The organism is Variovorax sp. Soil_C_33, assembly GCF_057656935.1.
In genome coordinates, this window is record NZ_JBDGJK010000001.1 from 272,586 (window position 1) to 327,725 (window position 55,140).

Consider the following 55,140-nt stretch of genomic DNA (forward strand, 5'->3'; position numbering starts at 1 on the left):
TCTTCGAGGCGCATCTCCTCGGCCGAGCGCACGGGCTTGCGGCCGTCGCTTTGCTCCTTGCTCGCGGTATCCATGGCTTGGGTGTACATGGCTCTTGTCCTTTCAGGTCTTGGGGCGCTCGTCGACCACGCGCCGGGCCTTGCCGGTCAGCGTGCGTTCGATCGAGTCGGGGCGCTTCACGAGTACCATGGTCGAGATGCCGATCATGGTCTTCACGCGCTGCTGCACCCATTGCGCGATCTGCTCGCGTTCGGCGTCGCCGAGGTCGCCGGCGCCGGCCTGCACTTCGCAATGCAGCTCCACGCTGTCGAGGTGGCCTTCGCGGCCGACCTTGATCAGGTACTGGCCCGAGAGCTTCTCGTGCGCGAGCACGATCTCCTCGATCTGCGTCGGGAACACGTTGACGCCGCGGATGATCAGCATGTCGTCGCTGCGTCCGACGATCTTCCCCATGCGGCGGAAGCTGCGCGAGGTGGGCGGCAGCAGGCGGGTGAGGTCGCGCGTGCGGTAGCGGACGATGGGCAGCGCTTCCTTGGTCAGCGAGGTGAAGACGAGCTCGCCCTCTTCGCCGTCCGGCAGCACCGCGCCGGTTTCGGGGTCGATGATCTCGGGATAGAAATGATCTTCCCAGACCACCGGGCCGTCCTTGCTCTCGATGCACTCGCTGGCGACGCCGGGGCCCATCACCTCCGACAGGCCGTAGATGTCCACCGCGTCCATGCCGCCCTTGGCCTCGATCTCGCGGCGCATGGCCTCGGTCCAGGGCTCGGCGCCGAAGATGCCGACCTTGAGCGAGTTCTCGCGCGGATCCAGCCCCTGGCGCTGGAACTCCTCGATGATCACCTGCATGTAGCTCGGCGTGACCATGATGATGTCGGGCCGAAGGTCGCGGATCAGCTGCACCTGCTTCTCGGTCTGGCCGCCCGACATCGGGATCACGGTGCAGCCCGCGCGCTCGGCGCCGTAGTGCGCACCCAGCCCGCCGGTGAAGAGGCCGTAGCCGTAGGCCACGTGCACGATGTCGCCGGGCCGCCCGCCCGCTGCGCGGATCGAGCGCGCCACCAGGTTGGCCCAGTTGTCGATGTCCTTCAGGGTGTAGCCCACCACTGTCGGCTTGCCGGTGGTGCCGGAGGACGCATGGATGCGCGCGACCTGCTCGCGCGGCACGGCGAACAGGCCGAAGGGGTAGTTGTCACGCAGGTCCTTCTTGACGGTGAACGGGAATTTCGCAAGGTCGCTCAGCTGCTTGAGGTCGCCGGGGTGCACGCCTTTTTTGTCGAAGGCCTTGCGGTAATGCGGCACCTTGTCGTAGGCGTGCTGCAGCGTGGCCTGTAGGCGCTGCAGCTGCAGCGCGGCGATCTCGTCGCGGCTGGCCTTCTCGATCTCATCGAGGTCGCCGGGTGCCGGGCGTCGGACGGGCATGGGTGTGTCTCCTTCTTCAAGCCGCAACGACGGGCTTGCCTTTGATCGTGTAGGAGCGTCCGCGGAATACCGCGATCCGCTCGCCGCGCTGGTTCAGCACTTCGGTGTCGTAGACGCCGGTGCGGCCCGTCTTCGAGACTTCGATGCAGCGCGCGACCAGCCGGTCGCCGTGGCGCGCCGGCGCGACGAAGTCGATGCCGAATCCCGAGGCGACGGTCACCTCGTTGTAGGAGTTGCAGGCATAGGCGAAGGCCGAATCGGCCAGGGTCGAGATGAAGCCGCCGTGGCAGATGTCGTGGCCGTTGAGCATGTCTTCGCGCACGGTCATGGCAATGTCGGCGCGGCCTGGCCCGATGGCCTCGACCTCCATGCCGAGGCCGCGCACGGCGCGGTCGTTGGCGAACATGGCATCGCGCACGCGCTCGGCGGTGTGTTGGGGATGGGTCTCGCTCATCGACGGAACTCCTCAGCGGTCTGTGAAGCGCGGCGGGCGCTTGGCGCGGAAGGCTTCGACGCCCTCTCGGTAGTCGTTGGCGCCACCGAGGCGGCCTTGCAGCTCGGCTTCCATCGCGAGCGCGGACTGCAGGTCGAGCTGCTGCGCGTCGGCCAGCGCCTGGCGCGTAGCAACCAGTGCGGCGAGCGGCATGTCGGCCAGGCGCGTGGCCAGGGTCTCGACCGTGAGCGCCAGCTCGGCGTCTTCCACGCACTTCCAGATCAGGCCCATCTGCGCCGCCTCGGCGGCCGGCAGCTTGTCGCCCAGCAAGGCGAGGCCGAGCGCACGCGCCTGGCCCACGAGCCGCGGCAAGAGCCAGGTGCCGCCGGTGTCGGGCACCAGGCCGATCTTGGTGAAGGCCTGGATGAAGCTCGCGGAGCGCCCGGCCACGACGAGATCGCAGGCGAGCGCGAGGTTGGCCCCCGCACCGGCCGCGACGCCGTGGACCTCGGCGATCACCGGCACCGGCATCGAGCGCAGGCGCAGCACCAGCGGCGCGTAGAGAGACTCGATCACGTGGCCGAGGTCCTTGGGCGGGGCGCCCGGCGTGGGATCGGGCGCGACCATCGGGTCGGCCAGGTCCTGGCCGGCGCAGAAGGCGCGCCCCGCGCCGCCGAGCACCACGCAGCGCACCGCGCTGTCGGCCGCGGCCTCATCGAGCGCCGCCATGAGCGCGGCATGCAGTTGCGAGTTGAAGCTGTTGAGCGCTTCCGGCCGGTTGAGCTGGAGCGTGCGCACGGCGTCCGACTGTGTGATGCGTACCAGGGGTTCGTCCATCGTGGTGCTGAGGTTGGGTGGGTTGATCGGACTAAAGCGCGAGTTCAATAATTGACCGACCGTTCGGTTGATTATAGGATTCGCCGTCTTGCCGCCGCAAGTCTTGTCCTTTGGTACTAACCCTGAGGCCGGCGCGCGGCACCTGTTTTTCCACATACCGGAGACTTTCTGATGACCGCCCTGTTCGACCGCCATCGCACGCTGCTTGACGACGCCCTGCGCGCCCTCGCCCACCGCGGCCACTGGTCCCCCTTTCCGGAAGCCCCTTCGCCCAAGGTCTATGGTGAAAGCGCACAAGCCGAGGGCCGGAATGCCGTGCTCGCGCTCTGCGGCAAGGACTATCTGCTGGACCAGCCCGGCGAACGTGCACGCGTTGCCACCGAGCGCTCGCCCTTCGGCGTCGCGCTCGACATCCGCTATCCCGAATGCGAGGGCGAGGCCCTGGTCGCCACCGCGCTGGCGACCGAGCCCGCCTGGCAGGCCATCGGCCCCGAAGGCCGAGTGGGCGTGCTGCTCGAAGCCCTGAAGCGCATCCACTCACGCAGCTTCGAGATCGCGCATGCCGTGATGCTGACCACGGGCCAAGGGCCGATGATGGCCTTCCAGGCCGGCGGCCCGCATGCACAGGACCGCGCGCTCGAGGCCATCGCCACCGCCTGGAAAGCCATGGCCGACGTGCCGGCGGAGGCCACCTGGGAAAAGCCGCAAGGCAAGAATCCGCCCGCGGTGCTGAAGAAACGCTTCGACGTCGTGGGTCGCGGCGTCGCGCTGGTGATCGGCTGCGCCACCTTTCCGACCTGGAACACCTACCCCGGCCTGTTCGCAGCGCTCGCCACCGGCAACCCGGTGATCGTCAAGCCCCATCCCAATGCCGTGCTGCCGGCGGCGATCACGGTCAGCGTGCTGCGCGAGGTGCTGGCCGAAGAAGGGCTCGACCCCAACCTGGTGACGCTCGCGGTGAGCACCCAGCCGCAACTCGCGCAGATGCTGGCCACCCACCCCGCAGTGACCTCCATCGACTACACGGGCGGTAATGTCTTCGGCCGCTGGCTGCAGGCGCATGCAACGCAGGCCCGCCTCTATGCCGAGATGGCCGGCGTGAACCTGGTCGTCATCGAATCGACCGACGCCTATGGCGCCATGCTGCGCAACCTCGCGCTGTCGCTCTCGCTCTACAGCGGCCAGATGTGCACCACCACGCAGAACCTGCTGGTGCCCGCGGAAGGCATCCGCACCGACCAGGGACATAAGAGCTTCGAACAGGTCGGTGCCGATCTCGCACAGGCGATCGAACAGCTGCTGGCCGACCCCAAGGTAGCCCTGACGGTGCTCGGCGCCATCGGCTCGCCGCAAACCCTCGAACGGCTGGACAAGGCCGGGAAGGTCGGCCGCACGGTGCTGGCCTCGCGCAAGCTCGAACATCCCGAATTCCCGCAAGCCGAGGTGCGCACGCCGGCGATTGCCGCGCTGGGCATCGAGGATGCCGATGTCTACGAGCAGGAATACTTCGGCCCGGTGTCCTATCTGGTGGCCGTGCCTTCGCGCGAGGCCGCGCTCGAACTCGCCGAGCGCAGCGTGCGCCGCCACGGCGCCATGACCCTCGGTCTCTACAGCACCGACGACGCGTACGTCGACCTCATGGTGAACGCCGCACGGCGCGCACGGGTGGCGCTTTCGATCAACCTCACCCAGAGCGTGATGGTCAACCAGTCGGCCGGCTTCTCCGACTTTCACGCCACCGGCGGCAATCCGGCAGCCAATGCGGCCTACACCACCCTCGCCTTCGTGGCCGACCGCTTCGTGGTCGTGCAGCACCGCCGCCACGCCTGATCCGGGAGCTGCCATGCCCTGCTACGCACTCGAAGGCGTCGTCCCGGTGGTCGACGCCACTGCCTACGTGCACCCCACGGCCGTGCTGATCGGCGACGTGATCGTCGGCCCCGGCTGCTATGTCGGCCCCTGCGCGAGCCTGCGCGGCGACTTCGGCCGCATCGTGCTGGAGCGCGGCGCCAACGTGCAGGACAACTGCACGATCCACGGCTTCCCCGACCAGGACACGGTGGTCGAGCAAAACGGCCACATCGGCCACGGCGCCGTGCTCCACAGCTGCGTCGTGAGGCACGATGCGCTGGTGGGCATGAACGCGGTGGTGATGGACGAGGCCGAGATCGGCGCCTTCGCATTCGTCGCCGCCTGCGCCCTCGTGCCGGCCGGCATGCGGGTGCCGGCGAAGAGCCTGGCGGCCGGCATTCCCGCCACGGTGCGGCGCGAGCTCGGCGACGACGAGATCGCGTGGAAGCGCGAAGGCACCGAGACCTACCAGGACCTCACGCGGCGCTCCCTGGCCAGCCTGGTGGAAACCGAGCCGCTGCGCGCCATCGAGACAAGCCGGCCGCGGCTGCAATCGCCGGAGGTGCGCTCGCTGATCGCGACCCGGCGCGGCGACTGAGCGCTACAGCGCTTCGGAGATGACGGCCCGCTCGATCAGCCGGTCGTCGCCCAGCACGATCATCGCGAACAGCAGCTCCTCGAGGTTGTTTGCGAGCGAGGTCTTGCGCGCGAGCAAGGGCGTGGCCTTCGGATCGATCACCAGGAAGTCGGCCTCGCAGCCCGGCTGCAGGTTGCCGATGACGCCTTCGAGCCCCAGCGCACGGGCCGCCCCGCCCGTGTGGCGCCACCACAGCTGCGAAGGCGGGATGCTGATGCCCGGCTTGGTCTGGCCCTCGCGGCCCACGTAGTAGGCGGCCATCATGGTCGAGAAGGGGCTGAAGCTGGTGCCGCCGCCGACGTCGCTGGCCAGGCCGTAGGCATGGCCGATGCGGTCCGCGCCCTCGAAGTCGAAGAAGCCGCTGCCGAGGAACAGGTTGCTGGTCGGGCTCACGGCCGAGGCGGTGCCGGTGTCGCGCATCAGGCGCCGGTCGTCGTCGTCGAAGTGGATGCAATGGGCATAGACGGCGCGCTCGCGCATCAGCCCGAAGCCGGCATAGACGTCGAGGTAGGAGCACGCGCCGGGGAACAGCTCGCGCGCCCACTTCACTTCGTCCTTGTTCTCAGCCACGTGCGAATGGATCCAGGTGTCCGGATACTTCGCCGCCAGCTCGCCGGCGCCGCGCAGCTGCGCGTCGGTACTGGTCGGCGCGAAGCGCGGCGTGATCGCATAGCCCAGCCGGTCGACGTTGTGCCACTGGCGGATCAGCGACTCGGTGTCGACCAGGCTCTGTTCGGTCTGGTCGCGCACGCCGTCGGGCGAATGCCGATCCTGCAGCACCTTGCCCGTGATCATGCGCAGCCGGCGGCGCTGCGCCGCCCCGAAGAAAGCCTGCACCGACTGCGGATGCGAAGTCGCGAAGGTCAGCGAAGTGGTGACGCCGTTGCGCAGCAGCTCGTCGAAGAAGACCTCGGCCACCGCCGCCGCATGCGCCGGGTCGGCAAAGCGGCTCTCGGCCGGAAAGGTGTAGTTCTCGAGCCAGGGCAACAGGCCTTCCGAGGGCGCGCCGATGATGTCGGTCTGCGGGAAGTGGATGTGCATGTCGACGAAGCCCGGCGCCAGGATGCGCCCCGGCCAGTGCGTGACGGCCACGCCCGGATGGCGGGCCACCACGGCGGCAAAGGCGCCGGCGTCCAGCACGCGCTGGCGGCCGTCGGCGTCGGGGCCGACCACCAGCAGGCCGTCTTGGTCGAAAACCGGCTGGCCGGCGGCGTCGAATCGCAAAAGGGAGGCACGGTACGCTTGCATGGGCGTGGAGGGTAAGGCAGCGAAGCCGGTACGGAATGTGCGAGCGCATATGGAGGCTATATGACAGCCGCGCTCGGCAGTGGCACATCCTACGGCCGCATTCGCCGCTCGAACATAATCCGCCTTCAACCCAACAGGAACAGCGATGAATCCACGCGACGCCGACCGCCGCGCATGCAGGTATTGCCCCTAACATGAAAGTGCTTCTCATCGGGAACTATGTCCCCGACGGCCAGACCAGCATGCTGGCTTTCAAACGCATTCTGGAACGCGAACTCCCCCACGCCGGCTGCGAGCTGCGCGTGCTCACCCCGCCCCGGCGGGTGCTGCGGGTGCCGACCACGTCGCGCCTCTGGAAGTGGCTGGGCTACGTGGACAAGTTCATCCTCTTCATCCCCTCGCTCGCGCGCCACCTGCGCTGGGCCGACGTGGTGCACGTGACCGACCACTCCAACGGCATGTACATCCCCTGGGTGAAGAAAAAGCCCAACATCATCACCTGCCACGACGTGATCGCGGTGCAGGCCGCCAAGGGCATGGTCGAGGGCTGGAACGTGAGCTGGACCGGCCGGCTGTTCCAGCGGCTGATCGTCAAGGGCCTGGCCGCCGCCGATCTGGTCACCTGCGTATCGGATCTGACCCGGCGCGAGCTGCTGGCGCTGGGCCTCGCGCGGGAGTCCAAGGTCAGCGTGGTGCAGAACGGCTTGAACGACGATTTCCGGCCCGTGCCTCCGGACGAGGCGCAGCCCCTCGTCGAAGGCTTCGGTATCTCCGTGCACGACAAGTACCTGATCCACGTCGGCTGGGATCTGGCGCGCAAGAACCGCCGCACCGTGCTCGAGGCCTTCATCGCGCTGCAGGAGCGCGCGGCCGCGAGCGGCGTCGCGGCGCCGGTCGAGCAGCTCCTTTTCGTCGGGCCCGAGCTGGTGCCGGAGATGGCCGAGCTGGCGCGCAAGCACGGCGTTGCCGACCGCGTCAAGACGGTACAGGGCGTCTCGCACGAACAGCTGCGCGCGCTCTACGCCAACGCCACGGCATTGCTCTTCCCATCGCTGCAGGAAGGCTTCGGCTGGCCGATCATCGAAGCCCAGGCCTGCGGCTGCCCGGTCTTCACCTCCGACCTCGCACCGATGAACGAGATCGGGGGTCCGGGCGCGGTCTACGTAAACCCCCACGATCCCGCCGCCATCGCCGCAGCCATCGAGCAGGCCGCGCCGCGCTTCGACGAAATGCGCCGGCTCGGGCTCGAGAACGCCACGCATTACAGCGCGGCGCAGATGGCATCGAACTACGTGGCGGCCTACCGCCGGGTGATCGAAGAGCGAAAGACGAGCCGGTGAAGAAGCTGCTGGCGCTGGCCGTGGTGTTCCTGCCCTGGGCGCTCAAGCGCCGGGTGCTGCGCCGCTTCTGGGGCTACCAGATCGCCGACGGAGCGCGCATCGGGCTGTCCTACGTCTTCCCGGGGCAGCTGGTCATGGGCGAAGGGGCCTACATCGGCCACTTCAACGTCGCCATCCATCTGGGCCGGCTCGAATGCGGTGCGCATTCGGTCATCGACCGCTCCAACTGGATCACCGGCCATCCGCCGAAGGGCGCGCACTTCACGCACCGCACCGATCGCGACCCGACCCTGGTGCTGGGCGAGCACGCGGCCGTTACAAAGCAGCACATCATCGATTGCACCGACCGCGTCGACATCGGCGCCTTCACCACCATCGCGGGCTACCACTCGCAGCTGATCACGCACGGCATCAACGTGGTGGACAACCGCCAGGACTGCAGGCCGATCCGCATCGGCGCCTACTGCCTGGTCGGCACGCGCGTCACGGTGCTCGGCGGCGCCGCCCTGCCCGACCGCTCGATGCTGGGCGCGGGCTCGGTGCTCAACAAGGCGCACACCGAGGAGTACGCGGTCTATGCGGGCTCGCCGGCGATGCAGGTCAAGACCCTCGATCGCGAGGCGAAGTACTTCCACCGCGAGCGCGGCTTCGTGCACTGAGCCGCTCAGCGCGCGATGCGCCCCTGTACGCCCTCGGCCAGCCAGTTCATCGTGAGGATCTGGTCGTCGCGCAGGCTCGTGCCCTTGGCGATGGCGAGCTTGCCTTCGTTGTCGCGCACATCCTCGACCGCGCGAAAGACCTGCAGCTTGCCGCTGGCGATGTCCTGCTGGCGCGCCAGCACCTCCTCCTGCACGGCCTTCGGCACCTGGGGCCCGAAGTCGCCGACGCGGATCATCCCCTCCTTGACGCCGCCCCAGACGCTGGTGGCCTTCCAGCTGCCGTCGAGCACGGCCTGCGCGCGCTGCGTGTAGTAGCCGCCCCACTGGTGGGTGACGGCGAGGATCTGCGCATCCGGCGCGACCTTGCGCATGTCGGAGTGGTAGGCCACGGCCATCTTGCCGCGCTCCTGTGCCGCGGCCATGACGGCAGTGGAGCCGGTATGGAAGGCGATCACGTCGACGCCCTGGTTGAACAGCGTCATCGCGGCATCGCGCTCCTTCGGCGGGTCGAACCAGGCATCGAGCCAGACGACCTTGACTTGCGCCTGCGGATCGACCGAGCGCATGCCGAGCGTGAAGGCGTTGATGCCCTGCACCACTTCGGGGATGGGGAAGCCGGCCACGTAGCCCGCGATATGGGTCTTCGTCATGCGGCCGGCCGCCACGCCGGCGAGGTAGCGGCCCTGGTAGTAGCGCGCGTTCGCGGTCGCGACGTTGGGCGCGGCCTTGTAGCCGGTGATGGATTCGAACCTCACGTCCGGGAAATCGCGCGCCACCTTCAGCGTGGGCTCCATGTAGCCGAAGCTCGGCGTGAAGATGAGCTTGTTGCCCCGCTGCGCGAGATCGCGGATCACGCGTTCGGCATCGGCGCCCTCGGGCACGTTCTCGACGAAGGTGGTCTTCACCTTGCCGGGCAATGCGGCCTCGACGGCCTTGCGGCCCTCTTCATGCTGCCGCACCCAACCGGCATCGGTGACAGGCGCGACGTACACGAAGCCGATCTTGAGCGGATCGGCGGCGGGCTTCGGTTGGGAGAATGAAGGCGATAGAAAACAGGCGGCTGCGAGCGCCATGGCGCTGCCCGCGAGGTTTTTGTACATGGTGTTCCTCTACATGGCCCCGGAAAAGAAAATGGCGCCGCGGGGGCAGCAGCGCCGCGGCGTATTTTACCGGCACGCACGCTAAGCTCGCCGGATGGCCGTCGCTCCCGAGTCCCCCGCCACCCGCCTCGCCCTGCTGGCCACCCGCCAGATCCTCGACCAGGCGATCGCAGGCCGCTTCGAGGCCGGCGACCGGCTGACCGAACTCGCACTCACCGCCAGGCTCGGCATCTCGCGCACGCCGGTGCGCGCGGCGCTGCGGTTCCTGCACCAGCGCGGCCTCCTGGACCATGCGCCGCATCGCGGCTACACGCTGCAGGCCTCGCAGGCCGAACTGGCGCGCGTGCAGCGTGCGCTGCCGCAGGACGAAGCCAGCACCTTCTATTACCAGCTGCTGCGCGACCGCACCGCTGGACGCATCGGCGCGCAGGTGACCGAGCGCGAACTCGAACAGGCCTATGGCCAGCGTGCCACGCTGGTGCGCGAGGTGCTGGTGCGGATGCTGCAGCACGGCATCGTGCGCGGCCGGCGCGGCCAGCGCTGGGAATTTGCCGAGGCGCTGGACGCCGACAGCGAACGCGAGAGCTACCGCTTTCGCATGGTGCTGGAATGCGCCGCGCTGGCCGAGCCCGGCTTCCGCATGGATCCTGAACGGCTGGCCGCCTGCAGGCAGCGCCAGCAGTCGCTGATCAACCACGCCACCCGGCGCTCGTGGCTCGACTTCTTCGAAGCCAATGCCGAATTCCACGAGCTGCTGGCCGGCGCCTCGGGCAACCGCTTCATGCTGAAAGCGGTGCAGGAACAGAACCGGCTGCGCCGCATCAGTGACCTGTCGGACTACCCGCTGGTCAACGTGGAGCGGCTGCGCGAGTCCTGCCAGGAGCATCTCGCGATGCTCGACGCGATCGAGCGCGGCAGGCCGAAGGAAGCCGCGCTGCTGATGCGCGCGCACCTGCAGGGCGCGAGCGACATCCTCGAGAAGCGCGTGGCCGGCAAGCTGGGCTGATGACCGTCAGAGCACGCCGGCCGCCACGCGGTGGCCCAGGCCCACTTCGAGCCACTCCGGCACATCGCCGGGCGCCGTCGCGCTGTCGAAGGCCGCAAAGCCCTGCGGCATCGTCTTGTTCGCGGCTTCGCGCCGCTGGAGCCTGAAGCCCCCGGCCTCGGGCACCAGCGCCGGCGCGGCGGACAGCAGGGCCCTCGTGTAGGGATGGTGCGGGCGGTCGAACACGGCGTCGCGCGTACCGCATTCGATCAGGTGGCCCAGGTGCATCACGGCCACGCGGTCGGCCACGCTTTCCACCACGCCGAGATCGTGCGAGACGAAGAGCAGCGCAAAGCCGTAACGCTGCTGCAGCCGCTGCAGCAGTTCCAGCACCTGCTTCTGCACGGTCGCGTCCAGCGCCGAGACCGGCTCGTCGGCCACCACCACGCGCGGGTTGGGAATGACGGCGCGCGCGATGGCCACGCGCTGGCGCTGGCCGCCCGAGATCTGGTGCGGAAAGCGGGAGGCGAACTCGGATGGCAGCCCGACCTCGGCCAGCAGGGCTCGGGCTTTTTGCAGGCGCTGCGAGCCGGTCAGCTCGGGGTCGTGGCGCAAGGGCTCGGCCACGATCGCATCGAGCCGCATGCGCGGATCGAGCGAGGAGTACGGGTCCTGGAACACCATCTGCACCGCGCGCTGGAAGCGCATGCGCTCGGCCTTGCCGAAGGCGGCCACATCGCGGCCCTCGAAGCGCAGCGTGCCGCCGGAGGGCTGGATCAGCTGCGTCATGACGCGCGCCACGGTGGTCTTGCCCGAGCCCGACTCGCCGACCACCGCCAGGGTTTCGCCGGCATGCAGCTGCAGGCTCACGCCCTTGACCGCTTCCACCGGCGGCGCACGCCGGAAGCCGCGCCGTGCGCCCGGGAAGCTCACCCGCAGTTGCTCGAGCTCGACCAGCGGCGCGGACTGCGCCGGCTCGCGCACGGGCCCCCTGGCCGGCAGCGCCGCAAGCAATTGCCGCGTGTACGCCTGCTGCGGGCGCAGAAGAATGTCGCCGGCCTCGCCCTGCTCCACCACGCGGCCCTTGTTCATGACGACCACGCGGCGCGCTCGCTCGGCCACCAGCGCGAGGTCGTGGCTTATCAGCAGCACAGCCGTGCCCATCTCGGCAGCAAGCTCGCCCATCACGTCGAGCACCTCGCGCTGCACCAGCATGTCGAGTGCGGTCGTCGGTTCGTCCGCCAGCAGCAGGGCGGGCTTCAGCAGCATGACGGAGGCCAGCATGATGCGCTGGCGCATGCCGCCCGAGAACTGGTGCGGATAGGCATCGAGGCAGCGCTCCGGCCGCGCGACGCGCACGCGTGCCAGCATCTCGATCGAGCGCGCGCGGATCTCGGCCGCGTCGAACGTGGTGTGCAGCCGCAACCCCTCAGCCATCTGCTCGCCGATGCGGATGGCCGGGTTCAGCGACACCAGCGGTTCCTGGAACACCATGCCGATGCGCGCGCCGCGCACCGCGCGCAGCGGCTCGCGCGCCAGCGTGAGCAGATCGCGGCCCTGGAAGCGGATGGCGCCACCCGCGATCTCCACGCCCGGCGGCAGCAGGTTCAGGATGGCGCGCGCGGTCAGGCTCTTGCCGCTGCCCGATTCGCCGACCACCGCCACCATCTCGCCCGAGTGGATGTCGAAACTCACGCCGTCCACCAGCGGCGCGCCAGTGCCGGAGCGCAGGCGCAGCCCCTCGATGCGCAGCAGCGCGGTCTCGTCGCTCATCGCCCCTCCATGCGCGGATCGGCCCAGTCGCGCATCGCGTCACCGAACAGGTTGACGCCCAGCAGCGCGAGCGAGATGCAGAGGCCCGGAAAGATCGCGAGCCATGGTGCCTGATCGATGTGGGCCCGGCTGTCCGACAGCATGCCGCCCCAGGTGGGCGCCGGCGGCGGCACGCCGAGGCCGAGGAAGCTCAGGGCGCTTTCGGACAGCAGCACCCAGCCGAACATCGCCGTGGTCAGCACGGTGAGCGGCGGGATGCAGCCCGGCAGCACATGGCGCCACAGCGTGTAGAGCGGCGAATTGCCCATCACGCGCGAGGCATCGATGAACTCCTTCTCGCGCAGCGAGAGCACGGTGCCGCGCACGACCCGCACCACCGAAGGCAGGAAGGCCAGCGCCAGCGCGAAGATCACGCCCCAGCGGCTGGGGCCGAAGGTGGCCATGATCGCGAGCGCGAACAGGAGACCGGGGAAGGCGAGCAGCACGTCGTTGAACGTCATCGCGACCTGGTCGAACCAGCCGCGCAGGAAGCCCGAGAGCGTGCCGAGCACGGCGCCGAGCAGCACCGCGATCAGCACCGTGACCACGCTCACCGTCACGCTGGAGGCGGCGCCGGCCAGCGCGCGCGAGAGCACGTCACGGCCCAGGTCGTCGGTGCCCAGCCAGTGCGCGGCCGAGGGGCCCTGCAGGCGCGCCATGAAGTCGGGCAGCGTCGGATCGTAGGGCTGCCACAGCGCGCCCAGCGCGGCGGCGCCGAGCACCAGCGCGAGCAGCGCTCCGCCGATCCAGGCATTGAGGCGCAGCTTCCTCGTCACAGCTTCACCCTCGGATCGAAGAGCGGATAGGCGAGGTCGACCAGCAGGTTGACCAGCGCGTAGATCGCGGCGATGAACATCAGGCAGCCCTGGATGACGGGGTAGTCGCGCGCATAGATCGCGTCCACCAGCAGGCGCCCGAGGCCCGGCAGCGTGAACACCGTCTCGACCACCGCGGCACCGCCGAGCAGGTTGCCGAGGATCAGGCCGATCAGCGTCCAGGTCGGCGCAAAGGCGTTGGGGAAGGCATGCTTGAACAGCACCGAGCGCTCCGACGCGCCCTTGGCCCGTGCATGGGCGATGTATTCGAGTTGCAGCACGTCGAGCGTGCTGGCCCGCGCCATGCGCGCCAGTGTGCCGAGCTCGACCAGCACCAGCGTCGCGACCGGCAGTGCCAGTACCTTGAGCGCCTGCGCGGCGTTCTCGTTGAAGGGCACGTAGCCCACCACCGGCACCCACTGCAGCACGATGCCGAACAGGAGCAGCAGCATCATGCCGAGCCAGAAGCTCGGGATCGAGAGCAAGGCGGTGGAGACGCCGACCACCGCCAGGTCCTGCCAGCGGTTCTGCCGCCAGGCGGCCAGCATGCCGGCCGGCACCGCGATGAGCGCGGCCAGCGCGACTGCGCTCAACACGATGGTGGCGGTGACGCTGAAGCGATCCCACAGGAGGCCGAGCACCGGTTCGCGGCTGATCAGCGATTGGCCCAGGTCGCCGGTCGCCATCTCGCCGAGCCAGTAGGCAAACTGCACGGGCAGCGGCCGGTCCAGCCCGAGCTGGCGGCGCAGATCGGCCAGCTGCGCGGGCTCGGCCGAATCGCCCAGCATCAGCAGCGCCGGGTCGCCCGGAATGGATCGGATCAGGAGGAAGACGACCGCGCCTACCAGCAGCAGCGAGAAGGCCGCCATGGCGAGGCGGGTCAGTGCATAGCGCAGCATCTGCCCTGCCTCAGCGCGCGAGCTTCACACCCCACAGGCGTTCCTTGCCGGCGGCCCAGGACTTGTAGCCCGAAACGCGATCCGAATGCGCGAACTCGTCGCTCGAATTGAAGAGCATCAGCATCGGGACGTCGTCGAGCATGGCCTTGTGCAGCTGGTCGAACAGGGCCTGACGCTGCGCCTTGTCGCCGTTCACGAAGGCCTCCTTCAGCAGGCCCTGCGCCTCGGGGTTGTCCCAGACCTTGCGCGGCTGCGTGTCTTTGGGGCCCATGATGGCGTCGTAGGCCTGCGCCGGGTCCATGCGCGACGAATAGGGAAAGGCCATGGCCTGGTAGTCGCCCTTGGTGTAGCGCTCAAGCTGCGCCGCCCATTCGAGCACCTCGACCTCGAGGTTCAGGCCGGCCTGCTTGGCCATGGCCTGCGCGACCAGCGCACTCTGGTAGCTGTCGGGATAGCGGCGGTTGGTGATCAGCTTGATCGGCTGGTTGGCGTAGCCGGCTTCCTTGAGCAGGGCCTTGGCGCGCTCGAGGTCGCGCTTGTAGCCGGTGCGCTCCACGTTGCCGTAGTAGCTGCTGCCTTCCGCCACCACCGAGGCGTTGTAGCGCGTCGTACCGCCCGACACCACCTGCGCGAGCTGCTCGCCGTCGAGCGAGAGCGCGAGCGCGCGGCGGATGCGCACGTCCTTGAGCAGCGGATCGCGCGTCTGCAGCAGCAGCGTGTTCATGGTCGGCGTGACGGCGGCGCCGAGCGTGAAGCCCTTGCGCTGCCCCAGGTCCTTGCGCGATTCGATCGAGAGGAAGGGCATCAGGTCCACGTCGCCGCGGATCAGCGCCGCACGCGTGATGCTCTCGTCGGGAATGAAGACGAAGCGCACGCTGTCGACCAGCGGCGTCTTGTTGCCGGTGTAGCCGTCGCGTTCGCCGTCGCGCGCCTTGTAGTCGGCATAGCGCGCGAGCTCGATGAACTGGCCCTTGCGCCATTCCTTGATGGCGAAGGGGCCGGTGCCGACCGGCGCCTTCCAGCTGCCGTCGGCCGCGACCGAGTCCTTGTGCAGGATCGCGCCGCCGCCGCACTGGATGGTCGACATCTCGGTGAGGAACAACGCATTCGGCGCGCCGAGCTTGAAGACCACGGTGCGCGCATCGGCTGCGCTCACGCTGTCGATCTTGCTGCGCCCGCGGCCGTCGAACTGCGACAGGCATTGCCAGTTGGTGGCGGGCGCCAGGTAGCGCTTCCACGACCAGACCGCGTCCTCGGCGGTGAGCGGCTCGCCGTTGTGAAACTTGATGCCCTGGCGCAGGGTGAACGTGTATGTCAGGCCGTCGGCCGAGGACTTCACGCTCTCGGCCAGCAGCGGGCCGACCGTGCCGTCCTCGCGATGCGCGACCAGGCCTTCGACGATGTGCTGCACGATGGTGTCGGAGTTCTGGTCGCGGCCCACACCGGGGTTGGTGCTGCGGATGTCGGAGTTCATGGCCACGCGGATCTGGCCGGGCTGGGGCTGGGCATGGGCCATGCCGAGCGAGAGGCCGGCGAGGCAGATGGCAAGGCCGAGGCTGATGGTCTTCATGAATGTCTCCTGGTCTTCCGGGCTCGGCCCTAGAGCGAATACTCGGTATAGATGTGCTCTTGGAACGGCGTCGGCGCGATGCGCATCTTTCGTGCCGCGGGATCGATCACGATCGTGGCCACCGTCGCCGAGGTGGCGCCGCCCGGCCCGGCGCTCGGTGCGCGGCACACCGCGCGCGGCGCGCCGAAGCGGTCGGACAGGGCCTCGATCACTTCTTCCTCGCCGAGCTGGCCGGCGCGCGCCAGGAGGAACTCGGAGACGCGGCGGTCGCGGTAGAGCGAATCGGGCGTGGTCTCCAGGCTCCTGTCGAGCACGCGGGCCAGCGCGCCCGGCGTCTTGAAATGGTTGGCATGCACGAGCACGCCGTTCTCGGGCAGTTGCCAGAACACCTGCTGCGGGCAGGTCTCCAGGCTCACCGCCTCGCCCTCGGCGTGGCTGATGATCATGTTGTTGGAGATGGTGCGCGCGCTGCGGAACACCACGCCCAGCGCCTGGGCGTAGAGCGTGGACTTCAGGATCGAGCGCCGGATCAGCGGCAGCGGCACGCCGGTTGCGCGGCCGTCGTCCGCGCTCTTCAGGAAGTTGCCGGTGAGGGCGATGCCGTGCTCGTTGAGCCCCGCGCGCGCCAGCGTGCCGGCTTCCACGAAGGTGAGGATCGCCGGGCCGTCGGCCGGACGGATGCGCAGCACCACGCCGAGGTCCACGCTCTCCACGCGCCAGTCCCAGTTCTGGGCATGGATCAGCCGGCCGCCGCGCGAAGCGGCGGGCATCACGACCACGCCGGTGCAGCCGTCGGGCGGCTCGGTCGCGGCCAGTTGCTCGTGGGCATAGAGCAATTCGCTGCGCGCATTGAGCGCGACGATCTCCTCGGGCTCGACTTCGGCACCGGCGGCGATGCCTTCGATCTCGCGCATCGACTCGGGATCGAAGGCCTCGATCTGCGGCACGAAGCGGCGCGCCAGCGCCTTGGTGCGCGACCAGTCGAGCCCCACCTTCTCGTAGGCGGCGCGATAGGTCTTGATGGACAGTGCGATGCGGTCGCCGGCGGCACGGCCGTATTGCAGGCCGCGCTGCGGCGCGTCGCCCTCGATGTCGATCAGCGGAAAAGCGGTCAATGCCATGATGCAGCCCCGGTCAGCTCGCGAAGGAAGTTTGCGCCCCGCCGATCCCCTGGCGCAGGCTGTCGATCACCTGGTCGACCTCGGCGCGCGAGATCACCAGCGGCGGCGACAGCGCGATGCTCTCGCCCACCGGCCGGACCAGCACGCCCTTGTCCATGCAGTCGCGCTGCACCGCCTGCGCCCGCGCGCCCGGCTGGCCCGCCCAGGGCGCCAACTCGACGGCACCGAGCAGGCCCAGGTTGCGGATGTCGATCACGCCGGGCAGATTGCGCAGCGAATGCAGCCCCTCCTCGAAGTACGGCGCGATCTCGGCCGCGCGCTGCGCCAGGCCCTCCTGCGCATGCACGTCCAGCGTGGCCAGCGCGGCCGCACAGGCCAACGGATGGCCCGAGTAGGTGTAGCCGTGCGAGAACTCGACGCCGCTCTCGCTGCCGCTCATGAAGGTGTCGTAGACGCCCTTGCGCACCAGCACCGCGCCCATCGGCACGACCGCGTTGGTCAGTCCCTTGGCCGTGGTCGCCAGGTCGGGCACCACGCCGAAGTAGTCGGCCGCGAAGTTGGCGCCCAGCCGGCCGAAGCCGGTGATGACCTCGTCGAAGATCAGCAGGATGCCGTGCCGGTCGCAGATCTCGCGCAGGCGCTTCAAGTAGCCCACGGGCGGCGGCAGCACGCCGGTGGCGCCGGCGATCGGTTCCACGATCACGGCCGCGATGGTGGCGGGGTCGTGCAGCGCGCAGATGGCCTCCAGGGCATCGGCATGCTCGACGCCATGCGCCGGCTCGCCGCGCGAGAAGGCATTGCGCTTCGGATCATGCGTGTGCGGCAGGTGGTCCACGCCCGGCAGCAGCGGCCCGAAGGCATTGCGGTGCTTGGCGATGCCCGCGACCGAGATGCCGCCGAAGCCCACGCCGTGGTAGGCCCGCTCGCGGCCGATCAGCCGATAGCGGCCGGCGTCGCCGCGCGCCCGGTGGTAAGCCAGCGCCATCTTGAGCGCGGTGTCGACCGACTCCGAGCCCGAGTTGGTGAAGAACACGTGGTCGAGGTCGCCGGGCGCGAGCTCGGCGATGCGCGCAGCGAGCTCGAAGGCCGGCGGATGGCCGATCTGGAAGCTGGAGGCGTAGTCCAGCGTGTCGATCTGCTCCTTGAGCGCGGCGGAGATCTTCGGATGCTTGTGGCCCGCGTTGACGCACCAGAGCCCCGCGATCGCATCGAGCACCTGCTGCCCGTCGGACATTCGATAGTGCATGCCCTCGGCCCCGACGATGAAGCGCGGATCGCGCTTGAACTTGCGGTTGGCGGTGAAGGGCATCCAGTAGGCATCGAGCCTGGTGGAGAAGGCGGGGTCTGCGGCGTGCATGAGGCGGGTCGGTGGATGTCGTCGCAGGCATCGTAGGCCGCCAGATTGCATTTTTCAATTTGGAAATACAAAAAATACAGGCACGAAAAATACAAGCGCAGCGGCTGCCGCGACGGCAGGTTTGAACCTTCTTCTGCATGGCGCTGCAGCCTGCTGTCCGCATATATTCGCGCCTCGTCGCCGGTTCGTCCCGTGCGGGCTCGTGCAGACGGCCAACAAGAACACCCCAGCAGGAGTAATTCAAATGGGATTGATGGACACCATCGGCCATGCGCTGATGAACAACGATGAGTTGCACTTCGCCGCCGAGCCTCGATGCTCGTCCGAGGAGCAATGGCTGGTCACGCTGAGCGCTCCCCTGTCTGCCTACAACGGCAACTTCGTCAATGCCGTCGAGACCGGCCAGACGAAGGAGGCGCTGCGCGAAGGCGTCGCCGGCATGTGGGGCGTGCAGGACCGCGCGAGCTTCGAGCAGACGGCCCGCTGGCTGGTGGAGGAAGGACATCGCGGCAAGTACCTCGGCGCATGGCGCGCCCTGGTCAAGCTCGACGCCGCGCACCAGGCGGCGCCGCTGCTGCTGCGCGCCGTGGCCTCGGTGGTCTTTCCCGGCCTGTTCATGCTGAAGCTGCGCGGCGAGTTGAACTACGAGGACTTTGCGAACCAGACCGGCAAGAGCGTCACCGACATCGCCGCCCTCATGGGCTCCTACAACGACTGGATGGGCGATCTGCGCAAGCCGCTCGGCGTGCAGCCCGTCGAGATCAACGACCTGGTCGCATGGGACGCCGTGCGGCTGGCCAGCCTTTCGCGCTGGGGCGTGGAACTGGGCTATATCGATCGCAGCGAGTTGACGGGATTCGCGTCCGGACTGTCCGCGCAGGTTCGCGGCGCCTACGGGAACTGGGCCCAGCTGAGCGCGGCCTATGTGGCAGCCGGCCTGATCTGGAACTACTCGGAAGCGCGGCAGGAAGCGCTGGTGCGCACGAATGCAATGCTGGTGAGCGATCCGCGCAGTCCGTACAAGAGCGTGTCCTTCCATTGAGGCTTTCCCCGGCGCAGCGACGACGCAACGCGTCGACGCGAATCCGTCACTTCATCCGCGGTTCGGCGCAATAGTTCACGGCGTCGCCCTGCACGCGCGGCGGCGCCGCAGTAGGATCGAAACGCCGGACGCCCATCGGCGTTCGCCGGAAGCGGGCAGATCCATGAAAGCGCGATTTGAACTGGGAGCACTCCTATCGGCCTCCGTGCTCGGCATCTGCGTGCCGGCCCAGGGCCAGACGGAGCGACAGACGGCCGAGCCGAACGCGGCCGAGCAGCAGGAGGCCGACTGGCGCGTGATCGCGGCGCGCTGCGGCAGCCCGGCCTTCGAGAAGGCCTTCTACAAGGACTCCAGGGCCGCCGTCGCCGCCGGACTGATCAACAAGAATCGCATGCCCTCGGATGTCGAGAAGTCGGTCGAGGCGCTGCGGCGCAGCCCCTTCGTCCTGGTCACGAGCAACGCGGACTGCCCGAGCCAGCTTGCGCAGTTGACGGAACTTCAGAAGACCCGCAAGGAAATGCGGCGGACCGGGCGCGGCCGCAGGCCTTGACCATGGAAACCCGCAGACTCAAGGCAGGCCAGCCCATCACGCCGGATCAGTTCGAAGAAATGTCCGACGAGCAACTGGCGCGCCTCGTGCCACGCGCATACCGGGAATTCTTTCCGGGCAAGGACTTCTGCGCCGACGGCCACTTCTATCTTCACGACGGTACGGCATGGAGCTTCTACAGAGGGGGCTTCCTGGACGAGTAGGCCGGGCTCAAGCCTTGCCGAACTCGGCAAAGCTCTCGTTCAAGCGATCCATCCAGCGCGCTTTCGTCGCCGCGTCGACAAAACTCCCCTCGAAACTGTTGGCCGCCAGCTGCCACGCATGCTGCGCCGCCAGGCCGGTCGCAGCGAAGGTCTGGACGAAGTTCTCGTTCATGTAGCCGCCGAAGTAGGCCGGGTCGTCCGAATTCACGGTCGCGACCAGGCCGGCATCGAGCAAGGTACCGAGGTTGTGCTGCGCCAGGTCGGGGAACACGCACAGCTTCAGGTTGGACAGCGGGCAGACGGTAAGCGGGATGCGGTCCGCTGCCAGGCGCTTCATCAGCGCGGCGTCCTTGGTGCTCTGCACGCCGTGGTCGATGCGCTCGACCTTGAGCACGTCGAGCGCGCTCCACACGTAGGCCGGCGGTCCCTCCTCGCCCGCGTGCGCGACCAGGTGGAGGCCCAGCTCGCGGCAGCGCGCGAACACGCGCGCGAACTTCTCGGGCGGATGGCCGAGCTCGCTGGAGTCGAGTCCGACGCCGATGAAGCGGTCGCGAAACGGCAGCGCCTGCTCGAGCGTGGCGAAGGCATCCTCCTCGCTCAGGTGGCGCAGGAAGCACAGGATCAGCGCCGCGCTCACGCCGAGCTTGCTCTTGGCGTCGACGCAGGCACGGTGCAGGCCGTCGATCACGGTCTGCATCGCGACGCCGCGCGCGGTGTGCGTCTGCGGATCGAAGAACATCTCTGTGTGCACGACGTTGTCGGCCGCGGCGCGTTCGAGGTAGGCCCAGGCCATGTCGTAGAAGTCCTGCTGCGCAAGCAGCACGCTGGCGCCGGCGTAGTAGATGTCCAGGAAACTCTGCAGGTTGGTGAAGGCGTAAGCGCGGCGCAACGCCTCGACGCTGGCGTAGGGAATGGCCACGCCGTTGCGCTGCGCCAGCGCGAAGATCAGCTCGGGCTCGAGCGAGCCTTCGATGTGGATGTGCAGCTCGGCCTTGGGCATGGCGCGCAGCAGCGCGGGCAGGCGGTCGGCGGCAATGGGGGAAACGGTGCGTTGGGTCGTCATCAGCAGACTCCGAAAGTGATGCCGCGCGCCAAGAGGTGCCGGCGGTAGAAAGACGAGGCCTTGTCGGCCGCGGTGTGCAGCTCGGCGCGCAGGTCCAGCGGCAGGCGCTTGGGCTGCTGCGATTCGAGCACCGGCTTGTCCTGCAGGAAGATGGTGTCCTGGAATGCGCGCAGTTGCGCATCATCGCGCGCAAAGTCGGCGGTGGCGAGGCGAAACCATACCCGGCTGCGCTCCGCATCGACGGGGCAGATGAAAAGCGCGATCGATTCCTGGTAGCCGGCCATGCCAACGCTCGCCGCTTCGGGGATCTTGGTCAGCACCGCGGCGTAGGGCGCCGTCACCTCGTAGCTGTATTCGACCTTCGCCGGCGCCGTGGAGTTGATCGTGGACTGCGGCTGCCAGGCCCTGCAGCCGGTCGCCAGCAGGCCGCCTGGCGTGGCCTCGACGCGGTAGTCGTCGATGGCCGTCATCTCGCGCGCGCCGAGCCAGCCTTCGTGCACGAAGCCGAAATGCGCCATGTCCAGGAAGTTCTCGACCAGGCGCGGTGCACTGGTTTCGACCGCGTAGGGGCCGCAGTTGAGCTTGCGCAATTTCGCGTCGTGCTCGGCCGCGAAGTCGGGGAGCGCGCCGCCCTCGCCTTGCAGCCGAACCCAGACCAGGCCATGGGCTTCCTGCGCGGCGTGCACGGTCGTGCGGTGCGTGGCCGGCGGTACGAACTCGGGCAATGCCGGCACGTGCGCGCATTGACCGCCGGTCGCGAAGCGCCACCCGTGGTACGGGCACTCGAGCGCCGTGCCGCCCTCACACGGCACCACGCGGCCCAGCGAGAGCTGCGCGCCGCGGTGCGGACAGCGGTCGGCCCATGCTTGCACCGCGCCGGCCGCGCCGCGCCACAGCACGAGCTTGTCGCCGAGTAGGCGTACCGCGAGCGGTGCATCCGCGACCTCTTCGGCTAGCGCCACGGGATGCCAGAGTTCTTTTTCGATCATCGTGGGACTTGAAATGAAAAAGGGTTGCCGGTGGGCAACCCTTCCAACGCGGGAGGCGGACGCCGCCGGGCCGCCCCAAGGCGGCCGCGCCTCCCCCTTGGGGGTGGAGTTACACGAAGCGCAGCGAAGTGAAAAGCCGGGGGGCCTTACTTCTTTTCGCCGCCAGGGACCTTGCCCTCGACGCCCTTGACGTAGAAGTTCACGCCCGAGAGGAACTTGTCGTCGGCCACCGCGTCCTTGGCGATCAGTTCCTTGCCGTCCTGGGCGACGATCGGGCCCTTCCAGATCGAGAAGCTGCCGTCCTTCAGGCCCTTCTTGACTTCCTCGACCTTGGCCTTGGTCTCGGCCGGCACGTCCTCGGCGAGCGAGACGATGTCGATCGCGCCTTCCTTCACGCCCCACCAGGTCTGGCCGGTGGCCCACTTGCCGTCGAGCGCGTCCTGCACGGCCTTGGTGTAGTACGGCGTCCAGTTGATGATGGCCGAGGCCAGGTGAGCCTTGGGACCGTAGGCGGTCATGTCCGAATCCCAGCCGAAGGCGCGCTTGCCTTTTTCCTGCGCGGTCTTGAGGACGGCCGGCGAGTCGGTGTTCTGGAACAGCACGTCGGCGCCGCCGTTGATGAGGGCCGTGGCGGCCTCGGTTTCCTTCGGCGGGCTGAACCATTCGTTGACCCACACCACCTTGGTCGTGATCTTCGGGTTGACCGACTGGGCGCCCAGCGTGAAGGAATTGATGTTGCGCAGCACTTCGGGGATCGGCACCGAGCCGACCACGCCCAGCGTGTTGCTCTTGGTCATCGCGCCCGCGATGATGCCGGCCATGTACGCGCCCTCGTAGGTGCGGCTGTCGTAGGTGCGCATGTTCTCGGCCGTCTTGTAGCCGGTGGCATGCTCGAACTTGACTTCCTTGTTGTCGTTCGCGACCTTGAGCATCGGCTCCATGTAGCCGAAGGTGGTGCCGAAGATCAGCTTGTTGCCCTGGCCCACCATGTCGCGGAACACGCGCTCGGCATCGGCCGACTCGGGCACGCTCTCGACGAAAGTGGTCTTGATCTTGCCGCCGAACTCCTTCTCGATCGCCTTGCGCGCGTTGTCGTGCGCGAAGGACCAGCCGCCGTCGCCCACCGGACCGACATAGGCGAACGCGACGTTCAGCGGCGCTGCGGGCGCGGGGGCCGCGGCGCTCGGAGCCGGAGCCGGTGCGGCAGGTGCAGGCGCCGGCGCTTCTTCCTTCTTGCCGCAGCCGATGAGGGCGGCCGAAGCGACCGCGGTGAAGGCAGCCAGCTTGAGCAGGGAACGCTTGTTCAGATCATTCATTGTCGAAATCCTCGAAAAGGACAGGTTGGCAGAGAAACAAAACGAAACGCAATTATGAGCCGGGGTAGAAGGGTTTCCCGATCGATGCCGGCATGTTGACGCGGATGAAAGCCGGGTTGCGCGAGATCAGCGCCAGCACCACGATCGGCGCGATGTACTGCAGCATGCTGAGGAACTGGCTGGGCACGTCGACGCCCGTGCTCTGCAGGTGAAAACCCAGCATCGAGACGCCGCCGAACAGGTAGGCGCCGAGCAGCACGCGCACCGGCCGCCACGTGGCGAAGGTGGTGAGCGCCAGCGCAATCCAGCCGCGGCCTGCCACCATGCCCTCGACCCACAGCGGCGTGTAAACCGTCGACAGATACGCGCCCGCCAGTCCGCACAGCGCACCGCCCGAGATCACCGCCAGGAAGCGGATGCGGCGCACCGGATAGCCCAGCGCATGCGAGGACTCCGGCGACTCGCCGACCGAGCGCAGCACCAGCCCGGCGCGCGTGCGGTAGAGGAACCAGATGAGGCCGATGGTCAACAGCACGGCGAAATACACCATCGGGTGGTGCCGGAACAGCGCCGGCCCGACGAGCGGAATGTCGCCGAGGATCGGCAGCGCGTAGTTGGTGCTCTCGGGCAGCTTGGCCTGCACGAAGTTGATGCCCGCGAAGGCCGAGAAGCCGACGCCGAACAGGCTCAGCGCCAGCCCGGTCGCGTACTGGTTGGTGTTGAGCCAGATCACCAGGACGCCGAAGAAGGCCGCCAGCAGCGCGCCGGCCGCAGCGCCGGCAAGAAAGCCGAGCCAGGTGTTGCGCGTGACCACCACGGTGGCGAAGCCGGCGATCGCGGCGCACAGCATCATGCCCTCGGCGCCGAGGTTCACGATGCCGGCCTTCTCGTTGATCAGCAGGCCCAGCGCCGCGATCGCGAGCACGGTGCCGGCGCTGAGCGTGGAGCCCAGGAGGAGTGCATAGGATTCCATCAGAGGGCTCCTTCGGTGACTTGAGCGGTGACAGGTGCGGTCAGTGGCGTGCTGGCTTGCAGCGACGACGTGCCGACCGGCGCAGCCACCGGCTTCGGAGCCGACTTGCGCCGGATGCGGTATGCAATCAGCGTGTCGCAGGCCAGCAGAGTGAAGAGCAGCAAGCCCTGGAACACCCCGGTCAGCGACTTCGGCAGGCCCAGCCGCGACTGCGCGAGCTCGCCGCCGATGTAGAACATGCTCATCAGGATGGCCGAGAAGATCATGCCCACCGGATGCAGGCGGCCGACGAAGGCCACGATGATCGCGGCGAAGCCGTAGCCCGCCGGCACGTAGGGCGTGAGCTGGCCGATCGGGCCTGCCACTTCGAGCGCGCCGGCGAGGCCGGCCGCGCCGCCCGAGGTGAGCAGCGCGATCCACACGGCGCGCCGCGCCGAGAAGCCGGCATAACGCGCGGCTGCCGGTGCCAGTCCGCCGACCTGCTGCGCGAAGCCCGAGCGCGTGCGGAACAGGAATACCCACAAGGCGGCCGCGCCGATCAGCGCGATGACCAGGCCGATGCTCACGCGCGAACCCTTCATGAGCCGCGGGATCTGCGTCACCGCCTCGAAGGTCTTGGTCTGCGGGAAGTTGTAGCCCATCGGGTCTTTCCAGGGCCCGTAGACCATGTAGCCCAGGAGCAGCGTCGCCACGTAGACCAGCATCAGGCTCACCAGGATCTCGTTGGCATTGAACTTGTCGCGCAGGAAGGCCACGATGCCGGCCCAGACCATGCCGCCTGCGATGCCGGCCACGAGGATCGCAGCCACGATCCAGGAGCCCGTTGTCTTGTCGGCCATGAGCGCCACGCCGCCGGCCGCGATCGCGCCGAACACGAACTGCCCTTCGGCGCCGATGTTCCACACGTTGGAGCGGAAGCACACGGCCAGCCCGAGCGCAATGATGAGCAGCGGCGTGGCCTTCACCATCAGCTCGCCGAGCGCATAGCCGCTCTTGATCGGTTCCCAGAAGAAGACCGCGAGGCCTTTGACCGGATCCTTGCCCAGCAGCGCGAACAGCACCATGCCGATCAGCACGGTGATCAGGAGCGCCAGGATCGGCGAGCCGTAGCTCCAGAAGCGCGAGAGCTGCGGGCGGGGTTCGAGCTTAAGCATGGGCCACCTCCTTCGCTGCAGCCGCGGGTGCGTTCCACAGGCCGCTCATCCATTCGCCGATCTGCGGCACCGTGGCCGCCGCGCGATCGATCGAGGGCGAGAGCCGGCCCTTGGCGATCACGTGCAGCCGGTCGCTGATCTCGAACAGCTCGTCGAGCTCCTCGCTCACCACCAGCACCGCGCAGCCGGTGTCGCGCAGCGCCAGGATCTCGCCGCGGATCAGCGCCGCGGCGCCCACGTCCACGCCCCAGGTCGGCTGCGAGACGACGAAGATCTTCGGGTTGGCATCGAGCTCGCGACCGACGATGAACTTCTGCAGGTTGCCGCCCGAGAGCGAACGCGCCGCGGCGCCGGGCCCACCGGCCTTGACGTTGAAGCGCCGGATGATCTCGCCGGCATGCTGCTGCAGCGCACCGGTGCGGATCCAGCCGCCCTTGCCGACCGCGTTGCTGCGCGTGAGCAGCATGTTGTGCGCGAGGCTCAGCGTCGGCACCGCGCCGCGGCCCAGCCGCTCCTCCGGCACGAAATGCAGGCCCAGCGCGCGCCGCTTGCGCGGCCTGAAATGCGCGGCCGGCTGGCCGAAGACCTCGATCATCGGCGCCTCGGCACGCGTGTCCTCGCCCGAGAGCGCGTAGAGCAGCTCTTTCTGACCGTTGCCCGACACGCCCGCGATGCCCACCACCTCGCCGGCACGCACGTCGAGCGAAATGCCCTCGAGGTCGACGCCGAACTGGTCCTCGCGCGCCAGCGTCAGGCCCTTGACCCGCAAGGCCACCGCGCCCGCATGCACCGGCCGGTGCGTGAGCGGCGGCGGCTCGGCGCCGATCATCAGGCGCGAGAGCGACTCGTTGCTCTCGTTCTGCGGGTTGCACACGCCCGTGACCTTGCCGCCGCGCAGCACGGTGCAGGCGGTGCAGAGCTCGCGGATCTCGTGCAGCTTGTGGCTGATGTAGAGGATGCTGCAGCCTTCGGAGGCCAGCTTCTTGAGCACCACGAAGAGCTTGACCACCGCCTGCGGCGTCAGCACCGAGGTGGGCTCGTCGAGGATCAGCAGCTTGGGGTCGGTGAGCAGCGCGCGGATGATCTCCACCCGCTGCATCTCGCCGACCGAGAGCGTATGCACCGGCCGCGACGGATCGATGTCCAGGCCGTACTCGCTCGCCTTGGCCGTGATGCGGCGCGTGACCTCGGCCAGCGCCAGGCTCTTGTCGAGCCCGAGCCAGACGTTCTCGGCCACGGTGAGCGTGTCGAACAGGCTGAAGTGCTGGAACACCATGCTGATGCCCAGCGCCCGCGCCTCTTGCGGGTTGCGCACGGTGACCGGCTGGCCGTTGAACATCACGCTGCCTTCGTCCGGCTTCACCGAACCGTAGATGATCTTCATCAGCGTGGACTTGCCGGCGCCGTTCTCGCCGAGGACGGCATGGGTTTCGCCCGGCGCCACCGTGAGCGAGACGTCGCTGTTGGCGACCACCGCGGGATAGCGCTTGGTGATGTGCGCGAGCTGGAGTCTGTTGTGGATTGTCATGCCTGTGCCTGGCCGTTGAGAGTGTCAGTGTCCGCCGATATAGATGAATTTAAACAAGAACACGCCGCCTATGAGCCACACCATCCAGTGCACCTGCTTGGCGCGGCCGGTGAACAGCTTCAGCACCGCATAGGTGATGAAGCCGAAGGCCAGGCCGTTGGCGATCGAATACGTGAAGGGCATCGCCAGCGCCGTGACGGCGGCCGGGATCACCTCGGTCGTGTCGTCCCAGTCGAGTTCGGTGATGTCCCTAAGCATCAAACAGGCCACGAAGAAGAGCGCCGGTGCGGTGGCATAGGCCGGCACCGAGCCGGCCAGCGGCGAGATCACCAGCGCCGCCAGGAACAGCGCCGCCACCGTGAGCGCCGTGAGGCCGGTGCGGCCGCCCGCCTGCACGCCGGCAGCGCTCTCCACGTAAGCCGTGGTGCTCGAGGTGCCCAGCAGCGAGCCCGCGAAGATCGCGCCGCTGTCGGCCAATAGCGACTTGTTGAGCCGGTCCATCTTGCCCGGCACCAGCAGGCCGGCGCGGCGCGCCACGCCCATCAGCGTGCCGGTGGCGTCGAAGAGCTCGACCAGGAAGAAGACCAGGATCACGTTCAGGATGCCGCCCGAGAGCGCTGCCTTGATGTCCAGCTGCAGGAAGGTGGGCGCGATCGAGGGCGGCGCCGAGAACACGCCGCGGAAGGTGTTGCCGCCGAAGAAGAAGGACAGCACCGTCACGGCGATGATGCCGATCAGGATCGCGCCGGGCACCTTTAGCCGGTCGAGCACCACGATCGTGAAGAAGCCCAGCGTCGCCAGCACCACCTGCGGCGTGTGCAGGTCGCCCAGCGTGATGTAGGTGGCCTTGGACGGCGCCACGATGCCCGCGCTCTTGAGCGCGATGATCGCGAGGAAGAGCCCGATGCCGACCGTGATGGCCAGGCGTATCGACTGCGGGATGCCGCGGATGATCAGCTCGCGCAGCTTGAAAAGCGTGACCAGGAGGAACAGGCAGCCCGAGACGAACACCGCGCCGAGCGCCGCCTGCCAGGTGAAGCCCATCTGCAGCACCACCACGTAGGCGAAGTAGGCGTTGAGCCCCATGCCGGGCGCCAGCGCGATCGGGTAGTTGGCATAGAGCGCCATGATCGCCGTGCCGAGCGCGGCGATCAGGCAGGTGGCGACGAACACCGCGTCCTTCGGCATGCCCGCGTCGCCGAGGATCGACGGGTTGACGAAGATGATGTAGGCCATCGTCAGGAAGGTCGTGAGGCCTGCCACCAGCTCGGTGCGCACCGTCGTGTTGTGCTCCTTGAGCTTGAACATGCGCTCGGCCCAGCCGGCGGCCGGACGTGCAGAGCTGGTGTCGTGCTCGCTGATGTCGAGCATCTGTTGTGTGCGGTTCATCGCGTTGTCTCCGTCTCTCTTCTAGATGGCGTGGGTCGAAGTCGCGACGCCCGGCGCGAATGGAAAAGCTGCTAGCCGGAGCCGGCAGCGGGGAGCGAGGGCCTCAGCGAGGCCGCCACGGCTTTGGTTCGCTCGCGCAGCCAGCGCGCAGAGCTCGAGGAATGGGTGCGCTCATGCCAGAGCTGGTAGTACATGAGGCGCGGCAGCGCGATCGGGCACTCGAGGATCGCGACCGGCAGCCGGTCGACGAAGCGCTCGCAGTACTGGCGGCCGGTGGTCAGCACCAGCAGGCTCGAAGCCACCATGTCGGGGATCAGGCTGAAGTGAGCGCAGCGCGCCGTGATGTTGCGCTGCCGGCCCAGCTCGTCGAGCATCTGGTCGATGATGCCGCGCGCGCCGGGGTGCATGGGCGTCGGCGCGACGTGCTCGGCCGCGAGCCAGGTCTCGAGCTCCCAGCCGCGCCGCACCGCCGGATGGTCCTTGTTGACCAGCGAGACGATGTCGTCCGCGAAGAGCCGCGCCATGTGCAGGTCTTCCGGCGGCTTGAGCCAGTTGCCGATCACCAGGTCGACCTGGCCGAGCGAGAGGTGCGCGTGGTAGTCCGAATCGGACGAGAGCGAATGGATCTCGATCTGGCACAGCGGCGCCTGCGCCTTGACCTGCGCCACCAGCATCGGCAAGAACAAGGGGTCGAGGTAGTCGCTGGCCGCGATGCGGAAGGTGGTGGAGGCGGTCTGCGGATCGAAGCCGCGCGCATCGGAGAACAGCATCTCCGCCGCGCGCAGGATGCTCGCGGCCGGATCGATCATGCGCAGCCCCGCGTCGGTCGGCACCATGCCCGAGCCCGAGCGCACCAGCAAGGGGTCGCCCGAGAGCTCGCGCAGCCGCTTCAGCGCTGCAGAGACTGCAGGCTGGTACATGCCCAGGCGGATGGCGGCGCGCGAGACGCTGCGGTCGGTCAACACGGTATGTAGAACCCGAATGAGGTGGAGATCGATCTTGTCCAGAAGCGCTTGGTCTCTCATGAGCTGCCCGCATTTGGTTGGGGATGTGCGGGCAGTTATACAGCGCTGCATTCAGATGGAAGGTGCCTTCAATTCGAAGCGTTTTGCACGGCGGTGACGGCCCGCAGAATGGCCTCGCTGGTGGCCGGCGCGGTCAGCGGCGGGTCCACCTTGTGCGCGCCTACGGCCGACACCGCATCGCGGATCGCGAAGAACACCGAGAAGGGCAGCAAGAGCGGCGGCTCGCCCACCGCCTTGCTGCGGTGGATCGAGTCCTCGAAGTTCTGGCCTTCGAACAGGCGCACGTTGAACACCGGCGGGCAGTCGTTGGCGGTCGGGATCTTGTAGGTGCTGGGCGCGTGGGTGGTCAGCAGCCCGGTCTTCGGATGCCACACCAGCTCCTCGGTCGTGAGCCAGCCCATGCCCTGGATGAAGGCGCCTTCGACCTGGCCGATGTCGACGGCAGGGTTCAGCGACTTGCCGGCGTCGTGCAGGATATCGGCGCGCAGCAGCTTCCATTCGCCGGTGAGCGTGTCGACGACGACCTCGCTCACGGCGGCGCCATAGGCGTAGTAGAAGAAGGGGCGGCCCTGCATCCGGTCCTTGTCCCAGCTGAGGCCCGGCGTGGCATAGAAGCCGTCGGACCAGAGCTGCACGCGGTCGAGGTAGGCCTCGCCGACGACCGTGCTGAACGACAGCAACCGGCCGTTGACTTCGACCTGGTCATTGGCGAAGCGCACCGCGCTTGCCTCGCCGCCGTGGCGCGCCGCGGCGCAGGCGGCCAGGCGTTCGCGGATCTGGCGCGCGGCGTCCTGCGCGGCCTTGCCGTTGAGGTCGGCGCCGGTCGATGCGGCGGTGGCCGAGGTGTTGGCCACCTTCTGCGTGTCGGTGGCGGTGACGCGCACGCTCTCGAAGCTCACGCCCAGTTCGTGCGCCACCACCTGCGCCACCTTGGTGTTGAGCCCCTGCCCCATCTCGGTGCCGCCGTGGTTCACGAGGATCGAGCCGTCGGTGTAGACGTGCACCAGCGCGCCGGCCTGGTTGAAATGCTTGACGTTGAAGGAGATGCCGAACTTCAGCGGCGCCAGCGCGATGCCGCGCTTGAGCACCGGGCTCTTCGCGTTGAAGGCCGCGATCTCCTCGCGCCGCGCGCGATAGCCGCTGGTGCCCTCGAGCTCGGCCACCAGCTCGTGGATGATGTTGTCGCTGACCACCTGCCCATAGGGCGTGACGTTGTTCTCCGTCTTGCCGTAGAAGTTGACGCGCCGCACGTCCAGCGGGTCGCGGCCCAGCTCGCGCGCCACGCTGTCGAGAATGTTCTCGATCGCGATCGCGCCCTGCGGGCCGCCGAAGCCGCGGAACGCCGTGTTGCTCTGCGTGTTGGTGCGGCCCGAGTAGCCGTGCATCGCCACGTCGGGCAGCCAGTAGGCATTGTCGAAGTGGCACAGCGCACGCGTCATCACCGGGCCCGACAGATCGGCCGAGTGGCCGGCACGCGAGACCATCGAGATCTCGGCGCCGAGGATGCGGCCTTCGTCGTCGTAGCCGACTTCGTATTCGTACCAGAAGCAGTGGCGCCGGCCGGTGATCAGGAAGTCGTCGTCGCGGTCGAGCCTGAGCTTGACCGGGCGCTGCAGCTTGTTGGCCGCCACCGCCGCCACGCAGGCGAAGAGCGCCGACTGCGACTCCTTGCCGCCGAAGCCGCCCCCCATGCGCCGGCATTCGACGTGCACCTCGTTCGCATGCAGGTGCAGCGCGTGCGCCACCAGGTGCTGCATCTCGCTCGGATGCTGGGTCGAGCAGTGCACATGCATCGTGCCGCCCTCCTTCGGGATCGCGTAGCTGATCTGGCCCTCGAGGTAGAACTGCTCCTGCCCGCCGACGTCGAGCGTGGCCTTGAGCCGGTGCGGCGCCTTCGCGATCGCGGCCTGCGCGCCGCCCTCGGTAGCGCGCACCAGATGCATCGGCGGCAGCACGTACTGGCCTTTCTCGTGCGCCTGCTGCGGCGTCAGCACGGGCGGCGCGGCCTCGATGTCCAGCGCATCCTTGGCGCGGGCCGCGGCGCGGCGGGCTGCATCGCGCGTCTCGGCGATCACGGCGAACACCGGCTGGCCCAGGTAGCGGATGTCGCCGCTGCAGAGGATCGGGTCGTCATGGATGATCGAGCCGCAGTCGTTGCTGCCCGGGATGTCGGCCGCGGTCAGCACCGCCGCCACGCCGGGCATGGCGCAGATGGCTTCGAGCTTCATGTTCTTGAGCCGGCCGTTGGCCACCGGCGACAAGCCCAGCGCGCAGTGCAGCGTGCCCGCGAGTTCGGGGATGTCGTCGATGTAGGTGGCCTCGCCGGCCACGTGCAGGTGGGCCGATTCGTGCGGCCGGCTGATGCCGACGCGCGCACCGTCGTCGTGCGCCTTGGCCTCGGCGCGCGCATCGATGCGCGCGGCGGTGTTCTTCAGGTAGTCGGCGAAGGCTTCGGCCGATTGCAGCAATGCGGGATCGAGCGGCTTGTTCATGTTCAGACTCCTTGCAGGGCGGCGTGCGGCATCACGCTCCAGACGCTGGTGGCTTCCACCGGCAGCGCATCCTCTGTGCGCGTTTCCAGCCACAGGCGCTGCAGCAGGTTCTGCGCCACCTGCAGGCGGTAGTCGGCACTGGCGCGCATGTCGGTCAACGGCTTGAAGTCCTGCGCCAGCGCGAGCTTGGCGGCGTTGACGCTGGCCTGCGTCCACGGTTTGCCGGCGAGTGCCGCCTCGGCCTGCGCCGCGCGCTTGACGATCGCGGCCATGCCGCCGAAGGCCAGGCGCACTTCCTTGACCACATCGCCGTCGAGCGCAATGGCGAAGCCGCCGCACAGGGCCGAGATGTCGCAGTCGAAGCGCTTGCTGATCTTGTAGGCGCGCACCTGGCGCTTCATGGCCGCGAGCGGCAGCACCAGGCCCTGCACGAACTCGCCGGGCTCCAGGCGGTTCTTCATGTAGTCGACGTAGAACTCGGGCAGCGGCATGCGGCGCACGCGGCTGCCGCGGCGCAGCTCGATCTCGGCGTCGAGCGCCATCAGCACCGGCGGCGAGTCGCCGATCGGCGAGCCGTTGGCAACGTTGCCGCCCATGGTGCCGGCGTTGCGTATCGGCGGCGAGGCGAAGCGCAGCCAGACGTCGGTCAGGCTGGGCAGGCGCCGCGCCAGCGCGCCGAAAGCGGTCTCGAGCGAAGCGCCGGCGCCGATGTAGAGAGTGTCGCCACGCTCTTCCACCACCTTCATCTCGGCGACATCGCCGACGAAGATGATGTCGCCCAGGTCGCGGAACTGCTTGTTGACCCAGAGGCCCACATCGGTCGAGCCCGCGAGCAGCTGCGCCGCGGGCTTGGCTTCGCGCAGCGCGGCCAGGTCGGCCAGCGTGGTCGGTGCGTGGAAGTGGTCGATGCGCTGGCCCAACGGCGCGGCGTAGTCGAAGCTGCTGTCGTGCCTGAGGCTCGCGAGCGCGGTGATCACGGGCTCGGTGTCGAGCCGCACCCCGGGCAGGTCGAACATGCGCTGGCCGGCATCGAGGATCGGGCGGTAGCCGGTGCAGCGGCACAGGTTGCCCGAAAGATCATCGGCCAGCTGCTGGCGCGTGGGCCGCGTGCCTCCGGCCTGGTGGTGTTCGTAGGTGGACCACAGCGACATCACGAAGCCCGGCGTGCAGAAGCCGCACTGCGAGCCATGGCAGTCGACCATGGCCTGCTGCACCGGATGCAGGCGCGTCACCGCATGCTTGTCGTGCTGCGCGCTGTCGCGGCCCTTGAGGCACTGCGCCTTGAGGTCTTCGACCGTGAACAGCGCCTTGCCGTGCAGGGTGGGCAGGAACTGGATGCACGCATTGACGGTCGACAGCCTGAGCCCGCCCACCGCATGCGCCTCGCCGGCCTCGGCCAGTTCGCCGATCACCACGGTGCAGGCACCGCAGTCGCCCTCGTTGCAGCCTTCCTTGGTGCCGGTGCAGCGCGCGTCCTCGCGCAGCCAGTCGAGCACCGAACGCGTCGGATGCACACCGCTCACGTCGATGATCCGGCCGCGGTGGAAGAAGCGGATGGGTTGGGTGCTCGGGGTCATGGGCATGCTCGTGGAGGCGATCAAAAATCGTGCCTGCGAAGTTAGTCCTTTACGGCCCGGGATGCATACCAACGCGACCATATGGCCTATGTGGGCACCGGTATGTGACGGCCGGGAAAACCCTTGGTCGGTCATGCCGCCGGATGCCGATCGGCGCGAGCCCTGCGGTCCGCCAGTTAAGATTGGCGCTCCATGCCCCGCTGGCTCCTCGCTTCCGTACTCGCGCTTCTCTTGTCCTGCCTCGGCGTCGGCGCCGCGGCGCAGAATCAGGAGAGCCACGATGCGCAAGGCTGCAGCAGCCAGGCGCTCGCTGCTGCCTCGGGCGAAGCGGCAGGTGCAGACGCCATGGATGCATCGAGTGCGGCAGGCGAAGCCGCTGCAGACCCTGTGCTCGAAGCCATCGACCACGACCACGAGCCCTTCGTTCCGGCTCTTTTCTCGGCGCCGGCGCCGCGGCCGGCGCTGATGTCCCTGGTCTCCTCCTGGCTCAGCCGAGAGCATCGGCCACCACGCGCCGGCGCCTTCCTCGCCTAGCCCGCGTCGCGGCACCCCCGCGGCATCCCCTCTCCTCCTTCCGACCCGCCGGGTCGGACACTGAAAGAAATTCGATGCGACTCACCACACGAGGTCGTTTCGCCGTCACCGCGATGATCGACATGGCCCTCCATCAACAGGCGGGACCGGTCAACCTGGCCAGCATCAGCCGGCGCCAGCAGGTGTCGCTCTCCCACCTGGAGCAGCTGTTCGGCAAGCTGCGCCGCCACGGCCTGGCGGCGTCGACGCGCGGCCCCGGCGGCGGCTATTCGCTCGGCCGCAAGGCTGCGGACATCAGCGTGGCGGACATCCTCTTCGCGATCGACGATGCCGCCCCCGGCGAGGCGATGAAGAAAAGCCAAACCCCCGCGCCCGGCCACCCGACCCGCTACGCGACCGACGAGCTCTGGGCCTCGGTGAACCGTTGCGCGGTCGAGTTCCTCGATGCCGTCACGCTGCAAAGCCTGGTCGACGAACAGATCGCCAGAGGCGTGCAGCCCGAAAGCGGGCGCGCCGAGCGGCGGACTCCGGCCTCGTCCGCGCGAGCCAAGCCACTGCTTCCGGACACGCCCAACTCGGTCTTCGCGCTGGGGCGAATGCTGACGACGAAACGTTCGTGAGAGGCTCGAACACGCCTCTCCCCCATCTGCCCACCTTGCGCACGATCTTCACCAACCTGCGCGACCAGCGCGACGTGCTGGCCGGTGTGGAGAGCACGCGCAGCCAGGTGATTTTCAGAGAGAACCTGCCTTGAGGAGGCGGGTTGGCTCTACCTCTTGCTTTTGCCTCGCGAACTCTTCGCGTTCTTCTTCTCCTGGGGCGGCACGAATCCGATGGTCCGTTTCGGCGGTTCAGGGTGGGCAGCAAGTTCGCGCAACGCATCGAAAAGCTGGCGCAGTTGAACGCGCGTGTTACGACTAAAGGCGTCATGCTGCATCGCGATCAACTCGGTTTTTTCCTCCAACGCATCGAGGCGTTTGGCCAAGTCTGCATGACTGCGAGCCAGTTCGCGCAATTGCACAAACGCCCGCACCACATAGACCGATACGTCCACCGCACACGGGCTGCTCAGCAAGGTCGCGGTCATGATCGCGCCGTGTTCCGTGAACGCCAGCGGCAACTTGCGCCGGCCACCCCAGCTTGATGTCGCAAATTGCGACTTCAAGTTGGTGTACTCCTCACGCGTCAGCTCGAAAATGAAATCCTTCGGGAAGCGCTCTCGATTGCGGCGCACCTGCTCATTGAGGCGGCGCGTGTCTACGCCATACAAATCGGCCAGATCGCTGTCGAGCAGCACCTTCTGCCCGCGCACGACGAAGATGCGCTGCGTGATAGCTTCGAGCGCAAGCGACGGCCCCGCGGCGCTCATGAGGCCGCCCTGACAACGAACTTCCCGGTGACAACAGTCATTTTTCTTTACTCCCCGCCGTGTGAAATCGCGCGAGTCCGAGCATAGCGGCAAGCCCGCCTCACCCCTCCCCGAACAGCTCCCTCATCACCCCCCTGAGCCAGCTGTTCGCCGGATCCGCTTCGAAGCGCTTGCTCCAGTGCAGCGACACGGTGAAGTCGCGCAGCGGAAAGGCCGGCTCGACGATGGCGTAACCGCCCTCTTCCGCGAAGCCGCGCGCGATGTTGCGCGGCATCACGACCGCGAGGTCGGTGGCGCGCACGATGGCCGGCAGCACCATGAAGTGCTCGGTGGTCAAACGCACGCGGTCCTCGAGGTTGAGCAGTTGCAGGATGCGCAGCGTTTCGGCGTGCGTGCGCACCGCGACGTACTCCAGCTTTTGCAGCGCCTCCAGCAGGGCCTTGCCGCTGCGCCGCCCGCGCGTGAAGGGATGGCCGCGGCGCACGAGCACGATGTAGCGGTCCTTCAGCAGGTGGACGCGCTGCGTGTCGCGCACCTTGGGCAGGAAGCCGAAGGCGAAGTCGATGCGGCCGCTGTCGAGCGCGGGCGCAATCTCGGTCGGCAAGAGCGGCAAGGTCTCCAGCCGCACGCCGGGCGCGAGCTCGCCAAGGCGCGCCATCAGCGCCGGCAGGAAGCGGCCCTCGCCGATATCGCTCATGTGGATGCGGAAGGTCTTGCGCGAGGCCGCGGGCTCGAAGCGATCGGACTCGTTGAGCGCTTCTTCCAGCGTGCCCAGCGCCGACTGCACGGCGATCGCCAGCCGTTCGGCGCGCGGCGTCGGCGCCACGCCGCCCGCGGTGCGCGTGAACAACGCGTCCTCAAGCAGCAGCCGCAGTCGGCCCAGGCCGTGGCTCGCGGCCGGCTGGGTGAGGCCCAGCGACTCGGCGGCCCGGCTCACGCTGCGCGCGCGGTAGACCGCGTCGAACAGGCGCAGCAGGTTCAGGTCGATGGTGTCGATATGCATGGCATTCATGTCGCTTAGCTCGATTATTTTATTGAACGCGAGCAGCGTGCGTCCCACACTCCGCAGTGGCCTTCGGGCCGCTTCGAACAACGTAGAAAAGGAGACATCGCCATGCCGAAGACCCGTTCGTTCTGTGCAGCGGCCGCAGTGCTTTGCGCCGCCATGACCGCCACGGCCCAGCAGCCACCCGCCGAGGAACCCGGTTGGGCCAAGGGCCGCCCGAAGACCGAAGCCGCCCAGCGCATGGCGCCGGTGCCGGCCTTCCCGATCCCGACCTCGCCCGACAAGCTGCCGACGGCCAAGTTCAAGCTGCCGCCGGGCTTCAAGGTCGAGACCTGGGCCTCGGGCGTGCTCGACGCCCGCGCGCTGCGCCAGGGCGCCGGCGACACCGTGTTCGTGAGCTCGCTGTTCGTCGCCAACAAGGTCTACGCAGTCGTTCCCAAGGGCAACACGCGCGAGGTCAAGACCGTCATCGACAAGATGGAGAAGGCGGCCGGCATCGAGTACCACAAGGGCGCGCTCTACCTGGCCACCCACAAGCAGATCCTGCGCTACGACAACATCGATTCGAAGCTCGACAACCCCGGGACGCCGGTCGTGCTCTACGACAAGCTGCCCGGCGGCGAGGACCACAGCTGGAAGTTCCTGCGCATCCACAAGGACAAGCTCTACTTCGCGATCGGCGCGCCCTGCAACATCTGCGACCCCGGCGAGTACGCCAAGATCTATCGCATGAACCTCGACGGCAGCGGCATGGAGACCATCGCGAGCGGCGTGCGCAACACGGTGGGTTTCGACTTCGATCCGAAGACCGGGCGGCTCTGGTTCACCGACAACGGCCGCGACTGGATGAGCGAGGAAATCCCGAACGACGAGCTCAACGTGGTCAGCGGCCCGAACCAGCACTTCGGCTATCCGTACTGCCACCAGGGCAACATCCCCGATCCTGAATTCGGCTGGGGCAAGTCGTGCAGCGACTACACGAAGCCCGCCGCATTCCTCGGCCCGCACGCCGGCTCGCTGGGCCTGAAGTTCTATACCGGCAAGATGTTCCCGGCCAAGTACCAGGGCGCGATGTTCATCGCCCGCCACGGCCCGTGGAACCGCACCGTCAAGTACGCCGACGTCTCGGTCGCGTGGCCCGACGGCAAGGGCGGGGCCAAGGTCGAGCCCTTCATGACCGGCTTCGTCGAGAACAACAGCTATCTCGGCCGTCCGGTCGACTTCCTGGTGATGAAGGATGGCTCGCTGCTGGTGAGCGACGACCACGCGGGCGCCATCTACCGCATCAGCTACGGCAAGTGATGCAAGGAGCACGTCAACTCGCATTCACGGTCGCGGCGGCGGCGTCTTTCTGGCTCGCGGCGCCGGCCGGCGCCCAGGCTCCTTCGGCAGGCGCGTATGCGCAGCGCTACGCGGCGCTGTGCGTGGCCTGCCACGGCGCCAACGGGCGCAGCGAGATGCCGGGCACGCCGGTGCTGGCCGGCCAGCATTCCTTCTACGCGATCACGCAGCTGTTCCTGTTCCGCGAAGGCCGACGCGCGAACGAGGGCATGACCGCGGTGGCGAAGACCATGAAGGACGACGACCTGCGCGGCTTCTCCGACTTCATCGCCACGCTGCCGCCGGTGCCTGCGCCGGCGCCGGCGACGCCGCCCGATGCGGCACGCATGACCCGCGGCCAGGCCCTGGCGCAGGAACACAAGTGCGTGTTCTGCCACGGCGCCGACTTCAGCGGCGGCCAGCAGGTGCCGCGCATCGCGCAGCAGCGCGAGGACTACCTGCAGCTCACGCTGCGCGAGTTCAAGTCCGGCAAGCGCGTGGGCTACACGATGGCCATGGCCGAGGCGGTCGGCCGCATCCCGAACGAGGACCTGGACACCCTCGCCTACTACCTGGCCCGCTTCCCGGGCCGCAAATAGACCCACGGAGAAAAGACGCTTGGAAGTTTCATTCAGCAAAGAGATCGAGACGCTGCGCCTAGGCGCCGGCGACACCTTTCACGGCGAGGGCATCCTCGCGATCACCAAGGGCCTCCTGCAGTCGGGCGTGGCCTACGTCGGCGGCTACCAGGGCGCGCCGGTGTCGCACCTGCTCGACGTGATGGTGCAGGCCAAGCCCTACATGGACGAGCTGGGCGTGCACGTCGAGGCCTGCTCCAACGAGGCCTCCGCCGCGGCGATGCTCGGCGCCTCCATCCACTACCCGCTGCGCGGCGCCGTGACCTGGAAGTCCATCGTCGGCACCAACGTGGCGGCCGATGCGCTGTCCAACCTCTCGTCGCCCGGCGTCAAGGGCGGCGTGCTGATCGTGGTGGGCGAGGACTACGGCGAGGGCGCCAGCGTGATCCAGGAACGCACGCACGCCTATGCGCTCAAGTCCGGCATGTGCCTGCTCGATCCTCGGCCCGACCTGGGCGTGATGGTCAACATGGTGGAGCACGGCTTCCGGCTCTCCGAGTACTCGAACATGCCCTGCATGATGGAGCTGCGCATCCGCACCTGCCACGTGCGCGGCAGCTTCGAATGCAGGAACAACCTGGCGCCCGCGATCTCGACACGCGCGCTGATGGAAGAGCCGGCCGGCTTCGACTACATGCGGCTCGCGCATCCGCCCGTCACCTTCCGCCACGAGAAGCTGAAGGGCGACGAGCGCCTGCCGGCCGCGCGCCGCTACATCGCCGAGAACCGGCTCAACGAGCTGATCCCCGGCACGCACGCCGACCTCGGCATCGTGGTGCAGGGCGGGCTCTACAACGCGCTCGTGCGCAGCCTGCAGCAGCTCGGCCTGGCCGATGCCTTCGGCGCGACCGACATTCCCCTGCTGGTGCTCAACGTCGCCTATCCGCTGGTGCCCGAGCAGGTGGCGGACTTCTGCGTCGGCAAGCGCGGCGTGCTGGTGGTGGAGGAAGGCCAGCCCGAATACATCGAGCAGGAGATCGCGACGCTCTTGCGACGGCGCGACATCCAGACGCCGCTGCACGGCTGCGACATGCTGCCTGCCGCCGGCGAGTACGGCGTCGAGGTGCTGGCGACCGGCCTGGCGCAGTTCGCCCAGCGCTACCTGCCGCAGCATGCACAAAGTCCGGCGCATCAATCGGCCCAGGGCTGGCTCACGGGCAACCGCGATCGCCGCGCCGCGGTGGCGACGCAGCTCGAAGCGCCGCTGCCGGCGCGCCCGCCGAGCTTCTGCATCGGCTGCCCCGAGCGCCCCGTGTTCGCCGCGCTCAAGCTCGCGCAGCAGGACAGCGGTCCGGTGCACATCGCGGCCGACATCGGCTGCCACGCCTTCGGCACCTTCGAGCCCTTCTCGATGGGCCACTCGATCCTCGGCTACGGCATGAGCCTCGCGAGCCGTGCGGGCGTGTCGCCGATGATGCAGCGGCGGGCGCTCTCGATCATGGGCGACGGCGGCTTCTGGCACAACGGGCTCCTGACCGGCGTGCAGAGCGCGCTCTTCAACGGCGACGACGCGGTGCTCCTGATCTTCAAGAACGGGTACACCTCGGCCACCGGCACGCAGGACATCATCTCTACGCCCGACGATGAAACGAAAGAGCATGCGGTCGACAAGCAGCAAAGCCTGGTCGACAAGAACCAGACCATCGAGTCGACCTTGAAGGGCCTGGGCGTGCAGTGGCTGCGCACCGTCCACACCTACCACGTCGACAAGATGCGCAAGACGCTCAACGACGCCTTCACGAGCGACTTCAACGGCCTCAAGGTGATCATCGCCGAGGGCGAATGCCAGCTCGAACGGCAACGCCGCATCAAGCCCTGGATCGCCGGCCTGCTCAGGAAAGGCGAACGCGTGGTGCGCGTGAAGTACGGCGTCGACGAGGACGTGTGCAACGGCGACCATGCCTGCATCCGGCTCTCGGGCTGCCCGACGCTCACCATCAAGGACAACCCCGATCCGCTCAAGGTCGACCCGGTGGCGGTGGTCATCGACGGCTGCGTCGGCTGCGGCCTGTGCGGCGAGAACGCGCATGCGGCCACGCTGTGTCCCAGCTTCTACCGGGCCGAGGTGGTGCAGAACCCGAAGTGGCACGAACGCCTGCTGCACTCCATGCGCGGCGCCGTCGTTCGCGCAATGCAACCGGCCTGAGATCGGCATGACCACGATGAACCGCACCCAACCCATCACCCTGCTCGTCTGCGCCCTCGGTGGCGAAGGCGGAGGCGTGCTCACCGAATGGCTGGTCGACACGGCCCGCCATGCCGGCTATGCCGCGCAGAGCACATCGATTCCCGGCGTCGCGCAGCGCACCGGCGCCACGACCTACTACATCGAGGTCTTTCCGGTGCCGCTGGCCGAGCTCGGCGGACGCAAGCCGGTGTTCAGCCTGAGCCCGGTGCCAGGCGCGCTCGACGCCATCGTCTCCTCCGAGCTGCTGGAGACCACGCGCCAGATCGGCAACGGCATGAGCGCGCCGCAGCGCACGCTGGTCATCACCTCCTCGAGCCGCACGCTGACCACGGCCGAGCGCATGCAGCCCGGCGACGGGCGCGCCGATGCCCAGCGGCTGCTCGACGTGGTCAAGGCCTTCAGCCGCGAGCACCATGTGTTCGACATGGGTACCGTGGCGCGCGAGGCCGGCACGGTGGTCAGCTCGGTGATGCTCGGCGCGATCGCCGGCAGCGGCCTCTTTCCGTTCCCGCGCGAGGCCTACGAGCAGGTGGTGCGCGGCGGCGACACCAGCGCACCCGAAAAGCTCAGCAGGATGGCGGCCGCCAGCCTGCGCGGTTTCGCCAAGGCCTTCGACATCGTGGGCACCCCGCGCGCGCAAGCCGCGCTGGTGACGCGGCTGCTGTCGAGCCAGGGCGACGAAGCGGCGCAGCCAGCGCTTCCCGTCGAGGTGGCACGCGCCTTCCCGCCGCCGGTGCACGACATGCTCGCGCTCGGCCATGCGCGGCTCGTCGACTACCAGGACCAAGCTTATGCAACGCTCTACCTCGAGCGGCTGCAGCAGGTGCTGGCCGCCGAGCGCGCTTCCGACCCGGCCGGCGCCCACGGCTTCGCGGTCACGCGCGAGATGGCGCGCTGGCTGGCGCTGTGGATGGCTTTCGACGACATCGTGCGCGTGGCCGAGCTCAAGAGCCGCGCCAGCCGCGCGCGGCGCGTGCGCAACGAGGTCAAGGCGGGCGAGGACGACATCGTCAAGGTCTACGACCACTTCAAGCCCGGCGCACCCGAGTTCGCGGCGCTGCTGCCGGCCTCGCTGGCGCACCGCGTCACGGCCTGGGATAGGCGAAGGAAGACACCCTTCGCACTGCCGCTCAAGGTCGGCAGCCACTCGGTGGCCGGCATGGCCTCGCTGCGCGTGCTGGCCTCGCTGCGCTGGTTGCGCAAGCGCGGCAGCCGCTTCGCGGAGGAACAGGCGCTGATCGAGCGCTGGCTGGCTGCCGTCGTGCAGGGCACCCGCACCGATTGGCGCCTGGGCCATGAGATCGCGCTGTGCGGCCGGCTGATCAAGGGCTACGGCAGCACCAACGAGCGCGGCAAGCGCAATCTGCTGCACGTGATCGATCACCTGGCCGTGGCGCCGCTGCCAGACGGCTCGCCGGCCGCGCGCGCGGCCGCGGTCGCCGCTGCGCGGGAAGCAGCCCTGGCCGACGAGGCCGGCACCGCACTCGACGCCACGCTGGTGCGCCACGGCGCGCCGCCCAGGCCCGTGATCGCGCAGCCGATCCGCTGGATGAAGCGCCCGCCGGCGGCGACCCACAGAACAACATGAGGAGACAAGCAATGACAACGCCAAGATCCCGGCGCGCCCTGCTCACTTTGCTGCTGCTGGCCGCCGCCGCGGTGCCCGCGGCCCATGCGCAAGGCAGCGCCTGGCCTTCGAAGCCGATCAAGATCGTCGTGAACTTCCCGCCCGGTGGTGCGGCCGACCAGATTGCGCGCGCGGTATCGCTGCCGCTGCAGGAAGCGCTCGGGCAGCCGGTGCTGATCGAGAACCGCGGCGGCGCCAACGGCAACATCGGCGGCGAGGTCGCGGCGCGCGCGCCGGCCGACGGCTACACGCTGCTCATGAGCTCTGGCGGCATGGTGTCGGTCAACCCGCACATCTATCCGAAGATGGCCTTCGACCCCGCCAAGGACCTGATGCCGGTCGCCGCGGCGGCGCGCGTGCTGGTGTTCCTGGTGACCAAGCCCGCGTTGCCGCCGGAGAACATCAAGGACTTCATCACCTACGTGAAGGAGCGCCCCGGCAAGCTCTCCTACGGCTCGCCCGGCACCGGCAGCTCGCCGCATCTCGCCGGCGAGATGTTCAAGAGCCAGGCCGGCCTGTACGCGGTCCATGTGCCTTACCGCGGCGCGGCGCCGGCGCTGCAGGACCTGCTGGCCGGCCAGCTCGACTACTACTTCGACCCCGGCATCGGGCTGGCCCAGGTGCGCGCCGGCAAGCTGCGCCTGCTGGCCGTGGGCAGCCCCAAGCGCTCGCCGCTGTTCCCCGATGTGCCGACGCTGGACGAGGCCGGCCTCAAGGGCTTCGATGCCGACACGGTGTTCGGCTTCTACGCGCCGGCCCGGACGCCGCCCGAGATCGTGACCCGGCTCAACCGCGAGATCAACCGCATCCTCGCGATGCCGGCGGTGAAGGAGCGCATCGCCAGCCTGGGCGGCGAAACCCTGCCCGGCACGCCGGCCGCTTTCCAGGAGCGCATCGCAGCGGACTCTGCGCGCTTCGGCGCCATCATCCGCGAGCGAAAGATCCTCGCGGACTGAGCGCGCCCCACGCTTTCACCGCATGAGCCCCCAAGTCATCTACACCGTGCGCGTCGAGTTCGGGGACTGCGACCCGGCCGGCATCGTCTGGTTTCCCAACTTCTTCCGCTGGATCGATGCGGCTTCACGCCATTTCTTTGCCGAGCGCGGCGTGCCGCGCTGGGAAGAAACGGCACAGACCCTCGGCGTCATCGGCACGCCGCTGGTCGATACCCATACGCGCTTCGTCAAGAGCGCGAGCTATGGCGACACGCTGTCGATCGCGGTGGCCATTCCCGAGTGGCGCGACAAGAGCTTCCTGCAGACCTACCGCATGAAGCGCGGCGACGACCTGATCCTCGAATGCGAGGAGGTGCGCATCTTCGCCGCCAAGCGCGAAGGCGGCGGCATCCGCGCAGTGCCGATCCCGCCCGAGATCCGGCGGCTCTGCGAGTAGGCCCCGCGCCCTGCTCCAGCAGATGGATGCGCTCGGCCGCTGGGCCAGGCGCATGGACCCTGCGTGATGATTTCATGCCAATCGGATTCATCGTTTCAGCCATTCGCTCCCGCGGATGTGCCGCCTAAACTGCTACGCGAATTCCCGACAACGCCGGACTCGGCCCCTCGACGGTCAATCGCCCGGGCAGAGCGGGGGAATTCATCCCCTGGTCCCCAGGATTTTGGGGACCTCAATAAAATCGCCTTCGACGACCCCCGCCAAGAGCCAAGAGCTGCGCGCTTCGCCTAACCTTGATCCCCAATGTCCGAGATTGACTTAACTGCGCAAACAGCAGCGGTTCGCAGTGTTCTTGCCACCCATGGAATTCGCCGTGCGCTGGCGCTGCTGAATGACAGGACGCAGTACCGATACACGGCCATCTACAAGTTGAGCGGCAATGCGTTGCGGGCAGAGCACGTCTTCGATCGCTCCTCCGAATACCGCACCTGGTTGAAAGCAGTTCCCCTGGACAAGAGCTTTTGCCAACACGCGATCGAGCAGGGCGAATTCACGACCAGCCACGTCTCCAAGGACAAGTCCTTGATGAGCTACCGCCCCTATGTCGGCCTTGTCGAGTCGTACTACGGGCGCTTGCTGACGCGCGATTCCGGGACGCCCTACGGCACCTTCATCCATTTCGATCTGGAGCCTCGCAGCATCGACGCGCAGGAGGTCTCCTTTCTCAAGCAGGTGACGCCGCTGTTCCTCGATTACCTCGAGTGAGCTGCGAGCAGGCGCGGACGGATCCGCGCCAAGCCGGACGGCGGCATCAAAGCGGGCCGCGTGCCCAAGGCCCCCAGATCGCGAACGTGATGCCGGGCGATTGCACGTTCACGAACAGCACCTTGCCCGCCGGATCGAAGCAGGCCCCGCAGAACTCGCTGCTGCGGTAGTCGCCCGGCGCGACCATCTTGCCGGCCGAAGCGATCTGGTCGGCGCCGAGGTTCACGTTGTGGCGCGCGAACACGAAGCTGGCGCCGTCGGATGTCAGGCCCACCAGGCGCTCGATGCGACCCTGGCCCTGGTCGTCGACGCCGCCGCCGTCCTCGCAAAGCAGCACGCCGCCGCGCGGGCTGATCGTGATGTTGTCGGGGTTGTTGGCAGCCACCGCGTCGAGCGACACGAAGACCGCCTTGAGCATGCCCGTGGCCAGGTCGTACTCCCACACAGCGCCTTCGCCGTTGCCGCCCGCGCCGGCGGCGTTCACGCCGGTGGCGGTGTCGACGATGAACAGCTTGCCGTCGCGATGCCAGATGCCTTCGCCGCGCGCCATGCGCAAGCCGCCCTGTGCCCAGCCCTGCGCGAACGGGCCGGCGACCGACGTGGTGCCCACAAAACCGGGCAGCGCGATCGACACGGGGTTCGCATCGGGATCGGCGATGTCCACCCATTCGAGGCTGTGCGTGTCGCCGGTCGAGGCGACATTGAGGTCGGCGTTGGCCTTGCCGACCACCCTGGCCATCTGCAGCTTGCCGCCCGCTTCGTAGCTGCCCGGGCGGCCGCTCGCATCGTTGGGGATGAAACGATAGAAGCCCGACTTGTTGCGGTTGTCCTCCGTGAGGTAGGCGAAGCGCGTCTTCGGGTCGACGGCGACGGCCTCGTGGCTGAACCGGCCCATCGCGACGATCGGCTTGCCGGTCGTCTCGGCCGCCTTGGCGCGCACCTCGAACACGTAGCCGTGCTTCTTGCCGCCTTGCGACTCGAGATTGCTGCCGGTCTCTTCGCAGGTGAGCCAGGTGCCCCAGGGCGTGGGGCCGCCGGCGCAGTTGGTGAGGGTGCCGCCCAGGCTCGCCTCCATGCCGAGCCACTGGCGGCCCTTGAAGCGCAGGTTGGTGGTTCCGCCGCCGGCAAACCGGCCGTTCACGCTGCTCGAAGCGGTGTCGTACATTGCCGGCGCCTGGATCAGGCTGGTCGACTGGCCGCGCTCGTGGTTGCGCACCAGCACCACGTCGACGCTGTTGCCGCGGCCGTACGAGGCGATCACCGCCATGCCGTCGTGGTTGCTCGGGCAGGGCTGGCCGTTGTCCATCTGGTCGCCGGTCCAGCCGTAGGAACGGTAGGCGAAGCCTTCGGGCAGTTGCAGCAGCGGCAGGCCTGTGGCTTCGTCGAGCGCCGGCGCGACCGGACCGTAGGGGCTGGCGACGAGGCCGGTGCTGCCGGTGGCGGCGTTGGCGTTTCGAGCCTGCAGCGCCTGCATGGTGCCGATGAACGAGAGGGCGGCAACCGAGGTCGAGCCGCGCAGAAAGCCGCGGCGGGAATTCAATGACATGAGAGCTCCTGGGGTGTGGGGTTCCCGCATTGGAGAGTGTCGCGGTGTCAGCGCCGTTACAGCCGATCGTGCGGGTCGCCGATCCCCCTAGGCGCCGCTCTGCATCGCCTGGTTGAGCCGCTGGAGTTCCTGCGCGAGCCGCATGGCCTCCGTGCGCGCCGAGCGGACGCCGCGCTGCAACAGGAAGAACTGCTTGGCATAGGCGTCCGTCAGACGCGTCCACTGTTCGAAGGTCGCGTCCATGCGGGCCGAAGATTGATTCAAGACTGGCTCCCTCGCCATTGTGGGGTTCTCACCGGGTTGCGGATCTGGCCCTGATTGCAACAGATGACCGTGTAAGGAGCATGACGCGCCGAGGGCAGCCCTAGAGGGACCCGATCGCGAGCGCCGCCCTCACGAAGGTGCCGATGCTCGCCAGCCGGGCGCCGGTCTCGAGCGCTTGCGCCGCGCCGGATTTCGACTTGTCGCCGCTCATCAGGTCCTTGATGCGCTTCTTGCCGAGCGAATCGCCCAGCCTCTTGATCACCGGCTTCACCAAGGGGCGCACCTTGTCCATCTCGGTCGTCTTGAAATCGGTCTGGCTTTGTTCGTAGACGTTGTCGAGGACCAGGAGAAAGGACTCCAGGCCGATGACGACCGTCTCGTAGGCCGCCGAGTAGGTGGCCGTGCGCTCCACCTGGCGCAGGCGCACCTGGAAGTACCGGAACAATGCGGGGTTGCCGAAATGAAAGCGGATCTGGCCTCGCTCGACGCTCTCGAGCTCGTAGCTGGTGCGGGCCAGAAGCACGAGTATGTCGCTCCATGCGGCACCCTCGGAAAGGTTGCCGTGCTTGATCAGCCCTGTCTCGTAGAGCGATTTGGCTCGCGACTCCTTGAGCATCATCGCCTGCGCGACCTTGTACGCGTCGAAGACGCCGCCGAGGGCGTGCTTGACGTACAGGTAGACGAGCAATGCATCCAGGTCGGTCTTGGACAGGCCGCCCAATCCGCGCGTGTCGACATAGGCGTCGAGAAATGCAGCCAGGAACTCCTCGCGGTGCTGCTTGGGAATGTGTTCGATGATGGGTTCAGCGGGCATGGGTAAGCTCAGCAGCCACTGTGCAGATCTTGCCCCAAGTGCGCTGATGAGCTCAGCGGGCGCCCTGCGAACGCGGGCTGTGAAGGTCGGACTCTCTGCGGCGGTGGTCGTACGCGCGTTCGTTGTTGCTGTCTTCGTCGTCGTCAATATACGAGACAGTGATTCCGTCGAGATCGGCAAGCGGCTGCAAGAAGTCGACAAACTGCGATGCCGTGATGCCTTCGGCCTTGATTGCATTCCAATACCTGAACAGGATGGACCTCAGCGCCGCTTGCTGCGCTTCATTCAGATTGCGAGGCACCATCTCGAGGCCCTCATCGCGGTGATCCATGGCCGAACCTCCTCGGAGCTCTCATTGACTCCGGGCGCTATCCTAGGGTCGGCAACGCAGGCATTCCCTCAGATCGCGGTTCGGTCCTACGCTGAAAGAGTTCGTTTCCCGCGAATCCGGACGGTGAGGGGCTGATTCACGCTCCAGCGTGCCGCAGGCCTGGAGTCGAAAGTCTTAGGGAGCGAGGCCCCGGCCTAGGCGCTCGTCGGCCGATCGATCGGCTTCGGGCTCGTCCGGGCGATCAGCGAAAGCAGCGGGCCGGTCGCAGCCGTCGTGACCAGGGCCATCGCCAGCAGCATCGTGAACAACTCGGCCCCGATCAGCCCGGCATCAAGCCCGACCTTGATCACGATGAGTTCCATCAGGCCGCGTGAATTCATCAGTGATCCCGTCGCCAGGCTCTCGCGCCAGCCGTAGCCGCATATCCGCGCACCGGCCGCGCCGCCAACGATCTTGCCGACGCTGGCCACCAGCAGAATCAGGGCAAGCATGCCCAGCCCGCTGCTCGCGAACGCGCCGGCACTGGTTCCCAGCCCGGCCAGCGCAAAGAAGATCGGCATCAGCACGACGATCGACAGCGGCTCTATCCGCTCGGTCAGCGCGTGCAGGAGCCGGTCGTCGCGCGGAAGCGCAACACCGAAGAGGAAGGCGCCGAAGACCGCGTGCAAATGCAGCCATTCGGTGAGCATGGCGCAGACGAACATGCCGATCAGCAGCGCGGCCAGCACCATCGGCGAAGGCACGCCGTCCGGCGCGTGGACGCGCAGCAGCCAGGCCAGCATCGGCTTCACGGCGAGGAATACCGCGGCCACGAGCACGACCAGGCCGATCGCGATGTGCATGAAACCCTGCAGTCCGGCGCCGGCACTCGCCAGCGCGACCACCAGCGCCAGCAGAATCCACGCCAGCGCATCCACCACGCCGGCAGCGCCGAGCGACAGCTGGCCGATGCGCGTGCGCGTCATGTTGCGGTCCTTGAGGATGCGCGCCAGCACCGGAAACGCGGTGATCGACAGCGCCACGCCGAGGAACAGCGCGAATGGCCAGAATTCGACACCCTGCGGTGCGAGCGCAGGATGAAGGACCGGCGCGATCGCCAGGCCCAGGACCATCGGAAGCACCATGCTCGACACGCCGACCCAGCCCGCAGCCCTGAACTGCGCCCCCATGCCGCTGGGCGCGCGCAGCTCGGCGCCGACGATGAACATGAACAGCACCACCCCCACGGTCGCCAGCGAGGACAGGCCCGGCAGTGATGCGGGGGGGAAAAGCTGTTGATGCCACTGCGGGAACAGAGCGCCGAACACGACCGGCCCGAGCAGGATCCCCGCCGCCATCTCCCCGATGACCATCGGCTGGCCGAATGCCCGAAGCACGAGGCCGCAGGCCCGAGCGGTGACGAGGATGACGGTAAGCTGCAGGAAGAGGAGTGTCAGGGACATGGGGCCGGTGCCGGTTTGTCGAAGGACCGTAGTATGTCTTCGTCGCGCCGCAGCGGCGTTCAGCCGCCGAAGCCCGGCGGGGCAACGAAGCCGCCGAACTCGCGCTCAACCAGTTCGGCAAAGCCAAGGGGCGTGCGGTCCTCGAGGTACGGCCCTACGATCTGCATGCCGACCGGCAGGCCGTCTTCGGCCAGCCCGATCGGCATCGCGGTGGCCGGCAGGCCGGTGAGCGTGGCAACGCTGGCCCAGGCCGATTGCGCGCCGTAGGGGATCGCTTGCCCGTCGACCACGATGCGCCGCTTCTCCATCTCGCGGTGGTCGTGCGCGAAGGCCGTGATGGGCAGCACGGGGCAGAGGACCACGTCCCATTCCGCGAAGAGCTGCCGCCACTGGTGTGCGAAGCCGGCACGCGCACGGTCGGCATGAATCCAGTCGCGATGGCTGATCGAATCGGCATCGGGCATGTCGGCGCCGGCCAGCGCCTCCACCAGCGTGCCCCAGGTGGCGGCCAGGCGCGCGAGGTCCGGCAGCAGCGGACTCGTGCGCGCGATCCTGCAGCCGGCTTGGGCAAGCCGCTCGGCCGTGCGATCGAGCGCGGCGCGCACGGCCTGCGAAGTGGGCAGTTGCGGATGAGTGTCGAGCACCAGCACGCGGAAATCCGCCAGCGCATCGTGGCGCGCGGCCGGTAGCGCCAGCCGCCAGGCCGCGGCACGGTCATCGTCCGGCCCGGCCGTCACGTCGAGCGCCAGCGCCAGGTCGCCCGCGCTTCGGGCCATGGGGCCGACCACGGCAAGGTCGACATCGGCGCTCACCGACAGAAGAGGCGTGCCCGGCGGCGCGAACCCGCGCATCGGCACCAGGCCGTGCGTCGGCTTGTGCGCGAAGATGCCGCAGCAGTGCGCCGGCATGCGCAGCGACCCGGCCAGGTCGGATCCGAACTCGAGCGACACGTAGCCCGCCGCCAGCGCCGCGGCCGAACCGCCGGACGAGCCGCCGGGCGTGCGGCCCTCGTCCCAGGGATTGCGCGTGAAGCCGTAGAGCGGGTTGTCGCTCTGCCAGTCTGCCAGGTGCAGCGCCAGGTTGGTCTTGCCGATCAGCACGGCGCCGGCGGCCTTGAGGCGCCGGACGACCACCGCATCCTCCGGCGCCGGCGTCTTCCCTGCGCCGGGGACGCCCCAGGTCGTCGGCAATCCCGCCACGTTGAAGGCCTCCTTGACGGTGACCGGCACGCCCAGCAGCGGACGCCGCTCGCCGCGCGCCAGCGCCGCATCGGCGGCTTGCGCCGCGGCACGGGCGCGTTCGAAGTCGCGCACCACCACGGCATTGATCCGGCGGTCGAAGCGCTCGATGCGCGCGATCGAGCGCTCGAGCAGCTCGACGGCCGACACCTGCCGCGCCCGCAGCGCGGAGGCGGTTTCATGCGCACTTAGGTAGTCCATGGGGCACCTGCCAGCGGAGTCGTACAAGCTGCGATGGTGCGCCGGCATTCGTTGTCCGGCTTGATCCCTCTTGCGCCGCGCTTGACGAATCTTGCGCAGCTAGGGCCTGCAGGCCGCGCGGACGATGCGTTCGGTGGGATTGGGCTCGACGTTGCGAAACAGCATGGGACGCGGATGGCCCGCATAGTCCACGGCCTTGTGCGGCGCGCCCTGCCACAAGGGCTCCAGATAGTAGCTCGCGTACAGGTAGCTGGCCTTGCCGGCGCGGCAATCGAAGACGACCCGCGACTCGTAGGAGCGGTAGGGCACGCCGTCCCAGTTGATCCGCGGCTCCGACCGGCTTACGCGCACGTTCATGGTCTTGAAATCGCCCGCGGTCTTGACCGCGACCGGGTCGACCTGGACCGTGTTGACGGCGGCATCGTCCGGATTGCCGGTCACCGTGAACCAGGTAGTCTGGGCCTGCACGGCGGCAGCAGCCAGGGCGAGCAGCACGAACCACCTTCTCACACCGAAATCCTTTGCTGTCGATGACTGCACCGATTCTAGGGTGCCGGCACGGGCGGCACCTGCCGCGCAGTGACGAGGCCACTGCGCGCTGTTCGCCAAGATCCGCGAAAGGCAGAATGCAGGCAACGAAACTGCACACCCTCGCCTTTCCGCCGGAGCCACCTTGTCATCCAAAGTCTTCCGCTTTGCACTCTCAGCTTCCGCAGCTGCTCTCGGAGGCATCGCAGCCTACTGGACCCTTCTTGCGACGCGCCAGGGACACATCCTGTTCGACGCTCGCAAGCACCCCGTCGTTCACTTGTCCGACGACTTCTCCACCTACTCTCACGCCGTGCCGGGCGGGATGGTGCGCGGGTATGTCTATCACCCCCAGGGCGAGGATGCGCTGCAGGACCTGTTCATCTACTTCGCGGGCCGAGGCGAGGACGTCCGCGCCACTGCCAAGGTGCTGCACTGGCTTCCGGAAGGCTTCGGATTCGCCGCGGTTAACTATCGGGGGGTCGCCGACTCGCAGGGGCACCCCTCCGAGATCGCCTCCGTCGCGGACGCGAGCCAGTTTGCCAGTCACTTGCGCCGAGCTTTCCCGCACGCGCGCCTGCACGTTGTCGGTCGGAGTCTGGGGACGGGGGTGGCCATTCAGCTTGTGGCGCGGCAGGATTTCGCGAGCCTGCAGCTGGTCACGCCCTACGACTCGATGCTGGAGGTGGCGAAGAAGCGCTTCCCGCTCGTCCCGCTTTCCCTGTTGCTGCGGCACCAGTTCAACTCGCTGGCGCACTGCAAGGAGGTTGCGGCGAAAACCCAGGTCCTGCTGGCCGAGCGCGACGACGTCGTGCTGCCGGCGCGCTCGGAGAAGCTCATCGCGGCCTGGCCGACGCCGATCAGCGTGCAAACCATCGTTGGCTCCGACCATCACAACATCATGAGCCTCGAGGCGACCTGGCTCCATCTCATCGACTTCGCACTGACAGCAGTCCTCCCCGAGCCGAAGGCCGCTTGAGCCCCGCTCACACGCTTTTGCTGCCGCATTTCTTCAAGGAGAACGGGATGTCCATTCGAACCGCCGCAGCATTCGTGCTGCTTTCCCTCTTCGCAGCCCCATGCGCTCTCGCCGATGACGATGACTCGAAGAAGCGCTGGCGGCGTGGCGACTGGCGCAGCGACTGGCGCGAGGACCGCTGGCCAAGGCCTTGCGAAGTCAAGCAGGAGTCGAAGCGAGGGGAGTTCAAGCGGGAGGTCAAGTGCAAGGATGGCATCGGAGCGACCTGGCGAGGGGAATGGAAAGACGAGTTCCGGGATGGCCCGTGCAAGGTCAAGCTCGAGGCCAGCCGCGAAGTGTTCAAGGAAGAGGTCAAGTGCGAAGGTCGCTGACGGCGATTTCGTGACAAGCGGGGGCTGCTTCGTCAGAAGCTGTAGCGCAGCAGCCGCCCGAGCCTGCCCAGCGGCGGAACCCAGGCGAACACCCGCACCGCCACCCGCGCCGGCCACGACATCCTGGCGATCTGCTGCGGGTCATAGCCGTTCGGGTCATAGGCCGTCAGCTCGGTCAGCAGTCTCATCTTGGGGATGCGGCGTTCGAGCTCGTGCGGATCGTCGATGCTCCAGCGCAGGGTTGCGCCGGTGGCTCGCACCGACCGGTGGTGCCTGACGAGTTGCAGCCCGAGCCGGCTGAAGCTGTCGAAGGCCACATGGCCGCCCGGAAAATGCCGCGTGAGCCGGGCGAGGAGTTGCGGCACCGCATCCTCGGCGAGGTACATGAAAAGCCCTTCGGCGACGATCATCGCCGGACGGTAGGAGGGCACCGAGGCCAGCCAGCCGGGCTCGGTCACCGACGCGCCGATCATGGCGTAGCCCTCGCGCTCCGGATAGAGGCGCCGGCGCAGCGCGATGACCTCCGGATAGTCGACGTCGATCCATCGGACGCTGGCCGGCGGATCGATGCGCAACACGCGGCTGTCCAGGCCGCAGCCCAGATGCAGCACGGTCGCTCTCGGATACTTCGCGATGAATTCGCGGGTCCAGCCGTCGAGGATGTGGGCGCGCATCGCGAGCCCGATCATGTCGTCGCGGCTGACCTGCAGTTTCGAGAAGTCGTAGTCGATGCGGCTCATCGCCTCGGCGGCGAAGTGGTCGTGCAGCAGCGAATCGGGCAGGCGGCTCTCCTCGCCCTTGGCGTACAGGGTGATGAGGAGGGTTTCCTTCTCCCGGCTCAGTGCGACCTTCTCCGCTTCCGGCCGGGCGCGGGGGACAACGGCCACGGGTGTCTCCTGAAAGAGCGCAATACCGGCTATTTTGCAGCCATTGCCTCGATCTCGAGCTTCCAGCGAGGATCGAGCAATTGCGAGCAGACCACCGTCAAGGACACCCGATGGTCGCCCAGGTATTTGACGCGCAGGCGCACGTTCGCCGCGTCGAATTCGGGCGCGGCCAGGTAGGTGCGCACGGAGACCAGGTCGCGGTAATCCATGCCGGCCGATCGCAGGATGGTCCCCATGTGGGTCCAGATCAGATCGCCCTGCTCCTCGAAGGACTCGGGCATGGCGATGCCGTCCGCGAGGTAGCCGTTGAGCCCGCTGATGACCAGCAGGCGCGAGTCTCCCCTGATCTCCGTGGCATGGCTGTAGCAGCGGTAGGGCGGAAACACGCCCTCCGGGTTGTGCTGGATCACCGTCATCGGGATACGTCCTTTCCGTTCAACAAATCGACATAGGCGCCCTCGATCAGCTGCGACGCATCGACCGAGAGCAGCGCCATGATGCGCCGCGCTTCTTGCGCGCCCTCTTCGGCACTCTGGCTTTCTTCGAGCACGACCTCGAGCTCCAGAAAATCGCCGAGACCCTGCACGCGGTCCAGGTGGATGCGGGTTTGTCCGGCGAGGAAGAGCACGCGCTGCTTGATCACCCTGCCCGCCTGGCCGTAGGCCAGCGAGAGCGATTCCCGCAGGATATCGGGCGTCGCGATCGGCGTGCGCAGGTAGAAGGATTCCTTCGGGCCCGCGAGGTCGGCGCGCCGGTAGTAGATCAGCTCGCCGTTTCCCGCGGCAAAGGTGCGCAGCTTGAGCCGGCCCGTGCTGCAGCGGAAGAAGGTGTCGTCCTGGTGAATGTCGAAGGGGCCTTCGTCGGCGATGGCCGCGGCCCTCGGAACAAGGCGCTCGACGCTCGGGATGCGCGCCTTGATCTCGGTGTTTCTTGCCATGCGGCGAGCTTAGCGCCGATGGTGCTTTCTCCTTTGCGTGGCGATTTCACGGGCACTCCTTGGTAGGCGATTTCAGGTCAACAGGGAAGGCATGCGTTCGAGCAGCTTGTCGAGCGTGACCGGATAGTCGCGCACGCGCACGCCGGTCGCGTTGTAGATCGCGTTGGCGACGGCCGCGGCCACCCCGCAGATGCCGAGCTCGGCGACGCCCTTGGCCTTCATCGGCGAGGAGATCGGATCGGTCTCGTCGAGGAAGATCACCTCCTGATGCGGAATGTCGGCGTGAACCGGCACTTCATAGCCGGCCAGGTCGTGGTTGACGAAGAAGCCCTCGCGCTTGTCGATCACGAGGTCCTCCATCAGCGCGGCGCCGACGCCCATGGTCATCGCGCCGATGACCTGGCTGCGCGCGGTCTTCGGATTCAGGATGCGGCCGGCCGCGCACACGGCAAGCATGCGCCGCACGCGGGTCTCTCCCGTGGCGGCATCGACGGCGACTTCGACGAAGTGCGCGCCGAAGGTCGACTGCCGGTATTCCTTGTCGAGGTCGCCGAACTCGATCGTGTCCTCGGCCGCCAGCCCGTTCTCGCCCGCGGCCTCGGCGAGCGGCACGCTGCGTCCGTCCGCGCGCACCATGCCGTCTGCGAAGGAGGCGCCGTCCGCCGGCAGGCCCGCGCGCAGCGCCACGGCCTCGCGCAGCTTGACGCAGGCGGCATACACGCCGGAGGTGGAGCAGTTGGCGCCCCATTGCCCGCCGGAGCCGGCAGACACCGGAAAGGAAGAGTCGCCCAGCCGCACGACCACCTTGTCGAGCGGCACTCCCATCATCTCCGCCGCGGTCTGCGCGATGATCGTGTAGCTGCCCGTGCCGATGTCGGTCATGTCGGTCTCGACCGTCACGACGCCGCGGCGGTCGAGCCGCACGCGCGCGGCCGACTTGGTGACCTGGTTGCCGCGGAACGCCGCCGCAATGCCCATGCCGATCAGCCAGCGCCCTTCGCGCCTCTTGCCCGGCTGCGGATCGCGCCGGCTCCATCCGAAGCGCTCCGCGCCGGTGCGCAGGCATTCGATCAGCCGGCGCTGCGAGAAGGGCCGCTCGGGGTTCTCGGGATCGACCTGGGTGTCGTTGCGGATGCGGAACTCGACGGGGTCGAGTGCCAGCTTCTCGGCCATCTCGTCCATCGCGATCTCCAGCGCCATCATGCCGGTGGCCTCGCCCGGCGCGCGCATCGCGTTGCCTTTAGGAAGATCGAGAAGCGCGAGCCGCGTGGCCGTCATGCGGTTGGCGCCGGCATACAGCAGCCGGGTCTGGTGCACCGCGCCGTCGGGCTTGCCGTTGGGCAGATCGCCCGACCAGCTCTCGTGGCCGATGGCGG

The 55,140-nt window shown here is 68.0% G+C and carries 53 protein-coding genes and 1 pseudogene (2 of these 54 running past the window's edge); 19 read left to right on the plus strand and 35 right to left on the minus strand.

Annotation, left to right across the window (positions count from 1 at the left end; all coding sequences use genetic code 11):
• The 4 genes in view from paaA to AC3A6B_RS01440 are tightly spaced (at most 16 nt apart) and all read right to left on the minus strand, a layout consistent with a single transcriptional unit that may run on beyond the window.
• Positions 1 to 89 carry the 5' end (the start) of a 1,2-phenylacetyl-CoA epoxidase subunit PaaA gene (paaA, locus tag AC3A6B_RS01425; protein WP_487834958.1) on the minus strand. It extends 922 nt beyond the left edge of the window, so the window shows 89 of its 1,011 coding nt (coding positions 1–89); the start codon lies at positions 87 to 89; its stop codon lies beyond the left edge, outside the window.
• A 13-nt stretch (positions 90 to 102) separates the two neighbouring features.
• A complete protein-coding gene (gene paaK, locus AC3A6B_RS01430) occupies positions 103 to 1,422 on the minus strand; it encodes a phenylacetate--CoA ligase PaaK (protein WP_487834959.1) in 1,320 nt (439 codons plus the stop codon).
• A 16-nt stretch (positions 1,423 to 1,438) separates the two neighbouring features.
• Positions 1,439 to 1,876 carry a hydroxyphenylacetyl-CoA thioesterase PaaI gene (gene paaI, locus AC3A6B_RS01435; protein WP_487834960.1) on the minus strand — a complete coding sequence of 146 codons (438 nt, stop codon included), beginning with the start codon at positions 1,874 to 1,876 and terminating at the stop codon, positions 1,439 to 1,441.
• Between the two features lie 12 nt (positions 1,877 to 1,888).
• A complete protein-coding gene (locus tag AC3A6B_RS01440) occupies positions 1,889 to 2,692 on the minus strand; it encodes an enoyl-CoA hydratase-related protein (protein WP_487834961.1) in 804 nt (267 codons plus the stop codon).
• A 171-nt stretch (positions 2,693 to 2,863) separates the two neighbouring features.
• Here AC3A6B_RS01440 and paaN point away from each other — a divergent pair, with 171 nt between their 5' ends.
• Together paaN and AC3A6B_RS01450 are read left to right on the plus strand one after the other, a co-directional pair.
• Complete coding sequence (gene paaN, locus AC3A6B_RS01445) at positions 2,864 to 4,522, plus strand: phenylacetic acid degradation protein PaaN (RefSeq protein ID WP_487834962.1); 1,659 nt, start codon at positions 2,864 to 2,866, stop codon at positions 4,520 to 4,522.
• A 13-nt stretch (positions 4,523 to 4,535) separates the two neighbouring features.
• Entirely contained in the window at positions 4,536 to 5,141 is a 606-nt protein-coding gene (locus tag AC3A6B_RS01450) for a phenylacetic acid degradation protein PaaY (protein ID WP_487834963.1), read from the plus strand.
• A gap of 3 nt (positions 5,142 to 5,144) precedes the next feature.
• Here AC3A6B_RS01450 and guaD read toward each other — a convergent pair whose 3' ends face one another.
• On the minus strand, positions 5,145 to 6,428 hold the full coding sequence (gene guaD, locus AC3A6B_RS01455; protein WP_487834964.1) for a guanine deaminase: 1,284 nt from the start codon (positions 6,426 to 6,428) through the stop codon (positions 5,145 to 5,147).
• A 194-nt stretch (positions 6,429 to 6,622) separates the two neighbouring features.
• Here guaD and AC3A6B_RS01460 point away from each other — a divergent pair, with 194 nt between their 5' ends.
• Positions 6,623 to 7,768 (plus strand): glycosyltransferase family 4 protein, encoded by a 1,146-nt coding sequence (locus tag AC3A6B_RS01460; RefSeq protein WP_487834965.1) that lies wholly within the window; start codon positions 6,623 to 6,625, stop codon positions 7,766 to 7,768.
• On the plus strand, positions 7,765 to 8,427 hold the full coding sequence (locus AC3A6B_RS01465; RefSeq protein WP_487834966.1) for an acyltransferase: 663 nt from the start codon (positions 7,765 to 7,767) through the stop codon (positions 8,425 to 8,427). The genes AC3A6B_RS01460 and AC3A6B_RS01465 overlap by 4 nt, the downstream gene beginning before the upstream one ends.
• A 5-nt stretch (positions 8,428 to 8,432) precedes the next feature.
• Here the strand turns inward: AC3A6B_RS01465 and AC3A6B_RS01470 are convergent, their stop codons facing one another.
• Positions 8,433 to 9,527 carry a BMP family ABC transporter substrate-binding protein gene (locus tag AC3A6B_RS01470; protein ID WP_487834967.1) on the minus strand — a complete coding sequence of 365 codons (1,095 nt, stop codon included), beginning with the start codon at positions 9,525 to 9,527 and terminating at the stop codon, positions 8,433 to 8,435.
• Between the two features lie 94 nt (positions 9,528 to 9,621).
• On the opposite strand from AC3A6B_RS01470, the gene AC3A6B_RS01475 reads away from it, so the two are divergent.
• A complete protein-coding gene (locus AC3A6B_RS01475) occupies positions 9,622 to 10,533 on the plus strand; it encodes a GntR family transcriptional regulator (RefSeq protein ID WP_487834968.1) in 912 nt (303 codons plus the stop codon).
• Positions 10,534 to 10,539: 6 nt separating this feature from the next.
• Here AC3A6B_RS01475 and AC3A6B_RS01480 read toward each other — a convergent pair whose 3' ends face one another.
• From AC3A6B_RS01480 to aptA, 6 genes are read right to left on the minus strand one after another with little or no spacing between them, the layout of a single operon-like run.
• Positions 10,540 to 12,285 (minus strand): ABC transporter ATP-binding protein, encoded by a 1,746-nt coding sequence (locus tag AC3A6B_RS01480; protein ID WP_487834969.1) that lies wholly within the window; start codon positions 12,283 to 12,285, stop codon positions 10,540 to 10,542.
• Positions 12,282 to 13,100 (minus strand): ABC transporter permease, encoded by an 819-nt coding sequence (locus tag AC3A6B_RS01485; RefSeq protein ID WP_487834970.1) that lies wholly within the window; start codon positions 13,098 to 13,100, stop codon positions 12,282 to 12,284. The genes AC3A6B_RS01480 and AC3A6B_RS01485 overlap by 4 nt, the downstream gene beginning before the upstream one ends.
• Positions 13,097 to 14,038 (minus strand): ABC transporter permease, encoded by a 942-nt coding sequence (locus tag AC3A6B_RS01490; RefSeq protein WP_487834971.1) that lies wholly within the window; start codon positions 14,036 to 14,038, stop codon positions 13,097 to 13,099. The genes AC3A6B_RS01485 and AC3A6B_RS01490 overlap by 4 nt, the downstream gene beginning before the upstream one ends.
• Positions 14,039 to 14,048: 10 nt before the next feature.
• Positions 14,049 to 15,608 (minus strand): ABC transporter substrate-binding protein, encoded by a 1,560-nt coding sequence (locus tag AC3A6B_RS01495; protein ID WP_487834972.1) that lies wholly within the window; start codon positions 15,606 to 15,608, stop codon positions 14,049 to 14,051.
• A 29-nt stretch (positions 15,609 to 15,637) separates the two neighbouring features.
• Positions 15,638 to 16,729, minus strand: coding sequence for a C45 family autoproteolytic acyltransferase/hydrolase (locus AC3A6B_RS01500; protein ID WP_487834973.1), 1,092 nt, complete (start codon positions 16,727 to 16,729; stop codon positions 15,638 to 15,640).
• A 13-nt stretch (positions 16,730 to 16,742) separates the two neighbouring features.
• Positions 16,743 to 18,086, minus strand: a complete 1,344-nt coding sequence (gene aptA / locus AC3A6B_RS01505) for an omega-aminotransferase AptA (protein ID WP_487834974.1) — start codon at positions 18,084 to 18,086, stop codon at positions 16,743 to 16,745.
• A 244-nt stretch (positions 18,087 to 18,330) separates the two neighbouring features.
• Here aptA and AC3A6B_RS01510 point away from each other — a divergent pair, with 244 nt between their 5' ends.
• The 3 genes from AC3A6B_RS01510 (at position 18,331) to AC3A6B_RS01520 (ending at position 19,881) form a co-directional block, all read left to right on the plus strand.
• Positions 18,331 to 19,128 carry a DUF1266 domain-containing protein gene (locus tag AC3A6B_RS01510; RefSeq protein WP_487834975.1) on the plus strand — a complete coding sequence of 266 codons (798 nt, stop codon included), beginning with the start codon at positions 18,331 to 18,333 and terminating at the stop codon, positions 19,126 to 19,128.
• A gap of 163 nt (positions 19,129 to 19,291) precedes the next feature.
• Positions 19,292 to 19,678, plus strand: coding sequence for a hypothetical protein (locus tag AC3A6B_RS01515; protein ID WP_487834976.1), 387 nt, complete (start codon positions 19,292 to 19,294; stop codon positions 19,676 to 19,678).
• A 2-nt stretch (positions 19,679 to 19,680) separates the two neighbouring features.
• Positions 19,681 to 19,881: a hypothetical protein gene (locus AC3A6B_RS01520; protein WP_487834977.1), complete on the plus strand. Its 201-nt coding sequence runs from the start codon at positions 19,681 to 19,683 to the stop codon at positions 19,879 to 19,881.
• Between the two features lie 7 nt (positions 19,882 to 19,888).
• Here AC3A6B_RS01520 and AC3A6B_RS01525 read toward each other — a convergent pair whose 3' ends face one another.
• The 10 genes from AC3A6B_RS01525 to xdhA form a co-directional block, all read right to left on the minus strand.
• Positions 19,889 to 20,944, minus strand: coding sequence for an adenosine deaminase (locus tag AC3A6B_RS01525; RefSeq protein WP_487834978.1), 1,056 nt, complete (start codon positions 20,942 to 20,944; stop codon positions 19,889 to 19,891).
• A complete protein-coding gene (locus AC3A6B_RS01530) occupies positions 20,944 to 21,933 on the minus strand; it encodes a Rieske 2Fe-2S domain-containing protein (protein ID WP_487834979.1) in 990 nt (329 codons plus the stop codon). The genes AC3A6B_RS01525 and AC3A6B_RS01530 overlap by 1 nt, the downstream gene beginning before the upstream one ends.
• A 146-nt stretch (positions 21,934 to 22,079) precedes the next feature.
• A complete protein-coding gene (locus tag AC3A6B_RS01535) occupies positions 22,080 to 23,249 on the minus strand; it encodes a BMP family ABC transporter substrate-binding protein (RefSeq protein WP_487834980.1) in 1,170 nt (389 codons plus the stop codon).
• Positions 23,250 to 23,301: 52 nt separating this feature from the next.
• Positions 23,302 to 24,222: an ABC transporter permease gene (locus AC3A6B_RS01540; RefSeq protein ID WP_487834981.1), complete on the minus strand. Its 921-nt coding sequence runs from the start codon at positions 24,220 to 24,222 to the stop codon at positions 23,302 to 23,304.
• Positions 24,222 to 25,376: an ABC transporter permease gene (locus AC3A6B_RS01545; RefSeq protein WP_487834982.1), complete on the minus strand. Its 1,155-nt coding sequence runs from the start codon at positions 25,374 to 25,376 to the stop codon at positions 24,222 to 24,224. Before AC3A6B_RS01545 ends, AC3A6B_RS01540 begins: the two co-directional genes overlap by 1 nt.
• Positions 25,369 to 26,904 carry an ABC transporter ATP-binding protein gene (locus AC3A6B_RS01550; RefSeq protein WP_487834983.1) on the minus strand — a complete coding sequence of 512 codons (1,536 nt, stop codon included), beginning with the start codon at positions 26,902 to 26,904 and terminating at the stop codon, positions 25,369 to 25,371. The genes AC3A6B_RS01545 and AC3A6B_RS01550 overlap by 8 nt, the downstream gene beginning before the upstream one ends.
• Before the next feature lie 24 nt (positions 26,905 to 26,928).
• On the minus strand, positions 26,929 to 28,275 hold the full coding sequence (locus AC3A6B_RS01555; RefSeq protein ID WP_487835235.1) for an NCS2 family permease: 1,347 nt from the start codon (positions 28,273 to 28,275) through the stop codon (positions 26,929 to 26,931).
• 89 nt (positions 28,276 to 28,364) lie between these two features.
• Positions 28,365 to 29,318 (minus strand): LysR family transcriptional regulator, encoded by a 954-nt coding sequence (locus AC3A6B_RS01560; protein ID WP_487834984.1) that lies wholly within the window; start codon positions 29,316 to 29,318, stop codon positions 28,365 to 28,367.
• A gap of 68 nt (positions 29,319 to 29,386) precedes the next feature.
• Positions 29,387 to 31,810 (minus strand): xanthine dehydrogenase molybdopterin binding subunit, encoded by a 2,424-nt coding sequence (xdhB, locus tag AC3A6B_RS01565; RefSeq protein WP_487834985.1) that lies wholly within the window; start codon positions 31,808 to 31,810, stop codon positions 29,387 to 29,389.
• Positions 31,811 to 31,812: 2 nt separating this feature from the next.
• Positions 31,813 to 33,393: a xanthine dehydrogenase small subunit gene (xdhA, locus tag AC3A6B_RS01570; protein ID WP_487834986.1), complete on the minus strand. Its 1,581-nt coding sequence runs from the start codon at positions 33,391 to 33,393 to the stop codon at positions 31,813 to 31,815.
• Between the two features lie 186 nt (positions 33,394 to 33,579).
• Between xdhA and AC3A6B_RS01575 the strand changes: the two genes are divergently transcribed.
• Positions 33,580 to 33,921, plus strand: coding sequence for a hypothetical protein (locus tag AC3A6B_RS01575; protein WP_487834987.1), 342 nt, complete (start codon positions 33,580 to 33,582; stop codon positions 33,919 to 33,921).
• Positions 33,922 to 33,995: 74 nt separating this feature from the next.
• The gene (locus tag AC3A6B_RS01580) at positions 33,996 to 34,541 is read left to right on the plus strand and encodes an Rrf2 family transcriptional regulator (protein ID WP_487834988.1); all 546 of its coding nucleotides are present in this window, start codon (positions 33,996 to 33,998) and stop codon (positions 34,539 to 34,541) included.
• 149 nt (positions 34,542 to 34,690) lie between these two features.
• Here the strand turns inward: AC3A6B_RS01580 and AC3A6B_RS01585 are convergent, their stop codons facing one another.
• A complete protein-coding gene (locus AC3A6B_RS01585; RefSeq protein ID WP_487834989.1) occupies positions 34,691 to 35,290 on the minus strand; it encodes an ORF6N domain-containing protein in 600 nt (199 codons plus the stop codon).
• 100 nt (positions 35,291 to 35,390) lie between these two features.
• Complete coding sequence (locus AC3A6B_RS01590; protein ID WP_487834990.1) at positions 35,391 to 36,302, minus strand: LysR family transcriptional regulator; 912 nt, start codon at positions 36,300 to 36,302, stop codon at positions 35,391 to 35,393.
• 102 nt (positions 36,303 to 36,404) lie between these two features.
• On the opposite strand from AC3A6B_RS01590, the gene AC3A6B_RS01595 reads away from it, so the two are divergent.
• The 7 genes from AC3A6B_RS01595 (at position 36,405) to AC3A6B_RS01625 (ending at position 44,226) form a co-directional block, all read left to right on the plus strand.
• Positions 36,405 to 37,598 carry a PQQ-dependent sugar dehydrogenase gene (locus AC3A6B_RS01595; protein WP_487834991.1) on the plus strand — a complete coding sequence of 398 codons (1,194 nt, stop codon included), beginning with the start codon at positions 36,405 to 36,407 and terminating at the stop codon, positions 37,596 to 37,598.
• Positions 37,598 to 38,215 carry a c-type cytochrome gene (locus AC3A6B_RS01600; protein ID WP_487834992.1) on the plus strand — a complete coding sequence of 206 codons (618 nt, stop codon included), beginning with the start codon at positions 37,598 to 37,600 and terminating at the stop codon, positions 38,213 to 38,215. Before AC3A6B_RS01595 ends, AC3A6B_RS01600 begins: the two co-directional genes overlap by 1 nt.
• A gap of 19 nt (positions 38,216 to 38,234) precedes the next feature.
• Positions 38,235 to 40,400, plus strand: a complete 2,166-nt coding sequence (locus AC3A6B_RS01605) for a thiamine pyrophosphate-dependent enzyme (RefSeq protein ID WP_487834993.1) — start codon at positions 38,235 to 38,237, stop codon at positions 40,398 to 40,400.
• Between the two features lie 16 nt (positions 40,401 to 40,416).
• Positions 40,417 to 42,030 (plus strand): indolepyruvate oxidoreductase subunit beta family protein, encoded by a 1,614-nt coding sequence (locus AC3A6B_RS01610; protein WP_487835236.1) that lies wholly within the window; start codon positions 40,417 to 40,419, stop codon positions 42,028 to 42,030.
• Positions 42,031 to 42,041: 11 nt separating this feature from the next.
• The gene (locus AC3A6B_RS01615) at positions 42,042 to 43,025 is read left to right on the plus strand and encodes a Bug family tripartite tricarboxylate transporter substrate binding protein (RefSeq protein WP_487834994.1); all 984 of its coding nucleotides are present in this window, start codon (positions 42,042 to 42,044) and stop codon (positions 43,023 to 43,025) included.
• Between the two features lie 22 nt (positions 43,026 to 43,047).
• A complete protein-coding gene (locus AC3A6B_RS01620) occupies positions 43,048 to 43,461 on the plus strand; it encodes an acyl-CoA thioesterase (RefSeq protein WP_487834995.1) in 414 nt (137 codons plus the stop codon).
• 303 nt (positions 43,462 to 43,764) lie between these two features.
• Entirely contained in the window at positions 43,765 to 44,226 is a 462-nt protein-coding gene (locus AC3A6B_RS01625; protein WP_487834996.1) for a hypothetical protein, read from the plus strand.
• A gap of 46 nt (positions 44,227 to 44,272) precedes the next feature.
• On the opposite strand, the gene AC3A6B_RS01630 is transcribed toward AC3A6B_RS01625, so the two are convergent.
• The 7 genes from AC3A6B_RS01630 to AC3A6B_RS01660 form a co-directional block, all read right to left on the minus strand.
• On the minus strand, positions 44,273 to 45,772 hold the full coding sequence (locus AC3A6B_RS01630) for a PhoX family protein (RefSeq protein WP_487834997.1): 1,500 nt from the start codon (positions 45,770 to 45,772) through the stop codon (positions 44,273 to 44,275).
• Between the two features lie 87 nt (positions 45,773 to 45,859).
• Positions 45,860 to 46,036 (minus strand): hypothetical protein, encoded by a 177-nt coding sequence (locus AC3A6B_RS01635; protein WP_487834998.1) that lies wholly within the window; start codon positions 46,034 to 46,036, stop codon positions 45,860 to 45,862.
• 100 nt (positions 46,037 to 46,136) lie between these two features.
• The gene (locus AC3A6B_RS01640; protein ID WP_487834999.1) at positions 46,137 to 46,850 is read right to left on the minus strand and encodes a hypothetical protein; all 714 of its coding nucleotides are present in this window, start codon (positions 46,848 to 46,850) and stop codon (positions 46,137 to 46,139) included.
• A 52-nt stretch (positions 46,851 to 46,902) separates the two neighbouring features.
• Entirely contained in the window at positions 46,903 to 47,181 is a 279-nt protein-coding gene (locus AC3A6B_RS01645; protein ID WP_487835000.1) for a hypothetical protein, read from the minus strand.
• A 194-nt stretch (positions 47,182 to 47,375) separates the two neighbouring features.
• Complete coding sequence (locus AC3A6B_RS01650) at positions 47,376 to 48,623, minus strand: cation:proton antiporter domain-containing protein (protein ID WP_487835001.1); 1,248 nt, start codon at positions 48,621 to 48,623, stop codon at positions 47,376 to 47,378.
• A 59-nt stretch (positions 48,624 to 48,682) separates the two neighbouring features.
• Positions 48,683 to 50,062 (minus strand): amidase family protein, encoded by a 1,380-nt coding sequence (locus AC3A6B_RS01655; RefSeq protein WP_487835002.1) that lies wholly within the window; start codon positions 50,060 to 50,062, stop codon positions 48,683 to 48,685.
• 99 nt (positions 50,063 to 50,161) lie between these two features.
• Entirely contained in the window at positions 50,162 to 50,572 is a 411-nt protein-coding gene (locus tag AC3A6B_RS01660) for a surface-adhesin E family protein (protein WP_487835003.1), read from the minus strand.
• A 163-nt stretch (positions 50,573 to 50,735) separates the two neighbouring features.
• Between AC3A6B_RS01660 and AC3A6B_RS01665 the strand changes: the two genes are divergently transcribed.
• Both AC3A6B_RS01665 and AC3A6B_RS01670 read left to right on the plus strand, forming a co-directional pair.
• Positions 50,736 to 51,569 (plus strand): alpha/beta hydrolase, encoded by an 834-nt coding sequence (locus AC3A6B_RS01665; protein WP_487835004.1) that lies wholly within the window; start codon positions 50,736 to 50,738, stop codon positions 51,567 to 51,569.
• On the plus strand, positions 51,566 to 51,940 hold the full coding sequence (locus AC3A6B_RS01670) for a hypothetical protein (RefSeq protein ID WP_487835005.1): 375 nt from the start codon (positions 51,566 to 51,568) through the stop codon (positions 51,938 to 51,940). Before AC3A6B_RS01665 ends, AC3A6B_RS01670 begins: the two co-directional genes overlap by 4 nt.
• A gap of 32 nt (positions 51,941 to 51,972) precedes the next feature.
• Here the strand turns inward: AC3A6B_RS01670 and AC3A6B_RS01675 are convergent, their stop codons facing one another.
• The 4 genes and pseudogenes from AC3A6B_RS01675 to AC3A6B_RS01690 form a co-directional block, all read right to left on the minus strand.
• Positions 51,973 to 52,827, minus strand: coding sequence for a class I SAM-dependent methyltransferase (locus tag AC3A6B_RS01675; RefSeq protein ID WP_487835006.1), 855 nt, complete (start codon positions 52,825 to 52,827; stop codon positions 51,973 to 51,975).
• Positions 52,828 to 52,856: 29 nt separating this feature from the next.
• On the minus strand, positions 52,857 to 53,243 hold the full coding sequence (locus AC3A6B_RS01680; protein WP_487835007.1) for a RidA family protein: 387 nt from the start codon (positions 53,241 to 53,243) through the stop codon (positions 52,857 to 52,859).
• Positions 53,240 to 53,764 carry a class IV adenylate cyclase gene (locus tag AC3A6B_RS01685; RefSeq protein ID WP_487835008.1) on the minus strand — a complete coding sequence of 175 codons (525 nt, stop codon included), beginning with the start codon at positions 53,762 to 53,764 and terminating at the stop codon, positions 53,240 to 53,242. Before AC3A6B_RS01685 ends, AC3A6B_RS01680 begins: the two co-directional genes overlap by 4 nt.
• Positions 53,765 to 53,836: 72 nt before the next feature.
• Positions 53,837 to 55,140: pseudogene (locus AC3A6B_RS01690) on the minus strand (molybdopterin cofactor-binding domain-containing protein); its annotated part runs 67 nt beyond the window's last position; the annotation flags it as partial.

What these genes read in the sequence shown, in the direction of transcription:
- AC3A6B_RS01680 (WP_487835007.1), bottom strand. Translation starts at nt 53,243, where the DNA reads ATGACGGTGATCCAGCACAACCCGGAGGGCGTGTTTCCGCCCTACCGC.
- AC3A6B_RS01440 (WP_487834961.1), bottom strand. Translation starts at nt 2,692, where the DNA reads ATGGACGAACCCCTGGTACGCATCACACAGTCGGACGCCGTGCGCACG.
- xdhB (WP_487834985.1), bottom strand. Translation starts at nt 31,810, where the DNA reads ATGAACAAGCCGCTCGATCCCGCATTGCTGCAATCGGCCGAAGCCTTC.
- paaK (WP_487834959.1), bottom strand. Translation starts at nt 1,422, where the DNA reads ATGCCCGTCCGACGCCCGGCACCCGGCGACCTCGATGAGATCGAGAAG.
- AC3A6B_RS01470 (WP_487834967.1), bottom strand. Translation starts at nt 9,527, where the DNA reads ATGTACAAAAACCTCGCGGGCAGCGCCATGGCGCTCGCAGCCGCCTGT.
- AC3A6B_RS01655 (WP_487835002.1), bottom strand. Translation starts at nt 50,062, where the DNA reads ATGGACTACCTAAGTGCGCATGAAACCGCCTCCGCGCTGCGGGCGCGG.
- AC3A6B_RS01575 (WP_487834987.1), top strand. Translation starts at nt 33,580, where the DNA reads ATGCCCCGCTGGCTCCTCGCTTCCGTACTCGCGCTTCTCTTGTCCTGC.
- AC3A6B_RS01450 (WP_487834963.1), top strand. Translation starts at nt 4,536, where the DNA reads ATGCCCTGCTACGCACTCGAAGGCGTCGTCCCGGTGGTCGACGCCACT.
- AC3A6B_RS01500 (WP_487834973.1), bottom strand. Translation starts at nt 16,729, where the DNA reads ATGGCATTGACCGCTTTTCCGCTGATCGACATCGAGGGCGACGCGCCG.
- AC3A6B_RS01685 (WP_487835008.1), bottom strand. Translation starts at nt 53,764, where the DNA reads ATGGCAAGAAACACCGAGATCAAGGCGCGCATCCCGAGCGTCGAGCGC.
- xdhA (WP_487834986.1), bottom strand. Translation starts at nt 33,393, where the DNA reads ATGCCCATGACCCCGAGCACCCAACCCATCCGCTTCTTCCACCGCGGC.
- AC3A6B_RS01555 (WP_487835235.1), bottom strand. Translation starts at nt 28,275, where the DNA reads ATGCTCGACATCAGCGAGCACGACACCAGCTCTGCACGTCCGGCCGCC.
- AC3A6B_RS01610 (WP_487835236.1), top strand. Translation starts at nt 40,417, where the DNA reads ATGAACCGCACCCAACCCATCACCCTGCTCGTCTGCGCCCTCGGTGGC.
- AC3A6B_RS01530 (WP_487834979.1), bottom strand. Translation starts at nt 21,933, where the DNA reads ATGATCGAAAAAGAACTCTGGCATCCCGTGGCGCTAGCCGAAGAGGTC.
- AC3A6B_RS01545 (WP_487834982.1), bottom strand. Translation starts at nt 25,376, where the DNA reads ATGCTTAAGCTCGAACCCCGCCCGCAGCTCTCGCGCTTCTGGAGCTAC.
- AC3A6B_RS01520 (WP_487834977.1), top strand. Translation starts at nt 19,681, where the DNA reads ATGGAAACCCGCAGACTCAAGGCAGGCCAGCCCATCACGCCGGATCAG.
- AC3A6B_RS01560 (WP_487834984.1), bottom strand. Translation starts at nt 29,318, where the DNA reads ATGAGAGACCAAGCGCTTCTGGACAAGATCGATCTCCACCTCATTCGG.
- AC3A6B_RS01515 (WP_487834976.1), top strand. Translation starts at nt 19,292, where the DNA reads ATGAAAGCGCGATTTGAACTGGGAGCACTCCTATCGGCCTCCGTGCTC.
- AC3A6B_RS01615 (WP_487834994.1), top strand. Translation starts at nt 42,042, where the DNA reads ATGACAACGCCAAGATCCCGGCGCGCCCTGCTCACTTTGCTGCTGCTG.
- AC3A6B_RS01630 (WP_487834997.1), bottom strand. Translation starts at nt 45,772, where the DNA reads ATGTCATTGAATTCCCGCCGCGGCTTTCTGCGCGGCTCGACCTCGGTT.
- aptA (WP_487834974.1), bottom strand. Translation starts at nt 18,086, where the DNA reads ATGCACGCCGCAGACCCCGCCTTCTCCACCAGGCTCGATGCCTACTGG.
- AC3A6B_RS01585 (WP_487834989.1), bottom strand. Translation starts at nt 35,290, where the DNA reads ATGAGCGCCGCGGGGCCGTCGCTTGCGCTCGAAGCTATCACGCAGCGC.
- AC3A6B_RS01580 (WP_487834988.1), top strand. Translation starts at nt 33,996, where the DNA reads ATGCGACTCACCACACGAGGTCGTTTCGCCGTCACCGCGATGATCGAC.
- AC3A6B_RS01480 (WP_487834969.1), bottom strand. Translation starts at nt 12,285, where the DNA reads ATGAGCGACGAGACCGCGCTGCTGCGCATCGAGGGGCTGCGCCTGCGC.
- AC3A6B_RS01620 (WP_487834995.1), top strand. Translation starts at nt 43,048, where the DNA reads ATGAGCCCCCAAGTCATCTACACCGTGCGCGTCGAGTTCGGGGACTGC.
- AC3A6B_RS01550 (WP_487834983.1), bottom strand. Translation starts at nt 26,904, where the DNA reads ATGACAATCCACAACAGACTCCAGCTCGCGCACATCACCAAGCGCTAT.
- paaN (WP_487834962.1), top strand. Translation starts at nt 2,864, where the DNA reads ATGACCGCCCTGTTCGACCGCCATCGCACGCTGCTTGACGACGCCCTG.
- AC3A6B_RS01535 (WP_487834980.1), bottom strand. Translation starts at nt 23,249, where the DNA reads ATGAATGATCTGAACAAGCGTTCCCTGCTCAAGCTGGCTGCCTTCACC.
- AC3A6B_RS01650 (WP_487835001.1), bottom strand. Translation starts at nt 48,623, where the DNA reads ATGTCCCTGACACTCCTCTTCCTGCAGCTTACCGTCATCCTCGTCACC.
- AC3A6B_RS01540 (WP_487834981.1), bottom strand. Translation starts at nt 24,222, where the DNA reads ATGGAATCCTATGCACTCCTCCTGGGCTCCACGCTCAGCGCCGGCACC.
- AC3A6B_RS01645 (WP_487835000.1), bottom strand. Translation starts at nt 47,181, where the DNA reads ATGGATCACCGCGATGAGGGCCTCGAGATGGTGCCTCGCAATCTGAAT.
- AC3A6B_RS01595 (WP_487834991.1), top strand. Translation starts at nt 36,405, where the DNA reads ATGCCGAAGACCCGTTCGTTCTGTGCAGCGGCCGCAGTGCTTTGCGCC.
- AC3A6B_RS01625 (WP_487834996.1), top strand. Translation starts at nt 43,765, where the DNA reads ATGTCCGAGATTGACTTAACTGCGCAAACAGCAGCGGTTCGCAGTGTT.
- AC3A6B_RS01600 (WP_487834992.1), top strand. Translation starts at nt 37,598, where the DNA reads ATGCAAGGAGCACGTCAACTCGCATTCACGGTCGCGGCGGCGGCGTCT.
- AC3A6B_RS01590 (WP_487834990.1), bottom strand. Translation starts at nt 36,302, where the DNA reads ATGAATGCCATGCATATCGACACCATCGACCTGAACCTGCTGCGCCTG.
- AC3A6B_RS01640 (WP_487834999.1), bottom strand. Translation starts at nt 46,850, where the DNA reads ATGCCCGCTGAACCCATCATCGAACACATTCCCAAGCAGCACCGCGAG.
- guaD (WP_487834964.1), bottom strand. Translation starts at nt 6,428, where the DNA reads ATGCAAGCGTACCGTGCCTCCCTTTTGCGATTCGACGCCGCCGGCCAG.
- AC3A6B_RS01490 (WP_487834971.1), bottom strand. Translation starts at nt 14,038, where the DNA reads ATGCTGCGCTATGCACTGACCCGCCTCGCCATGGCGGCCTTCTCGCTG.
- AC3A6B_RS01495 (WP_487834972.1), bottom strand. Translation starts at nt 15,608, where the DNA reads ATGAAGACCATCAGCCTCGGCCTTGCCATCTGCCTCGCCGGCCTCTCG.
- AC3A6B_RS01460 (WP_487834965.1), top strand. Translation starts at nt 6,623, where the DNA reads ATGAAAGTGCTTCTCATCGGGAACTATGTCCCCGACGGCCAGACCAGC.
- AC3A6B_RS01510 (WP_487834975.1), top strand. Translation starts at nt 18,331, where the DNA reads ATGGGATTGATGGACACCATCGGCCATGCGCTGATGAACAACGATGAG.
- AC3A6B_RS01475 (WP_487834968.1), top strand. Translation starts at nt 9,622, where the DNA reads ATGGCCGTCGCTCCCGAGTCCCCCGCCACCCGCCTCGCCCTGCTGGCC.
- AC3A6B_RS01525 (WP_487834978.1), bottom strand. Translation starts at nt 20,944, where the DNA reads ATGACGACCCAACGCACCGTTTCCCCCATTGCCGCCGACCGCCTGCCC.
- paaI (WP_487834960.1), bottom strand. Translation starts at nt 1,876, where the DNA reads ATGAGCGAGACCCATCCCCAACACACCGCCGAGCGCGTGCGCGATGCC.